This window comes from Rhodocytophaga aerolata (assembly GCF_030503435.1).
Classification (GTDB): Bacteria; Bacteroidota; Bacteroidia; order Cytophagales; family 172606-1; genus Rhodocytophaga; species Rhodocytophaga aerolata.
Genome location: NZ_JAUKPO010000016.1, coordinates 115,343 through 155,834, shown reverse-complemented (window position 1 = coordinate 155,834; position 40,492 = coordinate 115,343). Strand labels below are relative to the sequence as shown.

Sequence of the window (40,492 nt, the reverse complement as noted above, 5' to 3'; positions counted from 1 at the left end):
AACAAGTCAATGTTTATTTTTACTTTATCCAATTTTATATTTTACTGACAGCCAATGAGCCAAGAACCTCCACATACCCTTACTTCTACTGAGGATGTGGCGTAGGCAGTAGGGTTGCTGGCAGGTTTGGCGTTACTTGCCGTTGTTTATTGTTAACTGCTTGGTTTGTTTATCAAATTGAAAAGGTACTTCCTCCCAATCAAAATCATACGCCTCAAGTTTTCCCTTCACCATTATACTATCCTCTTGTTCTACTTTTATAGAGCCTAAATCTGACATATGCTCGACTTTTACTAATTGACTGTCACTCTGTAATAGGTAAAAACCCATCCAATTTGCTACCAACACTTCTTTTTCATTAATCTTGGCAGCGAAACTAATGGACTCCAGAGGTACTCGAAATATCAAAGCATTTAACTCATTATCGATCCAATATCCTGCTCCCATAGCGATAACTAAAAACTCATTATTATCCGAAAGAGCTATCACTTTATTAATTCCATACTCATCATTGGTAAAGCTACCTCTCCAGGCTGAATAATTGTTTTTCTCAAATTCAACCCATCTACAATTAGGGCTAGTTAACCCAAAATGAAATTCAGGAGTTGAATCAGAAATAGGTACCCCATCTAGTTCTTTAGCTTTACCCATTTTTTATTTCCTTCTATGGCAAGTAACGGTTCAAGAACCCTCGCAAACCGGCCTTTTGTGCTGAGGTTACAGCTGAGAACAAAGCGGTTGCCCTTTAGCTTTGTATAGTTGTAAAATTCCATGAACTTCATTTAAAGATAACCTTGCTCAAGGCGCATTATGCGGTTGCCCAGGCTCTAGGCCTATCCTGCGATTGAATCCTTAAGCAGGTTTTTGAAGAAACTTCAAATAGAAATTAGAGCAAACAGCTATTAGCTCAGGCTCATTATTAAGGACTTGATTGTCTTCAAAGTGTTATCCTGTATTCTTTCTCTTCTCTGTAATGTAAACATTTCTTTGATTATGCAAAAGTTCATTTATTTCATTGGGATTGACATCTCCAAGCAGACCCTTGATTTTTCCCTAGTGCAAATGGGAAATCAATTATTTCACCTAACCACGGCTAACAATCCAAAAGGCATTGCCTGTTTTATCAAAAAGCTAAAGGATTTACCCGGATTTGAGATCAAGCAAGCGCTGTTTTGTATGGAACATACCGGGATCTATAATCATTTCCTACTTGAGGCTTTAACTTCTTTGCAAGCTAATATTTGCTTACAGGCAGCTATACAAATTAAATACTCCTTGGGGCTGCAAAGAGGAAAAAATGATAAAATCGATGCCAAACGTATTGCTCTGTACGCTTATTTAAAAAGGGATACACTCGAGCTTTGGCAACCCCCACGGCCGGTGATGAAGCGGTTAAAATATCTGGTCGCTTTAAGGAATAGGCTCATTAGAGCTAATCATCAATTAAAAACAGCCCTTGCAGAGACTGCTCATTTCTCAGATAAAACTTCTATAAAAGAACTCGCTACTTTATGCAAATCTTCCCTGCTTTCTTTAGCTAAGGATGAAAAGAAGGCCACCAAAGCCATTGAAGCCATTATCAAATCAGATCAGAAGCTAAACCACTTATTCACTTTAATTACCTCTGTCAAAGGGGTAGGTCAAATCACAGCTACTCAAATCATCCTTTCCACGAATGAATTTAACGACATTAAAGAAGGCAAAAAGTTTGCTGCTTATGCCGGGGTAGTGCCTTATGAGCATTCTTCTGGCAGCAGTATCAGAGGCAAAAACAGAACATCTAAGATGGCTAATCAGTCAATGAAAACCTTATTACATATGGCCGCTCTATGTGCCATTGTACACTGTTCTGAATTGAAAGCCTACTATGAGCGAAAAGTAGGGGAAGGGAAAAATAAAATGGCTGTTATCAATGCTGTTAGAAACAAGCTGGTGTTGAGAATATTTGCCTGTGTAAAAAACAATCGCCAGTATAGTGCTGAGTATCTGTATCAAGCGACTTCTAGCGGATAAATATTAAGAAAGAACTATTGTCGTTACAGTGTGGGAATGTGGGTAACTTTTGGATGGGCTTGGGTAAGGGAAGTTATCCATATTTCCACACCATTTCTGCCGCTCACCTAGTTAGATAAAACAGGATAAAATAAAGCTGCAATTACTTGCTTAGACCATAGAAATCGCAGGGTTAAGTGTTATGGCTCGTTTTTATTAGTTTATATCTATTGTTGAAATCTTTTGTGGTTTTTCATAATACCACCTCTTGCATATGCCGGATATCTATGACCGACTATTAATACATTAGACTCATAATAGTTATTTATGTCATTTTTATTTACAAAGCTACAGTCAAAATATAAATCACTGTTTGAACCAAATACAAAGAAATTATATGCAGTAGGCTTCTCTGGACAAATATCAGTAATTATGAAGCCTTCCTTGTCTGTTATGTATTCAATAGCTTTATTTATATCAAACGTATCAAATCTAATAATCCACGTTTCATTTAGAATAAGCCTTTCTGGATAGTCTATCCAATAGGTAACTGTTACTTTTTCACCTAATTTTTTCTCCAACTCATAATTATCCGATCTATGTGATTGTTCAAAATTTTCTTTTAATAACTGGTCATGAGCAACATTATAGTTGGGCTCAAATAGTACATAAGATGGCTTTGTATTTGTATTAATTGATACACTGTTATCCTCAGAAAATATCTCATTTACAGTATATCCAATTATAAATGCTATTATAAGTAATAAAGCATACAAGAGTTTATTCTTAAACATAAATAGATACAATGATTATCAAAAGTTAAATCACTGATAAGATATTAATTCATCCGTTCTAATGAGCCATAATGTAACAAACATTGACGCAGCCATGGCCCATGCGTTAGATTTGTGCTTAAGCGGCCAGGTTGTCGACTTCAATGTGGTGTTGTGCGCTGAATTTATATAATTTTAATGCTAGTCTTTCTTTTCAAGGGTGTATTTATCGTACTTATCCCTAAAGTTTCCACTACTTCAATTGTATCTGCCTCTATCTTTAGTTCACTAATACTTGGGCTTATTTCATATAATTCCTCATTATTGCCTTCAATCCTCAGTCTGAAGCCACTAAATCTCCAATTTATTTCTTTCACGGTAAGGGTAAAATAAATGCTGCTAGTGCCATGTCTATCATATTCCCTGTCTGTTATAAATTCTGCGATTTGCAATTGCTTCCCTATCAATGATTGAAGATGTTCATGTAATTGAGTGAATGCTTTTGCTTGTTCTTCTCTTGTCACTTTATTTTCCTTTTTTGCGCACAACGGAATATGAGCAGCCGACGGCCTTGCCTCATGCTGAGGCTTTGCGTATCAGCGGCGGGCTGGAAGGTCTGCTTAATGTTAGGTGGCGTTCTTTTTTCATTCAAATGGTTTATCAAATTTAATGTCTTGTCGAGATTGCAAATCAAGTATTTTTATTTCTTCACTCTTCTGATATATACCCAATCGTTCTTGAATTGCAACCCCGGAAAATCGAAAATCTACACTATTGTTTGAATCGCCAAAATTGAGGTGTATAGTAAAATAATCTGGATAAGTTTTTAACTGAATCCTTTCAATAATATAAGTTCCTCTTCTGCTGCCACTGTTATATCTTATATCTTCTTGATACTCATTGTTGGCAAGTTGCTTATACAAAAACTTTCCTATCGTTAAATCCTTAACATCATAGAAGGTAACCTTTCTAAATCTGTACTGATATCTGTTTAATGGTTCCGTTGAACAAGAGGTAATGAATACTATTTTTTCTGTTGATTTGTCGATTACAAGTTCAATTAATATACTTTGTTCGTACACTGTATCAGCAAACCATTCTCTTATTGCTTCTTTATCAGATAGAATAGTTTGTTCGGTCATTTTTTATCATTTTATGCCACCTAATGAACCAAACACACTCGCAACTATGGCTTCAAATTGGAGCTCTGCGGTGAGGCAGCCTAGTTGTCGATAGTGTGTGGTGTTAGGCTTATTATTTTTACATTAACTCATCAAACTTTGGTCTTTTTCTTTTGCCTTCAGAGACTAATTTTATCAGCTGATGAGCATTCTGGTTTATCTTATCCATCGGATCTATGGCTAAGGCTTTCTCAATCCACTCAAGGGCCTCTTTATCTTTTCCTGCTACCATTAGATTAATGGCATGGTTACACATTAAACCTGAATCAGTGGGCAACCTTTTTATTGCCTCAAGCGAATAATTTACTGCAAGTTCAACATGCCCTGCATCTATAGCCGCTATGGATGCTTCTCTTGCTACATCAGGGTTTAATTTCTCTATTGCTAAGGCATCCTCAAATAATTGCATCGCCCAGGTTCGGATTAATATATTTACCAGTTAATATCAGTTTTGGCTTACTATTGATTCTTAACACAATATAAATAGGAGCTGTACCGTCTGGTTTAACTTTACTCTTTTTGCAATATAATTTAGCGGATACACTCATTAGTCTATTTTTCTAGGTCTCATATAGGTCCCAATAGTTAATATTGAGTGGCTAAAAATAGGCTTTTTCGCTATAAAAATCAAAGCAGCAAAAAGAGGCAGGAAGAGGCTAAAAAGTAAAAAACCCTCTAATTCCGCAGAATTGAGGGTTTTTTCACGTGGGCCAGCCTGGGCTCGAACCAGGGACCCCCTGATTATGAGTCAGGTGCTCTAACCGGCTGAGCTACAAGCCCGCAAAACAACATTGTTTCAGTTGCTTTGTTTTGGGAGTGCAATTTTACATATTTGCATCACAATCCACAAATAAATTACAAAAATTTTGATTTCTTCTCACATTAAAAATCTACTCTTTGATCTGGGTGGCGTCATTTTAAATATCGATTTTCAACAGGTGGCCCTGTCCTTCAGTAAATTAAGTGAAAAAGATATTCCCTTTATCCGTCAGCAAATAGAAGAACGGCGTTTGTTTTACAATCATGAAGTTGGCAAATGGACAGATGCAGAATTCCGCATTACGGTAAATCATATGCTGGAAACTTCGCTAACCGATGAACAAATAGATCAAGCATGGAATTCAATGCTCTTCGACATTCCACAGGAACGAATAAAACTCTTGAAAGAGTTACGCAAAACCTATACGCTTTATTTGCTGAGCAATACAAATGCAATTCATATTCAAGAGGTAAACCGCATCTTACAACGCGACCATCAGATTTACAGCCTGGAAGACTTGTTCGATAAAACCTATTATTCTCATCAAATTCAACTGGCGAAGCCCTCAGCCGATTGTTACCAGTATGTGTTGAAAGATGCCGGCATCCTCCCTAAGGAAACCTTATTTATTGATGATAGTGCTTTAAATATACAGGGAGCAAAACAAATAGGCATTCAAACCGTTCATTTACAAACTCCGGCTACTATTTTAGATATATTCCGCTAATGGGTGAACACTCAATTAAAACGTATTTCCTACACAGTTTCCTGTTCATACTTACGTTTATTACTACTACCCTTGCAGGGGCTGAATGGATGTTTGGAAACAGTTTTATTTTTTCTCCGCAACCGCTGGGATGGCCGGAATTCTGGCAGGGCATGTATTTTTCTATTCCTTTCCTGAGTGTACTAACGGTACATGAATTTGGCCACTATATTACTGCCCGTTTATATAAAATCCGCCTGACCTTGCCCTATTACATTCCTTTCTGGTTGGGAATAGGCTCCATTGGTACAATGGGGGCTTTTATCCGCATAAAAAGTCCTATGCATACCAGGCAAGAATATTTTGATGTAGGCATTGCGGGCCCACTGGCAGGATTCATTCTGGCTTTGGGTGTATTGTTGTATGGCTTTACGCATTTGCCGCCCCCTGAACATATTTTTACAATTCATCCGGAATATCAACAGTATGGCTTAGCCTATGCGCAGCATGTATATAAAGATACAGAAGGGGGTTTTGCCTTAGGCAGAAATTTACTCTTTGTGCTGTTTGAGAAATGGGTGGTGACTGATCCGGCACGTATCCCCAATGTGTATGAAATGGCACATTATCCCTTCTTATTTGCAGGGTACCTGTCGCTTTTTTTTACGTCGCTGAACTTGCTTCCCATCGGACAACTGGATGGCGGACATATTCTGTTTAGCATGGTAGGATACCGAAAGCATAGCCTGATTGCTCCAGTTCTATTTGTCGGTTTTGTCTTCTATGCCGGGTTAGGTTTGGTGGTGCCGCCAGCCTCTGAGACTGAGTTTTTGGATACGTTCCACTGGGCACTGCTTTATTTTGGTTTTTTGTTTATTACTTTTTCACGCACAGTGAATGGAGCAAAAAACACCATTTTGCTTAGCTTATCGGTGTTTGCCGGTCAGTATTTACTGTCGTTCTTATTTCCGGGCATTGAAGGCTATTATGGATGGCTGCTGTTCAGCTTTATCCTGGGCAGGTTCTTGGGTGTGTATCATCCGCCAGTCTTATATGACCGTCCGCTTTCGGCTGGCAGGCAAGCACTAGGCTGGCTATCGCTGCTCGTTTTCATTCTTAGTTTTAGCCCCAAGCCTTTTATCATGTAATAGAATTCACTATTGTTGAACTCCTACTTAATCAGTAGCAACCTGCGGGCTGTTGCCATTAAACCATTCTTTAAAATCATTAACCCGTTCCCGGCTTACAATTATTTCTTTATCGAATTCCTGCTGAAGGTGAATTTTCAGGCGGCTATTGGAGTAAACCAATACATCCCGGATGCCATTGATGTGCAGAATGATGCTCCGGTTTACCCGAAAAAATAACGCAGGATCTATAATTTCCTCCAGGTCTTCCAGCTTATAATCGACGATAAATTTCTTTTTGGTAGTTGTATACAGAAATACATCCCGGTCTACGGCATAAAACAAGGTAATACTATCTGCCGCAATAGAGTGAATGTGTTCGCCCAGCCTGACCATAAACCTGTTTTTATAATTCTTTTTCTGTAGCTGGGAAAGCATTCTGGAAAGGTTCTCCAGCGGTATACTCGGTTGCCGGGATGGAAGGCTACTTCTCAATACCTCCAGTTTTTGCATGCTGCTGGCCAACGCTTCATACGATATGGGTTTTAAGAGATAGTCTATGCCATTTACTTTAAAGGCTTCTATAGCATATTCACTGTAGGCAGTGGTAAAAATGACTGGCTTTTGGATAGGAGTCTGCTTAAAAATCTCAAAGCTTACTCCATCCGACAATTGTATATCCATAAATAGCAGGTCTACTTCAGCTATTTCCCTACTGAACCATTGGTTTACCTGCTGTACACTTTCCAGCTTTGCCAGCACCTGAATAGAAGGATCATATTGCTTAATATACCGCTCCAGTTTGTCGGCGGCTGGTTTCTCATCTTCGATAATCAGAACTTTCATGGGTTGCAGGGATTAGTAGTTGGCCGGTGGGTAGTTAGGATTGATGAATGACTTGTGGTTTTTCTGTGAGTGAATGCGTTCTGTTGTCTACAACTGGATGTTCCTGAAGCAAAGGCAATTTAATGATGCACTCTACCTGCGACGGCTGGTAAACTACTCTCTTATCTGTAAAGAAGCTATACGTTTGTGATAAACGGTGAATGGTTTCCTGGACAGGGTTATGCAGCAGTAGCCGGTTGTTGCTGGGGTAATGTAACACCACAAATGAATCTTCCACATACACATCCACCGCCAGAACGAAGCCAGGATGCATAATGGTAGATAAAATACTGTTTTCCATTAATTCCGGTAAACTTCCTGGCAAAAGCAATAATGCCTGTTCCTCTTCCGCTATGCAGATGGTCACCTTAATTTTCCCTTCAAATTTATGGTTGTATAGGTAGGCCATATCCTGTAGGGCATGCAGTTCTTTTTCTAAAGCAATCAGTTCTTTATGCCGGTGGTCCAGGGTGTAGCGGTAGAGGGAAGAAAGCCGGTCTATAAATATTTCTGCCATGCCGGCATCTTGTTGTACTAAACTAATAAGCGTTTCCAGGCTATTATACAACAAACCAGGATTTACCTCCTGTTTAAGCTGCTGTAGCTGGTGTTCCATCTTTTTGCGAAGGGCTGTTTCCTGAGTAAGCTTTTCTGTGCTGTGTTTTTGCAGAAAATAAATACTCAAGTAAAGTAAGGTATATAGGAAGGTAGTTAACAAATAAATACTGTTGAGCGTAAGTAACTCAACCTGGAAAGTGGAATAGCCCACAATAAAATAAAAATAAATAGCCACTCCCCCACTAATTACGGTTAGCGAGCAAAGCATATTCACTGCTAGCTGTGTGGCAGTAAGAATTTTGATGTCTTTTTCTGCTGGTAAATACCTATTCACCATGTCAATCATCAGCCGCAATGACTCAGATAACAAATAGGTAAGCACGATACAAAGTAATACTTCCTGGCTGAAAAAATTTTCTGTGATCTGGCCTACACTGTCAAATACCAACAGCACCAGCACATATACCACTAATCCATACACCGGCGGGCAAAGGATGCGGAAATAGGCGTTATGAATGAATAGTTGCTTCATGAACAGGTTCGATTGGTGGAAGTTTTACAGTAAAATGGCTGTCTTTCAAAACCTGAATTTGCCGGTTAGTTAAGTACTGATACCGGCCCCGGATATTATCCAGCCCGATTTTAAAAGAATCATTTCCAGTTTCTTTTGGCTGAATGGTATTTTTTACTGTTATCTGATCATACATATCCACATATATTTTAATCTGAAGTGGATTCTCTTTGGTTGCCTGGTTATGTTTTACGGCGTTTTCCACCAGCAATTGCAGGGTAAGCGGAGGTATCCTACTTTGCATCACATGATCTGGCAAGTTTATCTGGATGTCCACGGCTCCTTCAAACCGTGCTTCGAGCATAAAAATATAGGCATGTAGAAATTGGGTTTCTTCGGATAGGGTTACCAAGGGTTTTGTATGCGTAGATAATATGTATTGATACGTATGGGCCAGCTTCCGGATGAACTGCTCGGCTGTTGCCCGGTTCTGGTAAACCAATGCGGAAATCGTATTCATGCTGTTGAACAAAAAATGCGGGCTGAGCTGATTTCGCAGAATCTGCAGTTGCAGGGAAAGCTGGGTCTGGGTGAGCCTGACAGAGGTAAGTTGCTGCTGGGCAAACTGCTTATAAGAGAATAAAGTAACATCAACAATTGTATACACAAATACTCCTAAGAATACCAGGATACCTACTTTAATAGCACCATCCCGGTAGGTTTCCAGAAAAACACCTGCCGGTTGCCTGGCAGCTGTTGTGTAAACATACAGACTGGCGCTTACGCCAATAATCAGCAAACTCAAAAGAATATGTAGCAGCATGCCCGTTAGCAACCGCACCGTGATCATTTGCTGCCAGGGAAACCATTTATTTAACCTCAGCCGCAAAACCGATACAACTGCCGCAACAGCTACAAAAGTAGCTAATGTATAAAGCAGGAGCTGAACATTTTCTGTATAATTGGGCGTTTTACCGGTTTCGCTATAAAACAGATACGTGTAGAATACCCCTCCAATCAAGGTTCCGGCAAGCAGTAAGAGAAGTAATCTAAGTGGTTTCATGGGGTATGTTGCTTATTTTTCAACCTGGCTGCAAAAGAACGGTAGCACCCATGTAAGTAAGGCACCTTGCAGCCAGCAGCCTTACTCACTCTTTCACAAAACGTTTATTACTTTAAAATAGCATTTGTATCGCAAGAGATAGTTTCGTCAGATCAGTCCAGGTTATCCATTACTTTCCGGTATTCAAAATCGGAACTGATGGTTTTGGCTGCTTTTTTATAGGCTTCTATTACAGCAGGTTTATCCTTAGGCATAGTCCTGCTAGCTTGTTGTAGTAACTTCCCCTTTTCAAAGTCTGAATGTACATGTGTTACCGCCCCCATCCATTGCACATATTGGGTTTCAGACAGCTGGGCATTCTTTAATAAAGTAGCCAGTGTTTTGCTTTTTTCAAAATCAGAACTAATTTTTGTTATCGTTTCCAGTAATAATGGAAAATGTTCGTTCAGTACTTTGGGCTTTGTACTGATAAGCTTATTAAATACTTTACTTTTTTCAAAGTCTGAAGAAATACCAGATACGACTGTCAATGTTTGTTTAAAATACGTATCTGGCAATTCTTGCTTGGTAAGCATTTCTGTAAGCACTTTGCTCTTCTCAAAATCAGAGCTAATGCTAGCTACAGCATCCAGGGATTTAGTAAAACCGCTTTCATTTAGTTTAGTACTAAGCACATGACTGAGGACCTTGGCTTTTTCAAAATCTGAGGATATTCCCTTCACAGCATCCAAATAGGTATTTGTTAAGGTAGCATTTTGCAAATAGTTTCCGCTAACCTTTTGCAGCAGTTTGCTTTTTTCAAAATCAGAATTCACCTGATCCGACACCTCGTTTATTATGGTGCTCAGCTCTTTTTCTTTCAAGCCATTTTGTTGTAGCAGATAGCCAAAATAGATAGATTTTGTATAATCGCTGCTTATAGATTCAATAGCCTGCAATACTCCGTTTATCCCTTTTTGTGCATATATCCTTTTTACCCGTTCTTCGGCCCCAATGCCGGTATTGGCAATTACTTCCGGCAGCATATCCGCCAGCCATTTGCGTCCGTCTGGTTCATAGGGCTCTTGTGTTTTGCCTACATAGTACGTCCGCTTTAGTTCGCCATTGGAATTACTCTCGATATGTACAGCCCGGCGGTTGCCGAAAGTTGTTTTACTGAACTTAAAAAATCCGCCCGGAGAAATGCTTTTTATATCTTTCTCATCATCGGTGAAAGCAATCTCTCCATCATAATTAATTTCCGTAGATTGGTTGTTGTCCGTATGCGTGTACTGATAGGTACGTCTTTTCCGGACACTGGTATCTTGTACTACTTCTGTGGAAGTATGGACTGGTGTAGTGGCCGGAGAAGTTTGCAACAAATGCATATCGAATAAAAGGCCCAGGTGGGCAGCAGCTATACAGGCTATCATGTGAAAGGGTAAAGTGGTAAACATAGGCGTTAAAGAGTTACAGTGAATACGTATGCAATAATGCAAAAATGACAAATAAGCAAAAAGTGCTTTGCAGTGAACTGTAAAATGCGTGTAGCGAACAGCCGGAAAATAGAAGTCACAAGTGTAGCCGGTGATAAAGGTATCCTGCTCCAGAAATTGCACGTAAAAGCAAAAAAGCCTATGCCATTAAACCCAAAACTAGCGGAGAAACTCAGCAAATTATATGAACCTTCTTCCCGGATTGATGATCATTTCCGGGGCAATGATCTTACTTTCATTACTAATGAACATGGAGAACCTGTGACTTTATTTATTGGTAAACGGCGGGAAGATGGGGCTATTGCCGGAGAAAGGTATGTGCGTATAATTAAAAAACGGACAGAAAATGGCGCAATAGAACTGAGTCACTGGGAGAACAAAGGCAAAGTAACTAGAAGGTAATAGTATTTTCTCTCTTAGTTAGGAATATACATGCAAAACCTGTTAGGTTTTAGAAACTTAACAGGTTTATTAAACTGCATAAAGCTCATTTATAATCCCTTTTTCAGATCAGCATTCAACACCAGATTTACGATTAGGCCATTGTTATATTGAAACACATTGCGGTCGTTGATGCGGCGGGAGAGCTGAACAAGTTGCTGCAAATAGCCTGCTTCTATTTTTAGGTTTTTATTCAGCCGGTAACCGGCTAAAAAGCTTACCCGGTTCTGGTCAAATACATTTTGCGCCACATTTTTTCCAAAACCAATAAATATTTCATCATAGGCAGCCAGATAAAACTCCTTGTCGTCCAGCGTAGGGCCTTGTAAGGGTACTTGTAAGCGGACCATATAACGCAAGCGGTTCAGGTACGTCCATCCATCGGGGTTATCACTATCAGCGGAATTAAAGCGGCCGTTCCATCGCTGTTCCAGCCGGTACCGGTGCAGCCAGTCTACCCGGCCGGTTTTTTGGGTAACATTTACCTGCTGGTAAATCCGGTGTTCCGGAAACTGTTTGCCAAAGCCATTAATTGGATAGTCGCCGTAATTAAACGTTTCAATCCAGCCGTATCCCAGATGAAGGAGCACATTGGGATGAAGCTGATAATTTACCCCTACACGTAATAAACTTTGCTGCCAGGTTGTGCCGAAATCTTCCCGGCGCCATTGGTATTCAGTATGCAGGCTCCATTTGGGTTGCACCCGGAAAGTACCAGTATAGGTATACCATCCAATAGTATTATTGTCGCGAAGCCTGGTATTTTGTGCATGAGTTAGGGAAGAAAAACAGGTAATAAGCAGGAAAATAAAAAAAAATATACGGATCATGCATCAAAAAAAGCAAAATTGAGACTATTACCAAAAACAATAAGGCTGTATACCTTACATTCAAACGTATATTCTACGTCCAACAAATCACCCACCTTTCTCCCTTCTTTTACTTCTTCACCTGTGCTTGCACTACAGCTTTTACCCCCTCCTGCAACATGGCATACAGATAATCTGAAACAGTGTTAGCAAACCCGGACAAACTTTGTAAATTGGTTCCCCACAAAGAAGTATCAGCAGTTACCTCCTTCACAAAACCTTCTATAGCCTCTTTAGCAGAGGTATCTACCCCTTGCCAGGCTTTATAAAAGTAGGCAGCAAAATCATCGTTAATGGGGTACGGCTTACCATTTCTCTCACCTGAATATTTTCCATTTTCTTCCTTCACAGCTTTCATAAACAACAGATAGGCGGCAAATCCAAGGGCAAACAGGCGTGGCACTTTTCCATAGTTCTGATGATAATTCACTAAGGTTTGCACATTGCGCATCTTCATTTTAGATGTGTACTGTAAGGTAATGCTGATCAGCGGATGTACAATAAAAGGATTACGGAAGCGGTCCAGTACTTCTTCAGCAAATGTTCTGGCACTCTCTTCGTCTACAGGCACGGCCGGCACCACCTCTTGCTGCATCACCTGGCTAATAAAGCGGCTCAGGTATTCGTCGTTCATGCACTCCCCTACTGTTTCCAGTCCGTACAAGTAGCCTAAACCTACACTGATGGTATGCGTGCCATTCAGCAAGCGAAGTTTGCGTTCCCGGTAAGGGGTAATATCCGGCTCTATAATCACGCCTTTGTCTGCCTGGTAAAACGAAAGCTTCTCTTTTATACGGTCATCTCCTTCAATGGCCCACAGGCGGTAGACTTCCGAAACAGTTAGTAGTTCATCGGTATATCCTACTTTCTGAAAAATAGCTTCCCTGGTTTGTTTATCCGGACTTCCTGGCACAATGCGGTCTACTAAGGAATTGCAAAAAGTAGTATGAGTCGTAAGCCAGGCAATAAAGTCAGCCGGTAATTTATTCTGCTCAGCCAGTTTCAGCACAATCTCCCTCAGTTTTTTTCCATTGTCTACAATCAGCTCACAAGGGATAATGATCATTCCGCTCTCAGGGCTTCCCTTAAATGCCTTATACCGGGCATGTAAAAATGCCAGCAACTTTCCAGGAAACGACTCAGGTGGAGAAAGGCTACTATCATCGTCAGTTAATTGAATACCTACTTCGGTGGTATTAGAAATAATCACCTGCAATTCCGGATTTTGAGCACAAGCAAGCACCTCCGCCCACTGCGATTTAGCAGACAACGTACGGCTGATAGACGAGTTAATAATAAATTCTTCTACCTGCTTCCCTTTTTCTATGCCTCGGATACAATGCGTATATAATCCTTGCTGAGCGGTAAATGTATCGGCGCTGCCTGAATCGGTAGATTTTACCACGACTACCCTACCCTTGAACAAACCTTGCCTATTGGCCTTATCAAAAAAATAGTCGGGCAAGCCTCTCAGCAATACACCGGTGCCAAACTGCAATACTTTTTCCGGCAGTTGAAGCAGCGATTGATCGGGTACAATTACCGGTGAGCCAGGCAGTGTATTATTTTTCAGGTGGTCGGCCGTTAAACTTTGCATAGGTAGGAGGTTTTAATATCTGCCACGAAAATAATCATTCATCTGTAAAATGACAGTACCGCTTATAGAATTATACAAAAACTAAAATTTTTCTGAAAAAAGAAGCCTTTACTGAGTACAAAACTCCTAAAACAGTATCTTATTGAGTAGAGCACGTACACGTCTAGGGTTTCAAAAGTTGAGCATCAGAAAAGAAATGAGGCTACTATACTAGATTGTAAACGTAAAAATCAGGTACTTTACCTGTTGAAAACCTGTAAACCTTTGATCTACCCCTATGAGCATGGAGCAAACATGGCGCTGGTTTGGCCCGAAAGACCCAGTTTCTTTACAAGATGTGATGCAAGCAGGCGCTACCGGTATTGTTACTGCTCTGCACCATATTCCTAATGGAGAAATATGGCCAGTAGCGGCAATTCAGGAACGCAAACGCCTAATTGAGTGGAACGACCAGGCAAGCCCACCTAAAAGAACCTTATTGCGATGGTCAGTTGTGGAAAGTGTACCCATCCACGAACACATTAAAACAGCACAAGCCAACCGTCAACAATACATCGACAATTATAAGCAGACGATCCGGAATCTGGCGCAGTGCGGCATTTACACCATTTGTTACAACTTTATGCCCGTACTCGACTGGACGCGCACCGACCTGGCCTATGAAATGCCGGACGGCTCTAAAGCCCTTCGTTTTGATGCTACCGCTTTTGCTGCCTTTGAATTATATATTCTGAAACGTCCCGGAGCGGAAGAGCAGTACAGTGGTGAGCAGAAACAAGCAGCCAAACACTATTTTGGCCAGCTAAACGATGCACAGAAGCTGCAGCTGCAGCGCAATATTATTGCCGGATTGCCAGGCTCTGAAGAAAGTTTTACGATGGAAGAGTTTCAACAAGTGCTCGATACCTATAAACAGGTAGATGACAAGAGGCTGCGGGAAAACTTAGCGTATTTTCTGAAAGAAATTATTCCGGTGGCGCAAGAAGTAGGCGTTCGTATGGCTATCCATCCAGATGATCCGCCCAGGCCCATTCTGGGTTTGCCGCGTGTGGTGAGCACAGAAAAAGACATACAAGCGTTGCTCAGCGTGGTAGATTCTCCGTCTAATGGATTTACCATGTGTACCGGCTCTTTTGGGGTCCGGGCAGATAACGACCTGGTAGGGATGGTAGAACGGCTAGGACATAAAATAAATTTTGTTCACCTGCGAAGCACTTTACGTGATCCGCAGCAGCCCGATACCTTTTTTGAAGCGGACCACTTGACTGGTGATGTAGATATGTATGGGGTAGTAAAAGCGTTGGTATTGGAAGAACGCAAACGCAAAGCCGCCGGACGTGCCGATTTTCAGCTTCCTTTCCGCCCCGATCATGGGCACCAAATGCTGGACGATTTGCACAAAAAAACCAATCCTGGTTATTCAGCGATCGGCCGCCTGAGAGGACTAGCCGAATTACGCGGCCTGGAATTAGGCATCGAACGGTCATTAGGCTGAAACAGGATCAAAGGATTTTAAGAGTAGCCGGATTTGGTGACACTTTTCGGGATATAGTATGGCCTGCTAGTACTTCTGTAAATCCGCTAATCCTATAAATTCTGGTTCAGACATTATTCATTTTTCAATTGTCATTATTCATTGTTATGAAGCCTTTCCTGTCAGAAGATTTTTTGTTGCAAACCGAAACGGCCCGCTTGCTGTACCACGAACATGCCAGCAAAATGCCCATCATTGATTACCACTGCCACCTGCCGCCTAATGAAATAGCCGAAGACAAGCAGTTCAAAAATCTGACGCAGATATGGCTCTATGGCGACCATTATAAATGGCGGGCAATGCGCACCAATGGCATAGAGGAAAAATACTGTACCGGAACTGCCGACGATTATGCCAAGTTTGAAAAATGGGCAGAAACCGTGCCCTATACCATGCGCAACCCTCTATATCACTGGACACACCTGGAACTGCGCAACCCGTTTGGCATAAAAAAGCTGCTGAATTCATCCACAGCCAAAGAAATTTACGATGAATGTACGGCCAAACTGCAAACACCAGAATTCCGGGTAAAGAGTATTTTACGGAAAATGAATGTACGGGTGATCTGCACTACCGACGACCCAACAGATAGCCTGGAATATCATCAACAACTAAAAGCAGCTAGCTTTGAAATACAGGTACTTCCTACTTTCCGTCCGGATAAAGGCATGGCCCCGGAAAATCCGGAAGTATTTAATGCCTGGGTAGATAAACTAGCCACTGTAAGCAATGTAGATATCCGGGATTTCAACAGTTATCTCACGGCTTTACGCAAACGGCACGACTATTTTGCCAGCATGGGCTGCCGCTTATCCGATCATGGAATTGAAACCATCTATGCAGAAGACTACACAGAAGGGGAAATCAGCCAGATATTCTCTAAAGTCCGGAGCGGAAAAGGATTGAGTGCAGCTGACGTGCTGAAATTCAAGTCGGCTATGCTGGTGGAATTTGCCCTGATGGATCATGAAAAAGGCTGGACGCAGCAGTTTCATTACGGGGCGCTGCGCAACAACAACAGCCGCATGCTCCGGCAACTCGGCCCGGATACCGGATGGGACTCTATCGGAGACTTTGAGGTAGGACGCCCAATGGCCAGGTTCTTTGACAGATTAGATACCCAGAATAAACTAACGAAGACGATTATCTATAACCTCAATCCCAGAGATAATGAATTAATAGCCACTATGACTGGTAACTTTAATGATGGCTCAGTGGCTGGGAAAATGCAGTTTGGTTCAGGCTGGTGGTTCCTCGATCAGAAAGATGGCATGGAAAAGCAACTCAATACACTCTCCAATATGGGTTTGCTGAGCCGCTTTGTAGGCATGCTCACCGACTCCAGAAGCTTTCTTTCGTACCCCAGGCATGAGTATTTCCGCCGGATTTTATGTAACTTAATTGGCCGTGATGTAGAAAATGGTGAACTGCCCAACGAAACAGCATGGTTGGGTAAAATGGTAGAAAATATCTGCTACAACAATGCCCGCGAATATTTTGGATTTGATATACCTTAAAACAGAATAGATTGAAAAAAGTAGTAACCTTTGGTGAAATCATGCTTCGGCTATCTACTCCTGGATATGCTAAGTTTATACAAGCTGATAATTTTAACATAACCTATGGCGGAGGAGAAGCCAATGTAGGCATTTCCCTAGCCCAGTTCGGCATACCTGCCGAACACGTTACCCGTTTTCCGGACAATGATCTGGGCAAAGCAGCCACAAGCCTACTCCGCAAATACGGTGTGCAAACAGCCAATATCCTGTATGGCGGCGACCGGCTCGGTATTTATTTTCTGGAAACAGGTGCCATTGCCCGGCCCAGTAAAGTAGTATACGACCGGGCTAACTCAGCCTTTGCGCAACTAGAGCCAGGGATGCTAAACTGGGAAGAAATATTAAAAGAGGCCCAGTGGCTTCACTGGACAGGCATTACCCCAGCCATATCGGATGGTGCAGCTAAAAGTTGCCTGGAAGCCATTACCGTTGCCAATAAATTAGGCCTGACTGTGTCAGCCGATACAAATTACCGCAAAAATCTGTGGCAATACGGAAAAACGGCCCGCGAGGTAATGCCCGAAATGGTTGCCGGATGCGATATTATTGTGTGCAGCAAAGGCGACGCTGCGGATATGTTTGGCATTGAACCAAAAAAAGGAGAAGGCAGCGGCTTTGTTTCCGTGTGCAAGCAATTAATGAACCGGTTCCCGAAAGTGAAGAAAATTGTAAACACCAAACGCGAATCAATCAGTGCCTCACACAATACTTTAACCGGGGTGATGTGGAATGGGGCGGAGTATCTGAAAACACCCATGCATCAGATTTCTCCCATTGTAGACCGTATTGGTGGGGGCGATGCTTTTATGGCCGGACTTATTTATGGCTTACTTACCTACAACGACGATCAGCAGGCACTGGATTTTGCCGTAGCTGCCTCGGCTTTAAAACATGCCGTAGAAGGCGATGCGAATCTGGTAACAGCCGAAGAAGTAATACCGGTCATGAAAGGCGATAGTTCCGGCAGACTGGTTCGATGAGCTTTATTATCAAACCCGGTTCGATCGAGGAAGTAGTTGCCCTGTCGAAACTAATGCCAGAGTTTGATCATCCGCATGAGGTGGAGGAATACATAAAACGGCTTGCCGGAAAAAAACAGCTGATCTTGGTAGCTTACACAGATGGAAAACCGGTAGCCTTTAAAGTAGGTTACGAAAAAGAAGCAGATGGCTCCTTTTACAGCTGGATGGGTGGGGTATTGCCGGCTTACCGGAAAGAAGGAATTGCCAAAAGTTTAGCCAGCATACAAGAGAAATGGGCTAGCGAAAATGGGTACAAACATATCCGTTTTAAAACCCGCAACCGGCATCAGGCTATGCTACTATTTGCCATAAAAAATGGATTTCAGATCATAGGGGTAGAACCCAGAGAAACCCTGGCAGAGTATAGAATTCTGCTGGAAAAGAAAATATAATTACTGATCATACATACGAACATCTTAAATAAATCATTTTTTCATGTCCAGGTTTACCAGAATAGAAGTTGTACAAAAAATAGCAGAAACCGGCGTAGTGCCAGTGTTTTTCCATGAAGATGTAGAGATTTGTAAAGGCGTATTGGAAGCCTGCTATCAGGGAGGCATCCGGGTTTTTGAATTTACCAACCGCGGGGATTTTGCCCACGAATCTTTTGGTGAACTCAACAAGTTTGCCGAAGCCCGCTACCCAGACATGATTCTGGGAGCTGGAACCTTATTTGATGCAGGTACTGCCTCCTTATACATCCAGCTAGGAGCCAGTTTTATTGTATCGCCGGTTATAAAAGAAGATGTAGCCCTCACCTGCAACCGCCGAAAAATAGCCTGGGTACCCGGCTGTGCTACCATGAACGAAATTTCCAGGGCAGAAGAACTGGGAGCCGAAATGGTCAAAGTATTTCCGGGAAATGTGGTGGGGCCAGAGTTTGTAAAATCTTTAAAAGGTCCGATGCCCTGGAGCAGCGTTATTGTCACTGGTGGTGTAGAACCAGAAGAAGCAAGCCTGACCACCTGGTTTAAAGCGGGAGTAAAAGCCGTAGGTATCGGATCGCAGTTATTTCCAAAAGAGGTACTAGCCACCAAAGATTTTAATTCCATTGCAAGCAAAGCTGCTACAGTGATGGATATTGTAAAAAAGCTGAATCCCAAGCCCAGAATATAAAGAAGTTAACTGCCTTCAGCGCAAAAAGATAGAATCAACTGTAGAACCTCAACTTTTCATTGTTTCAAATTCGTACCTATTGCCCATGCAACCCGTAGAAACAACCAACCTTCAATCCATAGGAACCAAAATAGGCAACTACCGCTGGCGTATTTGTGCATTGCTGTTTTTTGCAACCACCATCAATTACATAGACCGCAATGTGCTGAGCTTTGTTATGGCAGACGATGGATTTCGCCGGGAGATGCTGGGATTGGCGGCCACTGCGCCCCTTACGGAAGCAAACCATACGGCTTTTCTGGCTGAGTATGGCCGGGTAGATGCGGTGTTCAAATTTGCGTATGGTCTTGGGTTTATCCTCATGGGTTGGTTTATCGACCGGGTTGGCGTAAGAAAAGGATATGCGGTGGCGATTTTTCTCTGGGTGGGTTCAGCCCTTTCACACAGTTTTGCTACCACTTTCGGACGTTTGCGGCTTTTCCGTTTTACCTTAGGTATTGGTGAGGCGGGCAACTTTCCTTCGGCCATCAAAACAGTAGCGGAGTGGTTTCCAATCAAAGAAAGAAGTAAAGCCGTAGGAATTTTTAATTCAGGGGCCAACATAGGCATTATTTTTACTGCTGCCCTTGTTCCGGTAGTCATTACAGCTTATGGATGGCAGGCAACATTTCTTATTACCAGTTCTCTGGGCTTTGTTCTGCTAATCTGCTGGTTGTTGCTATACCGCCGTCCGGAAGAACACACAAAAGTAACGCAGGCGGAACTGGACTATATACGAAGTGATGGAGAACAGGAAACAAGTACCGCTAAAGTAAATTGGTTTAAACTGCTAGGTTTTCGTCAAACCTGGACCTTTGCCATGGGCAAATTTCTTACAGATATGATCTGGTGGTTCTACCTGAGTTTTTTGCCTGATTTCTTTAAGCAAGCCGGTACATTTCAGCTTGACCTCAAACAACTATCTCTGCCTTTTATTATTATTTATATCGTATCCGACGCAGGAAGTATTCTCTTTGGCTGGCTTTCCAGTAAGTTCATCAGTATAGGTTGGACGCAGAATGCTGCCCGAAAAGTGACCATGTTGTTATGTGCCCTGTGTGTAGTTCCAGTGTTTTTTGCCAGCATTACCGAAAGCTTGCCAATAGCCGTTGCATTAATTGCCTTAGCCGCTGCGGCACATCAGGGATGGAGCGCCAATTTGTACTCTATTGCCACCGACATGTTTCCTAAAAAAGCAGTGAGCTCCGTCATAGGTATTGGAGGCATGTTTGGAGCCTTAGGTGGGGCACTTTTCTCGTACAATGCCGGGACCATTGCCGGTACATATGGTTATTTACCCCTGTTTATTATTGCTTCTTCTGCCTATCTGCTGGCTTTAGGAGTTATCCAACTGTTGTCTCCAAAATTACAACCGGCAAGGGTATAAATACTTAACTGCTGAACGGACAATCACTTAATAATACATATATGATTATTACTTGCTATAAACGAAAAAATTGAGATTCACATTAATTGTCATTGTTGGCTTACTTTTCTTTTCATGCTCACAGAAAGCGAACAGAGAGGAACAAACTAATCAAAAGCTTGAATTTCATTATGTATCTTATGATATGGAGTGTTGTACCATGGTAGATATTCAAAAACAGCCTGTGCAGTACTCATTCCAAATAAAAGATAGCACTTATACACTTACTTACATTTATCAGCATACACCAAAGCAAGATACTATCACCTATATTTTGAATCAGGCACCAAACTTCAAAGTACAATTTGTCTCCAATCGACATAATAGGTCTGATGAGTTGTTTTCAAGGGTTAACAGCTCTTCCATCCTTATCTATAGTAATTCTCCAGGAGGACGTAGGGAATATAAGGTGTATAAGTATTCAAGCAATGGAGCAGGCATGGATGGTTGTGTGAGTCACTTTTGGGTACCTGAATTTGGTATTATCTTAAAGCGTAATTCTACATGGAGAGGCTTTCAAAAATTGAGAACCAATAATGACAGCATTAACCGGCAGATAGAATTGCTCACTGATATTATTTATCAAGACCAGGACTTTTATAGAGGCTGTCAATTTGAGTTACCTGATGAGGGATTTGAAGTGAAAAGGGAAAGGATGATACAGGAAAAGGAGAATCAAGTAATACAAAGACAGAAAAGGATTTTAGAACTACAAAAGAAACAAAATAACAACAAGTAATTACGCTGGTGAATCGGCAATCAAGCAACTAAAGAGTGAAGCAACACCTTGGGCTAAGGTTTGCATCAGTAGCGGTTCTAATAGATTTAAGATAATATAGTTTGAGAAGCTATCTTATTAGTTAGTAAATAAAGGCTGGCATATTTAATCCAAAAACATTTTATTTCAGCTATTCAGTTGTCAAAAATTCCGCTTCGCAAGAGCGGAATTTTTATTTATAACCGGTAGCTATAAAACATATAATAATTCTGTGAAAATATTTACTACTTTGTAGACTTGTCTTACTTTATACAACCGAAAACCTTATCCTACTTATGAAAAAAGTCAGCCATTATGGACGCATAATTTGTTGCTGCTTACTTGCCCTTCTTTCACTAGAGTCATTTGCTGATGTCCGCCTGCCAAAATTAGTGGGTGACCACATGATTTTACAGCGTGATGCCAAATTGCCTGTCTGGGGTTGGGCAGATGCAGGCGAAACCGTCACCCTTACCTTCCTGGGAAAAAAATATACGGCCAAGCCAGATACACAGGGTAAATGGATGCTTACCCTTCCGGCTATGAAAGCAGGTGGCCCCTATGAAATGACCATTGCCGGAAAAAATACCCTTACAATTAAGGATATCCTGGTTGGAGATGTGTGGCTGGCTTCCGGCCAATCCAATATGGAGTGGAAACTATCGCATACGGTAAACAATTTTGAGCAGGAAATAGCCAATGCCAACTTTCCCCAGATCCGGTTTCTGGATGTAACCAATGCTATCGCTACCCAACCGCTAACCGAATTTGAGAGTAAAGGATGGGAAATATGCAGCCCTGAAACTGCCGGTGATTTTTCGGCGGTAGGCTATTTTTTTGCCAGGGATTTGCATCAGCGGTATAAAGTGCCAGTAGGTGTTATTACTTCCGAATGGGGAGGCACACCCTCCGAAGCCTGGACAAGCACTGAAGCTTTAAAGGCGTTTCCTGAATATCAAACGGCTGTGAACGACCTGGAAAAGAATGGTTCCGGCATTCAAGCACAGATGCAGGAATACCAAACCAAACTCAAAGAATGGCAAAGCAAGGTTAGTGGTGGCGACAGAGGTTTGGCTGCTGCTACTAAATGGTATGCGCCAGCGTTCAACGCTGCCGACTGGCCGGTTATGACGTTGCCTATGTTATGGGAAACCACGGATTTGCCAGATTATGATGGTATTGTCTGGTTCCGCAAAGAAGTAATGATTCCAGATAATGAAGCAGGCAAAGAACTGACTTTACACCTGGCTTCCATTGACGATGCCGATAGCACCTGGTTTAATGGTGAACTTGTAGGAGCTACCAATGGATACAATATTGACAGAAAATATACCATTCCTGGAAAGCTGGTAAAAGCAGGAAAAAACAGTATCACCATTCGTGTGGTAGATACCGGAGGTGGCGGCGGTGTGTATGGACAAGCAGATAACCTAAAACTTACCGCCGGAGATAAAATTCTTGTTTCGTTAGCAGATAAATGGCAATACCAGACGGCTCTGGATATTTCGCAAATGCCTGCCAAACCCAAAGTAACAGTTAATCAGAATTCGCCAACTGTCCTTTACAATGCCATGATCGCTCCCCTGGTGCCCTTTGCCATTAAAGGCGCCATATGGTATCAGGGTGAAAGCAATGCAGGCAGGGCCTACCAATACCGCACCCTTTTTCCGGCAATGATCAAAGATTGGCGTAAGCAATGGAAGCAGGATTTTCCTTTTCTGTTTGTTCAACTAGCCAATTTTATGAAGGTAGAAAGCCAGCCGGTAGAAAGCGACTGGGCCGAACTCCGCGAAGCTCAATCCATGACACTTTCGCTGCCCAAAACCGGCATGGCCGTCATTATAGATGTGGGCGATGCGAATGATATTCATCCCAGAAATAAACAAGATGTAGGCAAACGATTGGCTATGGCTGCACAAAAAACAGCATATAATGAAAATACGGTATATTCAGGCCCTACCTATAAGTCGATTAAAACTGTAGGTAACAAAATTATTCTCACCTTTGAGAACGCAGGAGGAGGGCTAGTAGCCAAAGGAGGAGAGTTAAAAGAATTTGCGATAGCCGGGCCGGATAAAAAATTTATGTGGGCAGATGCAAAGATCGAAGGCAATACCGTAGTGGTTTCCAGCAACCAGGTACAAAACCCGGTAGCCGTGCGTTATGCATGGGCAAACAATCCCGATAAAGCAAATTTGTATAATAAAGAAGGTTTACCTGCTTCCCCCTTCCGTACCGATGACTGGCCAGGTATCACGATCAGCCGTAAATAGAACAATGGGCTAACCTACCAAAAAAGTCAGCTGAAAGAACCGTTCTTCGTATGACCGTTCAACACGAATTGTTACTAATCGTAAAAATTACCTTGACAATTTAGGAATTATATATAATTTTGAGCTTTACATAAGAATGATTGAGATTTTTCCATCTTTTCTGCAACCTTGTCAACTAAATAAAGGTAGAAGTTATACCGGTTGCTTGGTAAGTGGAGAAGATCCTGTTACTAGGCATTTTTTTATGTGTATTATCCACTAAAACAGTCCATAATTATGAATGACAATCTGAATAACGACAATTCTAATATTTTACTGAGTTTTGTACTTGGTGCAGCTGCCGGTCTTGCGGCAGGCATGTTACTTTCTCCGGATACTGGCGAAGGAAACAGAAAATTTATAGCCCAAAAAGCAAACGACCTTTCTAAAAAGGCAAATGATTTATCTAAAAAAGCTACCGAAAAAGCTTCAGATCTATCTAAAAAAGCCAATGATTTGACAGGCCAGCTAAGTACTCAGCTTAACGACACAATCAATAAAATATCTAAGAAGTCGTCTGGTACTGGCACTACAACTACAGCTACTACAGCTGCTCCGGCAGCCACTACTACTCCAGTAGGCGGTACTACGGATACATCTGGGATTAAAAAACCCAAAAATCCAAAGACTACCTAAGTAGCAGTTGTAACATAAGACAAAAAAGGCATACGTCGTTCGTATGCCTTTTTTGTTTTATATCTGCCTAGGAACATTTTTGCGTAGAGCTGCTACCGAAAGTTTTTGGCAATTTCACCAACCCTGCTCTTGGTTTACCCGTAAAGCCAATAATCTAGATACTTAATCTTTTAATTAACATAGTAACATAAACCAACCTAACCTGAAATCATTATGTCTGCAAGAGCAAACCTGCCGGAAGAATTTAATCAGGCTTTACGCAAATTCACTTACGGATTTTATATTCTTACTACCAGAAAAAAAGCGGAAGAACTTAGCCAGCGCAGCGAAGATTATATAGCAGCTGGCACGGTATCCTGGGTGAGCCAGGTATCGTTTACACCTCCCCTGGTAATGGTAGCTGTACAAAAGCAAAGCGACCTGAACGAAACCATTTCCAAAAGCCGGGTTTTCGCCTTAAACTTTATTGGTTCTGCCAATCAGCAACTTATTCAGGCTTTTGGTGGCAAAACCGCCGTGTCGGACGATGCCTTAAATGGGTTTTCTTTTGAAAACGGTGCAACGGGTTCTCCCTTGCTTGCTGCTTGCCCTTTAGCCATTGAATGCCACCTGGTGGATGCTATACACACCCAGGGTGACCATGTACTATTTATTGGCCGGGTAGAAAGTGTGACCATCCGCGATGAAAATGCCAAGCTGGTTACTGACCAGGAAATAGGCCATGTATACGGAGGCACCAAATAAGAAAAATTTAACAAAGGATGCGGGAGACTGAAAAGAGTCTCCTTTTTTTATCCGCATAATTCAAATTAACCACAGTACATAATCGCTTCTTTGTTAAAAAAATAGCTGAGTAAGATTGTATAATCCCGGAAATGTGATAATATCGCATGATGAACCTAAGCCTGTTTTTCCCATTTGCCCTTAGCTTGTTTATTTCCTTTTTTTCAACACATACACTCCCCGATAAAGCTACCATACCTGCGCAGCCTCCATTGGTAATTAAGCGCCTGACAGGCGATGTATATGTATATACCACCTATAATACCTATAAGGGCGAACTATTTCCTTCCAATAGCTTATACCTGCTTACCAGCCAGGGTGCCGTACTGATTGATACCCCTTGGGATAAAACGCAATTCCAGCCACTGTTGGATAGTATTCAGCGTAAACACAATACAAAGGTAGTGTTATGCATATCTACCCATTACCACACAGACCGCACCGCAGGACTGGATTATTACAAACAGCAAGGTATACAAACCTACTCCAGCAAATTAACCTATGACCTTTGCAAGACACATAACAATCCCCAGGCAGCAAACTACTTCCGTGCCGATACTACCTTCCAGGTAGGCAATCACCGGATACAGGCCTTTTATCCTGGCGAGGGCCATTCTAAGGACAATATTGTGGTGTGGTTACCGAAAGAAAAAGTATTATATGGTGGCTGCCTGATTAAGAGCACCGAAACACAGGATATGGGTAATTTATCGGATGCTAACCTGAATGCTTGGCCTGCCACTATCCGCAATGTGCAAAAGCAGTTTCCTGACCCAAGTTATGTGATACCAGGCCATCAAAGCTGGGAAAACAAAAAAAGTCTGGCGCATACACTACACTTACTGGAAACCCATACTAAGAAGAAGTAACGTATCCTATAGAGAAAAGATGTTCTGAAAACGCCGGCTAAACGGATGAAGCAAGCTTCACTTCTGGCCTGTGGTTTACCGGACATTTCACAGAGTTAGCAATAAAACACATCTTATTGGCCTGCTGATGTAAACTCATGGCTTTTTCCAGCATGGCTTGTTCTGTGACAGTTACAACAGGGTACAGTGTGACTCCGGTAAAAAAACCACTGCCATCAGGCGATTCCTGCATCGTTCCGCTTACATGGTCGGTATATTCAACCACCACTACTCCGTTTACTGCACACAAATGCAGATACCACAACATATGGCAGGTTGCCAGAGACGAAATAAATAACTGTTCCGGATTATGCCTGCCTGCATCGCCGCGGAAGGCCGGATCAGAAGAGCCCAGAATATCAGCTTTGTTTTCAATATGAATGGTGTGGTTCCGGTTGTACGCTTTATAGTGTTGGGTACCTTGCCCTAAATTGCCTGTCCATTGAATGGTAGCTGTATATGTATGTTCCATGCAGGTGGAAAATTAATTTCAAGCAGAAATTCAGCTGTAAAGGTAGCTGCAATGAATATATTTTATGGAGTGCCTAGCAGAAATTTCTGCAACCTACAGCAGTAAGAATTTACATGAGTTTCCAGCTAAAGTTACCTCTCCGTTGGAGTCCTTTGGCTTGCTGCTGAACATAAAATTTAATTTTATAAAAGCTACCAGGATTTAAATGTCTGAAAGCATACCGCAAAAAAAAACCCACACTATAAGAGTCTGGGTTCAGGAAAAAAGCATAATTAAAGTTGGGGGCCGGATTCTACTTTATAGACAAAATATTTGGTATCGCCGCGCCACGATAATTGAAAAAACTTCTCTTTATAGTATAGCTTTACCCGCTTACCGTTGAGAGATGCCTCTTCCAGCTGCCGGATTACATCTTCCTGGCCGGAGGATACAGAAAAATCCCACAGGGAGGAAGCCGGGCTGCCGGTTTCTCCGGAAAATCCACCCAGGTTCAATTGCCCTTCATATGTTTTTACCAGCACTCCCCGCCTGCTGAGTTTTACAATTGTGCCAGCCCTGGAACCTTCGCTGTAGCTGCCAAAAATATAATACCCACCTACCAGTAGAATAAGCACTACCAGACTTATAAATATAATCTTAACTGTTTTCATAGGAAGTTTTCTTAAATATGCTAGAAACAACTGTAAGTATACAAATTTGTTTTCCATCAACCAATGGTGATGTATTGCCCGGCACGCTCTGTTACGGAGTTTAGAGTTTTTATGGCAGGGATAGTTGTATAATTTTTGTTTCTCAGCATATAAAACCCTTTTTTTGTTTGACAAAACAACCAATGTTACGTACACCGTTTTGCTTCCAACCAGATGGAAACACCTTTTTTACAGGATATTGTTGTCATACTCGGATTATCTGTCGGAGTGCTTTTGCTCTTTCAGAAAATTAAACTGCCCACTATTCTGGGCTTCCTGATGACGGGCATACTTGCCGGGCCGCATGGATTAAATTTAATCACTGAATCGGCACATAATGTGGAAATGCTGGCAGAGATCGGGGTAATTCTCCTGCTTTTCATTATTGGCCTGGAGTTTTCGTTGAAAAGCCTGGCAGCTATACAAAAAGCCGTTTTTCTGGGCGGCACCTGGCAGGTGGGCGTAACTATACTGGCCGCCGTCCTCGTCGGTAGTAGTTTAGGTTTTTCGGGAGCAGAAGCCATATTTATCGGATTTTTGTTTTCACTCAGTAGTACAGCCATTGTTTTAAAACTACTCCAGGAGAAAGGGGAAATTAATAGTCCACACGGAAAAATATCCCTGGCCATACTTATTTTCCAGGATATCATTGTAGTACCCATGATGCTTTTTACGCCGCTAATTGCAGGAAAGGCAGAGAATGTGACCACTACCCTGCTCTTTCTGCTCATGAAAGGATTGTTTATTATTGGCTTTGTTATTTTAAGTGCCAGGTTTGTGGTACCCAGGTTGTTGTATATGGTAGCTAATACTAAAAGCAAAGAATTATTTATTCTGGCCATTGTAGTTATCTGTTTTGCAGTGGCCTGGCTTACGTCCAGTATGGGATTGTCTCTGGCCCTGGGTGCATTCCTGGCTGGTCTTATTATTTCCGAATCGGAATACAGCCATCAGGCAACCAGCAACATACTCCCCTTCCGGGAGCTGTTCACTAGCTTTTTCTTCGTGTCCATTGGTATGCTGCTGGATGTTTCCTTCGTTTTTCACCACATCCCCTCCGTAGCTTTATTTACCCTGCTTACTATTGTTCTCAAAGCTGCCATTGCTGCATCGGCAGCGGCCATACTTCGCTTCCCCAAGCGTACTTCAATTATGGTAGGTTTATCTCTTTTCCAGGTAGGTGAATTTGCCTTTATTCTATCAAAAACCGGCTTAGCGAACAACCTGCTTTCGCACACCTCTTACCAGTATTTTCTGGCCATTTCCATCCTTACGATGGCTGCCACCCCTTTTCTTATTGCTGCCTCAGACCGGATCAGCTATGTATTGCTCCGCGCTCCGCTGCCCTTCCGGCAACGAAGAAGACTGGTACGTAAAGCCCGGCCACTGGAAGCCAGCCAGGTTGCGGAAACTTCCTACAGTGACCATATTATTATCATCGGCTATGGAATTAACGGACGTAACGTAGCCAAGGCGGCAACCCGGGCCAACATTCCTTATGTGATTATTGAGCTAAACCCGGATACTGTACGCACCGAGCGGGCCAGTGGCAAGCCCATTACCTATGGAGATGCTACCGGCGATGTTATTTTGCATCATGTGCAAATACACAAAGCTAGAGTGGTAGTGGTAGCTATTTCTGACCCGGCGGCTACCAAGAAAATAATTGTAAATATCCGGTCTATTACCCAGAAAGCCTATATTATTATCCGGACACGGTTTATCCAGGAAATGGACGAAAACTTTAAACTGGGAGCCGATGAAGTAATTCCAGAAGAGTTTGAAACATCCATTGAAATATTTACCAGAGTTCTCAATAAATACCTGGTGCCACAGAATGAAATAGAAGCATTTACCAGGGAAATCCGGGCAGACAATTACCAGATGCTGCGGCCATCCACCAACACAGGCAAACCCGAGAAACGCCTGGAACTGGATATGCCGGACATGGATATTTCTACGCTTGCCGTGCAACAGGGAAACAATGCCATTGTAGGTAAAAAAATTGGGGAATCGCAGATACGGAAAGTGTTTGGCATAACCGTACTGACCATTAAACGGGATAATCAGTTTATTACGGAAATACATCCTGATACCCGCATTCTGCAGGATGATGTATTATATGTATTCGGCAACCCCGATGCCATTGCCAGGTTTAGTGAGAAAATCAGTATCTAGTCGATTGCCTATACACCTCACAGACTTTTTCAACTTGTAAGGTATAGTCCAACTCTACCAACCTCTTCCAGGAATCTGGTTCTTCCTGCTGAAAACGTAGCGGAAAGAAAGGTTGCCAGAATACATAGTGTCAGCGCCATTTCTGTTAAAAACACCTGCATCATTACTCAGCATGAGCCGGAGTTTCTCTGTTTGCCAGCCCACATGGATGCCGGCATTATTTATGCCCCATATTACGTGCTTATAGCGGAAAGTAAAGTTATAAGCTTCTACACCAACATGTACTTTCGGCTGATGACTGAGCCTGGAAATCTGGATAACGAGTTGAGGGGTAAATGAAAAAGCAGACTGGGCACTTCTTTGGAAGGTATAGCCTGCCTGCAGATAGGAATTAAACCCTCGAGCAGGAATTAGTAATCTACTTCCGGTAGTATGCCTGAACAGCGAAACAGCATATCCCAGATATAATTTATTGGAATTAAACAGAAGCCCTGCTTTGCTACTGATCCCGTAGGCTTTGCCAACCAATTTATCAAAACTACTATCCCGGTCTATCCGGTAACGAGGCCACATACTATTGGTCTGTCCATACCCAATCTCCAGCGCAGGCGAAACCGTATACTTCCCTTCTATGGAAAATTTGGGAGCGATGGATAAACTTAGCCCCTGACTTCTGATATTAAAAGAATAACCTGACTGGTTCCATCCTGAGCCGGCGGTAAGGCCAATACCTGTCCTGAGAGCAGGAATAAACTGGTCGTAAGAAAGGGAGGAACGCACAAAATGTTCCTGTGAATGAGTGGTAAAACCTCTGTCAAATGTATATCCGCTAGCTGAACTGATTCTAAAGCTGCTCATTTGTCCGGCAAAGGCAGGGTTATACTCCATAGGCAAGGCGCCTAACGGATTTTCTTGCCCCATACAGCAAAGAGCCTGCATCCCTACTACTAAAGTCAATATGGTTGTTACGTGTTTGAACATAGTCATTTCATTAAATTCTCATCAATAAATCAAACACGGTGATTTAAATTTAAATAGGTATTACTTGGCCATGATACTCGTATGTAGCTTGCTACCCCTACTACCAGGACCTGCCTACACGTTGATTTTTACTACTGAGAATGTACCTCACAGACAGATTGCCAATATAGCGAAAATGGTTGGTACCGCTGCCTCCACCTATACCTAATGAATTGGTGAATAGTATCCGCAGTTGATCGGTTTGCCAGCCCAGATGAATGCCCCGGTTATTGCCTCCCCATATAAACTGCTGATACCGGAAGTTGATTATAATATCTTCAAACTGCAGCCGCAATGGAGCCGTACTATGAAACTTTGATATACTCAGCAATAGCTGGGGAGTAAACGTAAACTTTGAGGTTGAACGCCTTTGGAAGGTATAGCCTAGCTGTAAAAATGACTGAAAATTTTCTTTTACGTTCAAAAACGAATTGGTAGCCGGGTTTTTAAGGTAATTAAACAAGACCACTGAATACCCCATGTAAAACTTATTTGTATTGAACAAAAGCCCTGCCTTGCTTTGCCACTCCTGGTTTATAAAATTTAATGTCTCTCCGGCCAGAGTCAGCAGGGTAATCAGGATAATGGATAGTATGTGACCGGAACGTAGCATAGGCAATATCCACAGAAGGAGAAAGCGTGTATTTTCCATGTATAGATAATTTAGGAGCCACCGCTACGGAAAGAAATCTACTTCTTTCAGTCATATCTTGCCGGACATGCTTATTGTTTATGTCAATTGAATTAAAGCTATTCTTATCTCTCTCAACACCAGCCGTAATGCCTATGCCAGATCTTATAGCAGAAATAAACTGGTCATACGACGTATACAGGCTGTAAGACCTTTTGCGGGACTCAGGCGCAGCTGTATAGGCAAACTTTAGCACATCATACCCCATACTTGAACTGATTCGTGGCCCGCCCATTTGTCCGGCAAACGAGGGATTATACTGCATCGGCATTGCACCCAGGGGAATATCAGCCCAGCCTTGCCCAAAAGTAGGCTGCGACAAAAGTATTCCAGCTGAAAGAACAACAAAGGTTAAAAGTTTGAACATAGCTATTGAAAAAAGATACTAGACCATTTTTTTCGTTTGAACATAAGGAAACAAAAGTCAGTATTACTTTGCCCAAACGTTGATTTATTACCATGTCCTACCCGGCCTGTAATCTTTGCTGTTGAAAATATAACGGAAAGAAAGATTGCCGGTATAGTCGTTGTTGGATGCATACTTACTAAAGACACCTACATCGTTTGTCAGCATTACCCTGAATTTATCTGTTTGCCAGCCCACATGCAATCCCTCATTATTTAACCCCCAGATAAAGTTTTTATAGCGGAAATTCAGGTTGTACGCAGATAAGCGTAGAGAAACTCTATCTTCAAAATAATTCATCCGGGAGATTTCCAGAACAATCTGAGGCGTAAAGGAAAATTTAGATTGTGAACTTCTTTGAAAGATATGTCCTACTTGAACATAGGAGAGAAATGTATATGATTGAACTCTGTTCAAATCAACAGCACTATTTTTTAATATAGAGTTAAATAACTGGATGGTGTACCCTGCATAAAACTTATTGGTATTGAATAAGATACCGGCCCGGCTGCTTAGGCCGTGTTGTTTTCCATCTATATTATAGGTAGTATCGGGAATCCATCTGATATTTGATGTAATATCCCAAACAGAATAACCTAAATCAATCGAAGGAGATATAGTGTATTTGCCCTTTATAGATATTTTAGGTGCTGCAGATACAGTAAATCCAACATTTTCTGAGTAATAATAACTGGAATCCCAACTATATTCATATCTAGCCTGCGCATTATCGTAGTTAGTTGCAACACTAATTCCGCTCCTGATAGCCGGAATAAACTGGTCATAAGAGGTGTAAACAGATGCTCCTTGAGACCGGCCATTGCTATAATCATTTAATCCATACCGGATATTAGAACTGACTCTTGGCCCACCTGACTGTCCAGCGAAAGAAGGGTTATACTGCATCGGTAATGTTCCTAAAGGAGCATATTGTCCAAAAGAAATAATCGGCAAGAGAAAGCCGAACGTAATAATAATTGTTGTTAAAAGTTTGAACATTCTATAGGTGAGTTAAAAGTTTTGAGTATTCAGAGGAACCACATAGGGCACCCGGCCTTTCAAAAACTCATTGGCCATGCGCCGCTGTAGCGCTTTTTCTTTCATGCGGGCAATCTGTCTGGCTTGTTTGCGGGTAATCGTCCTGGTAGCCGGTATGGCCGGAACTCTTAGCTTTTTTGAGGCTGAGGCTGGTATCCGTATCTCTTGTATTTGCCGAGAAACAGGTAGTTGATTTGATTCAACTTTTCTCAGGTCTGGCAAGTGCGGTATAGTCTTTTCAGTATAGAGGGAAGTAGAGATTGGTAAATCCCGCTTCTGAGTTTCTGAATTCCTCTTAGTAAACCTTGTTTCCTGTTTTTGTTCTACGATTGCCAAAATGGGGGTACTCTTCTCTCTGGCGAGAATTTCAACAATGTACTTTGGTGCCAGCGTAGTTTTCTCTTGCTTTAATCTTATTGGCCACACACTGCATATACACACCAGCCAGACAAATGCATACAAGGATGCGTTAGTGTTTTTAGTGGATTCCACCGGTTGTTTGGCAGGTATGCTTTCTACTCTTACTAGTCTCTCTTCCAGCAAATGTGTATCGTAAAGTTCCGCTGTTACTTTAGTTTCTTTCCAATATTCCAGTTCTGTACCAAGCAAGGCATCACTAGCGGCTTTCTTCTCCAGTTCCCTGGCCTGCTCGTCGGGCAGGTTGCCTTCCAGGTATTCAAACAGCAGCTTATCTAACTCCTGGTTTTCCCAATCTTCAGCGGATGGCTTCATAGAACAAATATTAATTACAACTGTACGATCAAAAATGTATACTAAGGACTATGTTGGTTTTCTTGCCGGTATCAGAGTACATTGGTTAATTCTTTAATATAATTTTTCACTTTTTGCCTGGCCCGGAACAAATACACTTTTACCTGGGCTTCGGAAATTCCCAGAATCTCCCCTATTTCCTTATATTCATAGCCCTCCAGGTCGCGCAGCAGGAGTATAGACTTTTGTAAAGCAGGTAGTTCATTCAAGGCTTTTTCCAGGATGGCTCTGGTGTCAAATTCATTTTTCTGAAACACTGCCGGCGCATGACTGTCTTCCTGCCATGGCACCTTTCTGGTATGGGCTTTTACATAATTGAGCATGGCCCGGTAAGCCACTGAAAACAGCCAGGCTTTTACTTTCTGCGGATCTACGGAATCTTTATTCTGCCACAGTTTCAGGTAACAATCCTGCACCAGATCATTCACCGCTTCTTCGTCTCTCAGCGATTTATAGAGAAAGCGGAATATACGCCGGGTATATTCTTTTACCGCCAGGTTATATTCCTCAACTGAAATCATTCAAAAACAATGGCTACATGCATGGTTGTTGGCCGTAAGACAAAGACACAAGCGAAAAGTTACAGGCCGGGAAAATTATTTTCCGGAAAGTTAGCTGATGGCTACCTATTGTTGTATAATTTGTAAATATCCACCGGTAAACAGCTAAAGTTAACAGATCGTAGTAACTTGTGATGGGGTAAGGCAGTAATTTCCTGTTTTCTTGTCAGTGGCATCCTCCCAGGCAGTTCAGGGGATCTGCCTACTTAGTAGATACGTAATAGTCAGTTTATGCAAAAACAATCTGAAAAAACATTTCATACTACCTGGCGAAACCGCCTCTACGAGATCATCTTTGAGGCTGATACACCTGCCGGCAGAAGATTTGATATTGCCCTGTTGATAGCCATACTTCTGAGCATTGTGGTAGTGATGCTGGAGAGTGTAAGCAGCATACAAGCCAACTACGGAGACTGGCTTCGTACCCTTGAATGGTTTTTTACTTTTCTGTTTACCGCAGAGTACCTTGCCAGGCTTATTGCCGTCCGAAATCCACGGCGGTATATATTCAGTTTTCTGGGTATCATCGACTTTCTGGCAATTATTCCTACCTACCTGAGTATTGTGTTTGTAGGGTCGCAGTATTTGCTGGTGATCCGGACCATCCGGCTGCTGCGGATATTCCGGATTTTAAAGTTGAGCAGGTATTTAGGCGAAGCTACCGTACTGACAACAGCTTTGAAAGCCAGCAGGCATAAGATTGTGGTGTTCTTGTTGACAGTAGTAAGCATTGTTATTATTGCCGGTACGCTTATGTACCTGGTAGAAGGTCCGGAAAATGGGTTTACCAGTATTCCCATAAGCATCTACTGGTCTATTGTCACCCTCACAACGGTAGGCTACGGAGATATTGCCCCAAAAACGGTTTTAGGACAGGCCCTGGCTTCCTTTATCATGATTACCGGATATGGTATTATTGCTGTACCTACCGGGATTGTGACTTCCGAACTTTCTAAGATTTCCTATAAATCTACCGTCAGTACACAGACCTGCCCTAACTGCCTGGCTCAAGACCATGATACTGGTTCTGCGTACTGCAAGCATTGCGGCACCCGGCTAAATCCCTGAAAATGGCAATAAAAAACCTGCATAGCCAGGGCCATGCAGGTAGAATAGTAACTTGATTATCTGTTATAAAAGTTTAGTAACCAGGATTCTGTTGAAGGGTCGGTTGGCCACCTTGAGTGCTCAAGACTATTTGCTGCTCAGGTATCGGGAAATATTCATTTACTCCGGGTTTAAATGTTGCACCAACCAGATACTGGCGAAGGGTCCTTTCTTTAGCCAGATACGTATTGAGAGTTTCGGCAGCAATTCCCCAACGCACCAGGTCAAAGAAGCGGTGCCCTTCCATAGCCAGTTCCAGCCTTCGTTCAAACCGCACGGCTTTCCGGGCTGTGGCTGCATCTATCCAGGGAGTGGTATAGGTACCAATTACATAGGTAGCAGCGGCTGTGCCATCGGCCCGTTTTACAAACCCTTCCGGATTTTGCGCCCGCTCCCGGATTCTGTTCACATAGGTTCTGGCAGCCTCTAAATTTCCCAGTTCTACTTCTGCTTCTGCGGCCATCAGCAACACATCTGCAAAACGCATCAGGTTAATATTAATGTTGGTTAAGCCCTGCGTCCAGCTGCCGCCATCTGTATTTTTTCCAATATCTGCCTGATAGTAGTGATTTTTCTTAGGACTGTAAGGGCCTCCATATACCTGGTCGCGAATCCAGGTTACACCGGGATGGTTACCCCAATCCAGGTGAGGAATGCCTCTGCGGCCTACAGACCAGTCGAGTCTGGGGTCCAGGTTGCCGGCATAGGGGTCAAAGGGTTGAGTAGCCAGAATGCCCTGGTCATTTTTTACATCTACCTCATTAAAGGTGTCCAGCAGCGGAAGTCCGTTTGCATCCGTTTTATGGGCATTTACCAGGTTTTGCGAAGGCTGATGAAACCCGCAGCAGCCTCCAGGGCCTCCCCCGTAGGTAAAGTTCAGGATGTCGCCCCAGTTGGCATTTAATCCATTGGCGCCATCATTTACAGAGGTTTGTGCCGCCAGCACAGATTCCGCACTGTTATTCCCACTTACACGGAAGTTGTCGTGGTACTGGGGATTCAATGCATACTTTTTACCGGCACTCGTCGTTCCATTGGCAATTACATTGTCGAACACTTGTTTCGCTTCTGCAAATTTCTTCTGGTACATATATACTTTCCCGAGGTAGGCACCGGCTGCCCATTTATTTACCCGGCCTACTTGTGCCTGAGTTTCCGGCAGGTTATCATAGGCAAACTTGATATCTTCCTCAATTCTGGGCCATATATCGGTATTGTTCGGAACATTGGCTGTGGTAAAGTCAGTGAATATAATCGTCTTCTCATCTACATACGGCACCATATTCCACATCCGTTTGGCATCGAAATGATAATAGCCCCGCAAAAAACGGGCTTCAGCGGTAATTCTGAGTTTTTCTGCATCCGGAATGTCGGTAGCCTCCGGCAAGAGCCTGAGTACGTCGTTAGACCGGGAAACGCCATCGTACTGATGCCGCCATTTCAGATTGAAATAGCCATTGGTGGGTAAGGGTTCGTACCGTTCAATAGGGTTAATTTCGATCTGGTCGCCAGCATCCGTTCCTTTGTAAGCATCATCTGAAGCTACATCGCCAAACACCCAGTTGGAACCGGCCGCTTCCCAGTTTCCGGAAGGTCCGCCAACGCCGTCGAGCAGAGAATATGCACCAACTAATATACCTTCTACGCCTGCCCGGTTTTTCAGAATACTTTCACTGAATGTACCTCTGGGCGGCTCATCCAGAAATGAATCTTTACAGGCGACCAAGGCCGCACCTGCCAGAAGAAAAATGGCAACTATGGTTATACTATTTTTCATATCGGATTAATTTTGTGTGAATGGTTTTTAAACTACCCGTTTGCCTGTCTAAGTTGTTTCCTTAAAAGGCCAGGTTTATTCCCAATAAATATTGCTTCGGATTCGGATACCAGCCCATATCTATCCCCATGCCAGTTTCGCTACCCAGGGTACTGACATCTGGGTCAATGCCTGAATAATTGGTAATCGTAAACATGTTCTGTCCTTGCACATATATCCGCAGGGTGTTCATTCCCAGGCGGTTTGTAAAGGATACCGGAAAGTTGTAGCCTAGCTGAATGGTACGGGCACGCAGATAAGATCCGCTTTCTACCATATATGAATTGGCAATACTGTTGCTGTAGGTATCGGTAGCGTCTAAGATCGGTAACACGGCATTGGAATTATCAGCCCCTGGCCTCCAGGATTGCTCCAGCATCCGTACACTTCTGTTTCCCTGGAAGGAATTGAAATCTGTCCACCATTTTGTATTGTTATACAATTCGTTACCCAGCACAGAATACAGAAAGATGTTGAGGTCGAAACCCCTGTATGCAAGCGTAAAGTTCAGACCGGCAGTAAGATCCGGGTGAGGGCTTCCGATATAAGACTGATCCTGGGCGTTAATGGTGCCATCATTGTTTAAATCGCGTATTCTCCAGGAACCTACCCTTTTCTGCGGCTGATCCGGACCTGCGTCTACTTCTTCCTGGGTTTCAAAGAAACCATCGATGGTGTAGCCCCGGAAAGAGGAAATAGGTTGGCCGGCTTCACTGCGGGTAATTTCAACATTGCGCAGAACAGAGCCTTGTATAAAATCTTTCTCGTTAGCCCCTACTTTCAGCGCTTCGTTTTTATAATGAGCCAGCGTAAGCACCACATCGTATTTGAGGCCGCTGCCACCAATATCGCCCCGGGTACCTAATGTCAGGTCTATACCCCGGTTGCGGATATCTCCCACATTCACAAATGGCAATGTGGCATGTCCGAGCGTACCAGGGGCTTGTGCCCGGATCAGCAGCCCTTCAGTAGTACGGTTGTACAGGTCGAGGGCAATATCAAAGCGGTTGTCAAACAAGGAAGCATCCAGGCCAAGATTGGTGGTGGTAGCTGCCTCCCATTTAGTCCGGGTAAATCCCACCCGGTCCATGTCGAAACCCATTATCACCGAGTTACCGGTGCCACCCAGATCGTAGGAAGAGTTACCGGGAGTAGAACGGTAGAAGCTATAGGCATTTTCGCGGTCTACGTTCAACTGATTACCCATCTGGCCCCATCCTGCCCGAATTTTCAGGTCATTTATAAAAGGTACGCCTTTCATAAACTCTTCACTGGAAATACGCCATCCGATACTGGCAGCAGGAAATACACCATACCGGTTTTCACTACCAAATCTGGAAGAACCGTCTCGTCTCAGGGTAGCATTCAATAAATAGCGGTCGTTGAAGGTATAATCCACCCGTCCAAAAACAGACGATAGGGTGGAAGCAAATCCATAACTGCTGTTATCCTGTCCAACAGGAGCTCCACGGGTTAAAACCCGGAAGAGCGGATCATCTGAAAAGTAATTGATTCTTCTGCCAAACACGCCCCGGCCGGTCTCTTTTACGGCTTCGGTCCCTAGCAGTAAGGTCAGGTCATGTTTTTCAGCAAATATCTTTTTATAGGTCAGGGTATTGGTCCAGGTCCAGTTCAGGTTATAGTCGTTTTGCTCGGTGTAGGCATTGCTTCCTATGTTTTCAGCCCGTTCGTAGGTACGGAAGGTATAGTTCTGGCCATACCGGGTTTCGTAATCGGCCCCGAATGACGTGCGCGCTGTCAGGCCAGAGATAATATCCACTTCCGCATACACATTGCCAAACATCCGGATGGCAGAATTAGTATTATCTTTGCTCCTATACAGTTCGGCATAGTTGTTAGGACCAGTTCCGGCTCCGGCACCGGCAGTACCTCCCCAGTTTCCGTTAATATCGTAGCGTGGAACAAAGGGATAAATCCGGATAGCCTGCAGTACAAAACTTTCTCCACCTTCTTCACCTGAGCGGGTACCTTTGGCTTGGTTATAGCTGATCTGGGCATTTTCTCCGATACGGATCCGGTTTTTTACTTTAAACTGGGTATTGGCCCGCAAAGAATACCGCTTGTAGCCGGTATAATGCATGAGGCCCTGCTGATCGAAGTAGTTGAGGCCTACTGAATAATTGCTAAACTCAGTACCACCGCTAGCATTTACCTGATGACTCTGAATGGGCGCTGTCCGGAATAATTCAGCCCATTGATCAGTGCCCTCTTTGTTGAATCGGACAATACGGTGCAGATCGCGGGAAAAATCTATATTATATAAAGCCGGATCGGTATTGGGATGCCCCTCCATTACTCCAGCCGTAGAACCGGCAATGATATAATCTGGAAATCTGGGTTCGGCACCTGATCCGTACTGTGGATGGCTGGGTGTCTGTCCGGCATTGCGTTGGCTCTCCCAGAAAAGTTGCCCCAGCTGGGTGGGATTGAGCATATCCGGGCCTTTGGGTGCGCGCTGAAAGCCATAATAGGAATCTACACTGATGGTTGGCACGCCAGATTTACCTTTTTTAGTCGTCATAATTACTACCCCGTTGGCAGCCCTTGCCCCATATATAGAAGCAGCGGAGGCATCTTTCAATACCTGCATTGATTCAATATCCTGCGGGTTGATATTGTTCACGTTGTAGGTAGGTACGCCGTCTACAATATACAGCGGATCGTTGTTGCCAAAAGAACCAAAGCCCCGCACCCGGACTTTTGCCCCGGCACCCGGCACGCCAGTACCACTGGTGACCACCCCCGCTACCCGGCCTTGTAGCTGTTGCTGTATATTACCTGCCGGAGTAGCTAGCAGTTCCTGCGGTTTTACAACCGACACCGCACCAGTAATATCGCGGCGGTTTTGCGTCGTGTACCCGGTTACCACCACTTCCTGAAGCGATTTTACATCCGATGTCATCATGATATCGATGATACTGCGGTTTCCCACTAGTACTTCTTGAGCCGTGTATCCAATAGAGGTGAATACAAGGGTTGCCTCATTTCCTGGAACCGAAATCGAATAATTTCCACTGCCATCTGTAACAGCACCGGTAGTGGTTCCTTTTACAACAATATTTACCCCTGGCAGGGCGGTATTGTCTTCTTCTGCCGTGACTCTGCCAGATACGGTTTTCGTCTGAGCCATAGTGATGGCACTCCAAAATACAAGCCATACGGATATGTATAGCCTGCCTGAAGAATAGTAAAACTTTTTTTTCATACGGACATTGATTTAAGGAAGGTTAACTAAGTAAAATAAATTACGGAAGACACAGTTATATACTGGAAGAGGGTATATAAATCTGCTTAAAATGAGCTGGTTGTATGCGCGGCAAACAAGCCACAATTATTTTCGGCAGTTAAAAGCGTTGAACGAAAAAAGTAGAAGTAAATGAGATGTGTACCTCTAAAATATAAATTAATCTTTGAAAAACAAAAAATTTTTTATTTTAAAAATACCTATTTACCTCCTACTTTTGTCCTTCATACCTTGCTAAAGTTACTTATCTATTATGCTTTCTTTTAACCGACTCAACAACCTTACCGGATGGGCAGTATTTGCTGTTGCTTCCTTGGTATATGTAGCTACCGTTGAACCAACTGCCAGTTTATGGGATTGTGGGGAATTTATTGCCAGTGCCTTTAAACTAGAGGTAGGGCATCCGCCGGGAGCACCTTTCTTTTTATTGCTGGGGCGTATGTTTTCTT

Annotated in this window: 40 protein-coding genes and 1 tRNA gene (1 of these 41 only partly in view); 18 read left to right on the top strand and 23 right to left on the bottom strand. The window is 42.9% G+C overall.

Translation table 11 applies throughout. The annotated features are described in order from the left end of the window. Window positions 1-132: 132 nt before the first annotated feature. A complete protein-coding gene (locus tag Q0590_RS23060) occupies window positions 133-651 on the bottom strand; it encodes a hypothetical protein (RefSeq protein WP_302039975.1) in 519 nt (172 codons plus the stop codon). Between the two features lie 342 nt (window positions 652-993). Here Q0590_RS23060 and Q0590_RS23055 point away from each other — a divergent pair, with 342 nt between their 5' ends. Then, window positions 994-2,013 carry an IS110 family RNA-guided transposase gene (locus tag Q0590_RS23055; RefSeq protein WP_302039974.1) on the top strand — a complete coding sequence of 340 codons (1,020 nt, stop codon included), beginning with the start codon at window positions 994-996 and terminating at the stop codon, window positions 2,011-2,013. A gap of 206 nt (window positions 2,014-2,219) precedes the next feature. Here the strand turns inward: Q0590_RS23055 and Q0590_RS23050 are convergent, their stop codons facing one another. From Q0590_RS23050 to Q0590_RS23030, 6 genes are all read right to left on the bottom strand, one after another. Beyond that, window positions 2,220-2,786 (bottom strand): hypothetical protein, encoded by a 567-nt coding sequence (locus Q0590_RS23050; protein WP_302039973.1) that lies wholly within the window; start codon window positions 2,784-2,786, stop codon window positions 2,220-2,222. Window positions 2,787-2,950: 164 nt separating this feature from the next. Further along, window positions 2,951-3,289, bottom strand: a complete 339-nt coding sequence (locus tag Q0590_RS23045) for a hypothetical protein (protein ID WP_302039972.1) — start codon at window positions 3,287-3,289, stop codon at window positions 2,951-2,953. Window positions 3,290-3,409: 120 nt separating this feature from the next. Further along, window positions 3,410-3,907: a hypothetical protein gene (locus Q0590_RS23040; protein ID WP_302039971.1), complete on the bottom strand. Its 498-nt coding sequence runs from the start codon at window positions 3,905-3,907 to the stop codon at window positions 3,410-3,412. Window positions 3,908-4,025: 118 nt separating this feature from the next. Beyond that, window positions 4,026-4,355, bottom strand: a complete 330-nt coding sequence (locus Q0590_RS23035; RefSeq protein ID WP_302039970.1) for a hypothetical protein — start codon at window positions 4,353-4,355, stop codon at window positions 4,026-4,028. Next, a complete protein-coding gene (locus Q0590_RS37575; protein ID WP_366970497.1) occupies window positions 4,342-4,494 on the bottom strand; it encodes an Arm DNA-binding domain-containing protein in 153 nt (50 codons plus the stop codon). Before Q0590_RS37575 ends, Q0590_RS23035 begins: the two co-directional genes overlap by 14 nt. A gap of 158 nt (window positions 4,495-4,652) precedes the next feature. Next, window positions 4,653-4,726 (bottom strand) — tRNA-Ile (locus Q0590_RS23030). A gap of 86 nt (window positions 4,727-4,812) precedes the next feature. Here Q0590_RS23030 and Q0590_RS23025 point away from each other — a divergent pair. Next, entirely contained in the window at window positions 4,813-5,433 is a 621-nt protein-coding gene (locus Q0590_RS23025; RefSeq protein WP_302039969.1) for an HAD family hydrolase, read from the top strand. Next, window positions 5,433-6,560 (top strand): site-2 protease family protein, encoded by a 1,128-nt coding sequence (locus Q0590_RS23020; RefSeq protein WP_302039968.1) that lies wholly within the window; start codon window positions 5,433-5,435, stop codon window positions 6,558-6,560. The genes Q0590_RS23025 and Q0590_RS23020 overlap by 1 nt, the downstream gene beginning before the upstream one ends. 27 nt (window positions 6,561-6,587) lie before the next feature. Here Q0590_RS23020 and Q0590_RS23015 read toward each other — a convergent pair whose 3' ends face one another. From Q0590_RS23015 to Q0590_RS23000, 4 genes are all read right to left on the bottom strand, one after another. Beyond that, entirely contained in the window at window positions 6,588-7,385 is a 798-nt protein-coding gene (locus tag Q0590_RS23015; protein WP_302039967.1) for a LytR/AlgR family response regulator transcription factor, read from the bottom strand. Between the two features lie 34 nt (window positions 7,386-7,419). Beyond that, on the bottom strand, window positions 7,420-8,514 hold the full coding sequence (locus Q0590_RS23010) for a histidine kinase (protein WP_302039966.1): 1,095 nt from the start codon (window positions 8,512-8,514) through the stop codon (window positions 7,420-7,422). Beyond that, window positions 8,492-9,556, bottom strand: a complete 1,065-nt coding sequence (locus tag Q0590_RS23005) for a sensor histidine kinase (protein WP_302039965.1) — start codon at window positions 9,554-9,556, stop codon at window positions 8,492-8,494. The genes Q0590_RS23010 and Q0590_RS23005 overlap by 23 nt, the downstream gene beginning before the upstream one ends. Window positions 9,557-9,708: 152 nt before the next feature. Continuing rightward, on the bottom strand, window positions 9,709-10,968 hold the full coding sequence (locus Q0590_RS23000) for a hypothetical protein (protein ID WP_302039964.1): 1,260 nt from the start codon (window positions 10,966-10,968) through the stop codon (window positions 9,709-9,711). Window positions 10,969-11,076: 108 nt separating this feature from the next. Here Q0590_RS23000 and Q0590_RS22995 point away from each other — a divergent pair, with 108 nt between their 5' ends. Further along, entirely contained in the window at window positions 11,077-11,433 is a 357-nt protein-coding gene (locus Q0590_RS22995) for a hypothetical protein (RefSeq protein ID WP_302039963.1), read from the top strand. Between the two features lie 89 nt (window positions 11,434-11,522). On the opposite strand, the gene Q0590_RS22990 is transcribed toward Q0590_RS22995, so the two are convergent. Then, window positions 11,523-12,302, bottom strand: a complete 780-nt coding sequence (locus Q0590_RS22990; protein ID WP_302039962.1) for a DUF2490 domain-containing protein — start codon at window positions 12,300-12,302, stop codon at window positions 11,523-11,525. Between the two features lie 109 nt (window positions 12,303-12,411). After that, window positions 12,412-13,938 carry a tagaturonate reductase gene (locus Q0590_RS22985; RefSeq protein ID WP_302039961.1) on the bottom strand — a complete coding sequence of 509 codons (1,527 nt, stop codon included), beginning with the start codon at window positions 13,936-13,938 and terminating at the stop codon, window positions 12,412-12,414. A 277-nt stretch (window positions 13,939-14,215) separates the two neighbouring features. On the opposite strand from Q0590_RS22985, the gene uxuA reads away from it, so the two are divergent. The 11 genes from uxuA to bla all read left to right on the top strand — a co-directional run bounded on the left by uxuA (window position 14,216) and on the right by bla (window position 25,991). After that, entirely contained in the window at window positions 14,216-15,433 is a 1,218-nt protein-coding gene (gene uxuA, locus Q0590_RS22980) for a mannonate dehydratase (protein WP_302039960.1), read from the top strand. A gap of 146 nt (window positions 15,434-15,579) precedes the next feature. After that, window positions 15,580-16,989 carry a glucuronate isomerase gene (gene uxaC, locus Q0590_RS22975; RefSeq protein WP_302039959.1) on the top strand — a complete coding sequence of 470 codons (1,410 nt, stop codon included), beginning with the start codon at window positions 15,580-15,582 and terminating at the stop codon, window positions 16,987-16,989. Between the two features lie 11 nt (window positions 16,990-17,000). Continuing rightward, window positions 17,001-18,011 (top strand): sugar kinase, encoded by a 1,011-nt coding sequence (locus Q0590_RS22970; protein WP_302039958.1) that lies wholly within the window; start codon window positions 17,001-17,003, stop codon window positions 18,009-18,011. Next, window positions 18,008-18,445 carry a GNAT family N-acetyltransferase gene (locus Q0590_RS22965; RefSeq protein ID WP_302039957.1) on the top strand — a complete coding sequence of 146 codons (438 nt, stop codon included), beginning with the start codon at window positions 18,008-18,010 and terminating at the stop codon, window positions 18,443-18,445. Before Q0590_RS22970 ends, Q0590_RS22965 begins: the two co-directional genes overlap by 4 nt. A 43-nt stretch (window positions 18,446-18,488) precedes the next feature. Further along, window positions 18,489-19,169 (top strand): bifunctional 4-hydroxy-2-oxoglutarate aldolase/2-dehydro-3-deoxy-phosphogluconate aldolase, encoded by a 681-nt coding sequence (locus tag Q0590_RS22960; protein ID WP_302039956.1) that lies wholly within the window; start codon window positions 18,489-18,491, stop codon window positions 19,167-19,169. A gap of 85 nt (window positions 19,170-19,254) precedes the next feature. After that, on the top strand, window positions 19,255-20,595 hold the full coding sequence (locus tag Q0590_RS22955; RefSeq protein WP_302039955.1) for an MFS transporter: 1,341 nt from the start codon (window positions 19,255-19,257) through the stop codon (window positions 20,593-20,595). A gap of 70 nt (window positions 20,596-20,665) precedes the next feature. After that, complete coding sequence (locus Q0590_RS22950; RefSeq protein WP_302039954.1) at window positions 20,666-21,373, top strand: hypothetical protein; 708 nt, start codon at window positions 20,666-20,668, stop codon at window positions 21,371-21,373. 314 nt (window positions 21,374-21,687) lie between these two features. Beyond that, window positions 21,688-23,664: a sialate O-acetylesterase gene (locus Q0590_RS22945; protein WP_302039953.1), complete on the top strand. Its 1,977-nt coding sequence runs from the start codon at window positions 21,688-21,690 to the stop codon at window positions 23,662-23,664. Window positions 23,665-23,940: 276 nt separating this feature from the next. Continuing rightward, a complete protein-coding gene (locus tag Q0590_RS22940; RefSeq protein ID WP_302039952.1) occupies window positions 23,941-24,339 on the top strand; it encodes a YtxH domain-containing protein in 399 nt (132 codons plus the stop codon). Between the two features lie 213 nt (window positions 24,340-24,552). Continuing rightward, on the top strand, window positions 24,553-25,083 hold the full coding sequence (locus tag Q0590_RS22935) for a flavin reductase family protein (RefSeq protein ID WP_302039951.1): 531 nt from the start codon (window positions 24,553-24,555) through the stop codon (window positions 25,081-25,083). Between the two features lie 146 nt (window positions 25,084-25,229). Then, window positions 25,230-25,991 (top strand): BlaB/IND/MUS family subclass B1 metallo-beta-lactamase, encoded by a 762-nt coding sequence (bla, locus tag Q0590_RS22930; protein WP_302039950.1) that lies wholly within the window; start codon window positions 25,230-25,232, stop codon window positions 25,989-25,991. 37 nt (window positions 25,992-26,028) lie between these two features. Here the strand turns inward: bla and Q0590_RS22925 are convergent, their stop codons facing one another. Further along, complete coding sequence (locus tag Q0590_RS22925; RefSeq protein WP_302039949.1) at window positions 26,029-26,502, bottom strand: OsmC family protein; 474 nt, start codon at window positions 26,500-26,502, stop codon at window positions 26,029-26,031. A 272-nt stretch (window positions 26,503-26,774) separates the two neighbouring features. Beyond that, window positions 26,775-27,152: a DUF8785 domain-containing protein gene (locus tag Q0590_RS22920; protein ID WP_302039948.1), complete on the bottom strand. Its 378-nt coding sequence runs from the start codon at window positions 27,150-27,152 to the stop codon at window positions 26,775-26,777. A gap of 213 nt (window positions 27,153-27,365) precedes the next feature. Between Q0590_RS22920 and Q0590_RS22915 the strand changes: the two genes are divergently transcribed. Continuing rightward, entirely contained in the window at window positions 27,366-29,369 is a 2,004-nt protein-coding gene (locus tag Q0590_RS22915; RefSeq protein WP_302039947.1) for a monovalent cation:proton antiporter family protein, read from the top strand. 54 nt (window positions 29,370-29,423) lie between these two features. Here the strand turns inward: Q0590_RS22915 and Q0590_RS22910 are convergent, their stop codons facing one another. The 6 genes from Q0590_RS22910 to Q0590_RS22885 form a co-directional block, all read right to left on the bottom strand. After that, entirely contained in the window at window positions 29,424-30,350 is a 927-nt protein-coding gene (locus Q0590_RS22910; RefSeq protein ID WP_302039946.1) for a PorP/SprF family type IX secretion system membrane protein, read from the bottom strand. 100 nt (window positions 30,351-30,450) lie between these two features. After that, window positions 30,451-30,870 carry a hypothetical protein gene (locus Q0590_RS22905; protein ID WP_302039945.1) on the bottom strand — a complete coding sequence of 140 codons (420 nt, stop codon included), beginning with the start codon at window positions 30,868-30,870 and terminating at the stop codon, window positions 30,451-30,453. Between the two features lie 7 nt (window positions 30,871-30,877). Continuing rightward, complete coding sequence (locus Q0590_RS22900; RefSeq protein WP_302039944.1) at window positions 30,878-31,447, bottom strand: hypothetical protein; 570 nt, start codon at window positions 31,445-31,447, stop codon at window positions 30,878-30,880. 87 nt (window positions 31,448-31,534) lie between these two features. Next, window positions 31,535-32,485: a PorP/SprF family type IX secretion system membrane protein gene (locus Q0590_RS22895; protein WP_302039943.1), complete on the bottom strand. Its 951-nt coding sequence runs from the start codon at window positions 32,483-32,485 to the stop codon at window positions 31,535-31,537. Between the two features lie 12 nt (window positions 32,486-32,497). Further along, window positions 32,498-33,256: a hypothetical protein gene (locus tag Q0590_RS22890; RefSeq protein ID WP_302039942.1), complete on the bottom strand. Its 759-nt coding sequence runs from the start codon at window positions 33,254-33,256 to the stop codon at window positions 32,498-32,500. Window positions 33,257-33,327: 71 nt separating this feature from the next. Further along, on the bottom strand, window positions 33,328-33,816 hold the full coding sequence (locus tag Q0590_RS22885) for an RNA polymerase sigma factor (protein ID WP_302039941.1): 489 nt from the start codon (window positions 33,814-33,816) through the stop codon (window positions 33,328-33,330). Window positions 33,817-34,086: 270 nt separating this feature from the next. Here Q0590_RS22885 and Q0590_RS22880 point away from each other — a divergent pair, with 270 nt between their 5' ends. Next, window positions 34,087-34,923: an ion transporter gene (locus Q0590_RS22880; RefSeq protein ID WP_302039940.1), complete on the top strand. Its 837-nt coding sequence runs from the start codon at window positions 34,087-34,089 to the stop codon at window positions 34,921-34,923. 73 nt (window positions 34,924-34,996) lie between these two features. On the opposite strand, the gene Q0590_RS22875 is transcribed toward Q0590_RS22880, so the two are convergent. Both Q0590_RS22875 and Q0590_RS22870 read right to left on the bottom strand, forming a co-directional pair. Further along, window positions 34,997-36,739: a RagB/SusD family nutrient uptake outer membrane protein gene (locus Q0590_RS22875; protein WP_302039939.1), complete on the bottom strand. Its 1,743-nt coding sequence runs from the start codon at window positions 36,737-36,739 to the stop codon at window positions 34,997-34,999. A gap of 61 nt (window positions 36,740-36,800) precedes the next feature. Beyond that, a complete protein-coding gene (locus tag Q0590_RS22870) occupies window positions 36,801-40,004 on the bottom strand; it encodes a SusC/RagA family TonB-linked outer membrane protein (RefSeq protein ID WP_302039938.1) in 3,204 nt (1,067 codons plus the stop codon). A 292-nt stretch (window positions 40,005-40,296) separates the two neighbouring features. On the opposite strand from Q0590_RS22870, the gene Q0590_RS22865 reads away from it, so the two are divergent. Continuing rightward, on the top strand, window positions 40,297-40,492 hold the 5' portion of the coding sequence (locus Q0590_RS22865) for a glycosyltransferase family 117 protein (protein ID WP_302039937.1). Its footprint extends 2,756 nt past the window's final position; only the first 196 of its 2,952 coding nucleotides appear in the window; its start codon is at window positions 40,297-40,299; the stop codon falls past the right edge of the window.

What these genes read in the sequence shown, in the direction of transcription:
- Q0590_RS22995 (WP_302039963.1), top strand. Translation starts at nt 11,077, where the DNA reads ATGCGTGTAGCGAACAGCCGGAAAATAGAAGTCACAAGTGTAGCCGGT.
- Q0590_RS22880 (WP_302039940.1), top strand. Translation starts at nt 34,087, where the DNA reads ATGCAAAAACAATCTGAAAAAACATTTCATACTACCTGGCGAAACCGC.
- Q0590_RS23055 (WP_302039974.1), top strand. Translation starts at nt 994, where the DNA reads ATGCAAAAGTTCATTTATTTCATTGGGATTGACATCTCCAAGCAGACC.
- Q0590_RS23035 (WP_302039970.1), bottom strand. Translation starts at nt 4,355, where the DNA reads ATGCAATTATTTGAGGATGCCTTAGCAATAGAGAAATTAAACCCTGAT.
- Q0590_RS22910 (WP_302039946.1), bottom strand. Translation starts at nt 30,350, where the DNA reads ATGTTCAAACACGTAACAACCATATTGACTTTAGTAGTAGGGATGCAG.
- Q0590_RS23040 (WP_302039971.1), bottom strand. Translation starts at nt 3,907, where the DNA reads ATGACCGAACAAACTATTCTATCTGATAAAGAAGCAATAAGAGAATGG.
- Q0590_RS22920 (WP_302039948.1), bottom strand. Translation starts at nt 27,152, where the DNA reads ATGAAAACAGTTAAGATTATATTTATAAGTCTGGTAGTGCTTATTCTA.
- Q0590_RS23060 (WP_302039975.1), bottom strand. Translation starts at nt 651, where the DNA reads ATGGGTAAAGCTAAAGAACTAGATGGGGTACCTATTTCTGATTCAACT.
- bla (WP_302039950.1), top strand. Translation starts at nt 25,230, where the DNA reads ATGATGAACCTAAGCCTGTTTTTCCCATTTGCCCTTAGCTTGTTTATT.
- Q0590_RS37575 (WP_366970497.1), bottom strand. Translation starts at nt 4,494, where the DNA reads ATGAGTGTATCCGCTAAATTATATTGCAAAAAGAGTAAAGTTAAACCA.
- Q0590_RS22965 (WP_302039957.1), top strand. Translation starts at nt 18,008, where the DNA reads ATGAGCTTTATTATCAAACCCGGTTCGATCGAGGAAGTAGTTGCCCTG.
- Q0590_RS22905 (WP_302039945.1), bottom strand. Translation starts at nt 30,870, where the DNA reads ATGGGGTATTCAGTGGTCTTGTTTAATTACCTTAAAAACCCGGCTACC.
- Q0590_RS22940 (WP_302039952.1), top strand. Translation starts at nt 23,941, where the DNA reads ATGAATGACAATCTGAATAACGACAATTCTAATATTTTACTGAGTTTT.
- Q0590_RS23005 (WP_302039965.1), bottom strand. Translation starts at nt 9,556, where the DNA reads ATGAAACCACTTAGATTACTTCTCTTACTGCTTGCCGGAACCTTGATT.
- Q0590_RS23050 (WP_302039973.1), bottom strand. Translation starts at nt 2,786, where the DNA reads ATGTTTAAGAATAAACTCTTGTATGCTTTATTACTTATAATAGCATTT.
- Q0590_RS22935 (WP_302039951.1), top strand. Translation starts at nt 24,553, where the DNA reads ATGTCTGCAAGAGCAAACCTGCCGGAAGAATTTAATCAGGCTTTACGC.
- Q0590_RS22960 (WP_302039956.1), top strand. Translation starts at nt 18,489, where the DNA reads ATGTCCAGGTTTACCAGAATAGAAGTTGTACAAAAAATAGCAGAAACC.
- Q0590_RS22985 (WP_302039961.1), bottom strand. Translation starts at nt 13,938, where the DNA reads ATGCAAAGTTTAACGGCCGACCACCTGAAAAATAATACACTGCCTGGC.
- Q0590_RS23020 (WP_302039968.1), top strand. Translation starts at nt 5,433, where the DNA reads ATGGGTGAACACTCAATTAAAACGTATTTCCTACACAGTTTCCTGTTC.
- Q0590_RS22945 (WP_302039953.1), top strand. Translation starts at nt 21,688, where the DNA reads ATGAAAAAAGTCAGCCATTATGGACGCATAATTTGTTGCTGCTTACTT.
- Q0590_RS22990 (WP_302039962.1), bottom strand. Translation starts at nt 12,302, where the DNA reads ATGATCCGTATATTTTTTTTTATTTTCCTGCTTATTACCTGTTTTTCT.
- Q0590_RS22875 (WP_302039939.1), bottom strand. Translation starts at nt 36,739, where the DNA reads ATGAAAAATAGTATAACCATAGTTGCCATTTTTCTTCTGGCAGGTGCG.
- uxaC (WP_302039959.1), top strand. Translation starts at nt 15,580, where the DNA reads ATGAAGCCTTTCCTGTCAGAAGATTTTTTGTTGCAAACCGAAACGGCC.
- Q0590_RS22900 (WP_302039944.1), bottom strand. Translation starts at nt 31,447, where the DNA reads ATGTTCAAACTTTTAACCTTTGTTGTTCTTTCAGCTGGAATACTTTTG.
- uxuA (WP_302039960.1), top strand. Translation starts at nt 14,216, where the DNA reads ATGAGCATGGAGCAAACATGGCGCTGGTTTGGCCCGAAAGACCCAGTT.
- Q0590_RS22870 (WP_302039938.1), bottom strand. Translation starts at nt 40,004, where the DNA reads ATGAAAAAAAAGTTTTACTATTCTTCAGGCAGGCTATACATATCCGTA.
- Q0590_RS22890 (WP_302039942.1), bottom strand. Translation starts at nt 33,256, where the DNA reads ATGAAGCCATCCGCTGAAGATTGGGAAAACCAGGAGTTAGATAAGCTG.
- Q0590_RS23000 (WP_302039964.1), bottom strand. Translation starts at nt 10,968, where the DNA reads ATGATAGCCTGTATAGCTGCTGCCCACCTGGGCCTTTTATTCGATATG.
- Q0590_RS23015 (WP_302039967.1), bottom strand. Translation starts at nt 7,385, where the DNA reads ATGAAAGTTCTGATTATCGAAGATGAGAAACCAGCCGCCGACAAACTG.
- Q0590_RS22925 (WP_302039949.1), bottom strand. Translation starts at nt 26,502, where the DNA reads ATGGAACATACATATACAGCTACCATTCAATGGACAGGCAATTTAGGG.
- Q0590_RS22915 (WP_302039947.1), top strand. Translation starts at nt 27,366, where the DNA reads ATGGAAACACCTTTTTTACAGGATATTGTTGTCATACTCGGATTATCT.
- Q0590_RS23010 (WP_302039966.1), bottom strand. Translation starts at nt 8,514, where the DNA reads ATGAAGCAACTATTCATTCATAACGCCTATTTCCGCATCCTTTGCCCG.
- Q0590_RS22955 (WP_302039955.1), top strand. Translation starts at nt 19,255, where the DNA reads ATGCAACCCGTAGAAACAACCAACCTTCAATCCATAGGAACCAAAATA.
- Q0590_RS22895 (WP_302039943.1), bottom strand. Translation starts at nt 32,485, where the DNA reads ATGTTCAAACTTTTAACAACAATTATTATTACGTTCGGCTTTCTCTTG.
- Q0590_RS22885 (WP_302039941.1), bottom strand. Translation starts at nt 33,816, where the DNA reads ATGATTTCAGTTGAGGAATATAACCTGGCGGTAAAAGAATATACCCGG.